This window comes from Rouxiella aceris (genome assembly GCF_012933545.1).
Lineage (GTDB): Bacteria > Pseudomonadota > Gammaproteobacteria > Enterobacterales > Enterobacteriaceae > Rouxiella > Rouxiella aceris.
On sequence record NZ_JAADJU010000005.1, the window covers coordinates 115344 to 173014 of the forward strand.

General features: G+C 53.3%; 52 protein-coding genes and 1 tRNA gene (2 of these 53 cut by a window edge). 24 read left to right on the forward strand and 29 right to left on the reverse strand.

Going from position 1 to position 57671, the window contains the following annotated elements:
* Nucleotides 1–861, reverse strand: partial view of a deoxyribonuclease IV gene (gene nfo / locus GW590_RS10735; protein ID WP_169403053.1) — the 5' portion only. 3 nt of this gene lie to the left of the window's left edge; only the first 861 of its 864 coding nucleotides appear in the window; its start codon is at nt 859–861; its stop codon lies beyond the left edge, outside the window.
* Between the two features lie 99 nt (nt 862–960).
* Nucleotides 961–2004, reverse strand: a complete 1044-nt coding sequence (locus GW590_RS10740) for a YeiH family protein (protein WP_211186738.1) — start codon at nt 2002–2004, stop codon at nt 961–963.
* Nucleotides 2005–2409: 405 nt separating this feature from the next.
* Here GW590_RS10740 and yieE point away from each other — a divergent pair, with 405 nt between their 5' ends.
* The 4 genes from yieE (at nt 2410) to GW590_RS10760 (ending at nt 7330) form a co-directional block, all read left to right on the forward strand.
* Nucleotides 2410–3282 (forward strand): DNA-binding transcriptional regulator YeiE, encoded by an 873-nt coding sequence (gene yieE, locus GW590_RS10745; RefSeq protein WP_169403055.1) that lies wholly within the window; start codon nt 2410–2412, stop codon nt 3280–3282.
* Nucleotides 3283–3498: 216 nt separating this feature from the next.
* Complete coding sequence (locus GW590_RS10750) at nt 3499–4974, forward strand: amino acid permease (protein ID WP_169403056.1); 1476 nt, start codon at nt 3499–3501, stop codon at nt 4972–4974.
* Between the two features lie 431 nt (nt 4975–5405).
* Nucleotides 5406–6494: a FecCD family ABC transporter permease gene (locus GW590_RS10755; protein ID WP_169403057.1), complete on the forward strand. Its 1089-nt coding sequence runs from the start codon at nt 5406–5408 to the stop codon at nt 6492–6494.
* A gap of 47 nt (nt 6495–6541) precedes the next feature.
* Nucleotides 6542–7330, forward strand: coding sequence for an ABC transporter ATP-binding protein (locus GW590_RS10760; RefSeq protein WP_211186739.1), 789 nt, complete (start codon nt 6542–6544; stop codon nt 7328–7330).
* A 62-nt stretch (nt 7331–7392) separates the two neighbouring features.
* On the opposite strand, the gene GW590_RS10765 is transcribed toward GW590_RS10760, so the two are convergent.
* The 9 genes from GW590_RS10765 to puuD all read right to left on the reverse strand — a co-directional run bounded on the left by GW590_RS10765 (nt 7393) and on the right by puuD (nt 19693).
* Entirely contained in the window at nt 7393–8388 is a 996-nt protein-coding gene (locus GW590_RS10765) for an ABC transporter permease (RefSeq protein WP_169403058.1), read from the reverse strand.
* Nucleotides 8385–9866 carry a sugar ABC transporter ATP-binding protein gene (locus GW590_RS10770; protein ID WP_169403059.1) on the reverse strand — a complete coding sequence of 494 codons (1482 nt, stop codon included), beginning with the start codon at nt 9864–9866 and terminating at the stop codon, nt 8385–8387. Before GW590_RS10770 ends, GW590_RS10765 begins: the two co-directional genes overlap by 4 nt.
* A 1452-nt stretch (nt 9867–11318) precedes the next feature.
* Complete coding sequence (locus tag GW590_RS10775; protein WP_169403060.1) at nt 11319–12440, reverse strand: alkylhydroperoxidase domain protein; 1122 nt, start codon at nt 12438–12440, stop codon at nt 11319–11321.
* Complete coding sequence (locus tag GW590_RS10780; protein WP_169403061.1) at nt 12437–13498, reverse strand: putative FMN-dependent luciferase-like monooxygenase; 1062 nt, start codon at nt 13496–13498, stop codon at nt 12437–12439. Before GW590_RS10780 ends, GW590_RS10775 begins: the two co-directional genes overlap by 4 nt.
* Nucleotides 13499–13521: 23 nt before the next feature.
* The gene (locus tag GW590_RS10785; protein WP_169403062.1) at nt 13522–15204 is read right to left on the reverse strand and encodes a dipeptide ABC transporter ATP-binding protein; all 1683 of its coding nucleotides are present in this window, start codon (nt 15202–15204) and stop codon (nt 13522–13524) included.
* The gene (locus GW590_RS10790; protein WP_169403063.1) at nt 15201–16091 is read right to left on the reverse strand and encodes an ABC transporter permease; all 891 of its coding nucleotides are present in this window, start codon (nt 16089–16091) and stop codon (nt 15201–15203) included. The genes GW590_RS10785 and GW590_RS10790 overlap by 4 nt, the downstream gene beginning before the upstream one ends.
* Entirely contained in the window at nt 16088–17032 is a 945-nt protein-coding gene (locus tag GW590_RS10795) for an ABC transporter permease (protein ID WP_169403064.1), read from the reverse strand. Before GW590_RS10795 ends, GW590_RS10790 begins: the two co-directional genes overlap by 4 nt.
* A 26-nt stretch (nt 17033–17058) precedes the next feature.
* Entirely contained in the window at nt 17059–18696 is a 1638-nt protein-coding gene (locus GW590_RS10800) for a TIGR04028 family ABC transporter substrate-binding protein (protein WP_169403065.1), read from the reverse strand.
* A gap of 184 nt (nt 18697–18880) precedes the next feature.
* On the reverse strand, nt 18881–19693 hold the full coding sequence (gene puuD / locus GW590_RS10805) for a gamma-glutamyl-gamma-aminobutyrate hydrolase (RefSeq protein ID WP_169403066.1): 813 nt from the start codon (nt 19691–19693) through the stop codon (nt 18881–18883).
* Nucleotides 19694–20023: 330 nt separating this feature from the next.
* On the opposite strand from puuD, the gene GW590_RS10810 reads away from it, so the two are divergent.
* The 3 genes from GW590_RS10810 to GW590_RS10820 all read left to right on the forward strand — a co-directional run bounded on the left by GW590_RS10810 (nt 20024) and on the right by GW590_RS10820 (nt 23304).
* Nucleotides 20024–21439 carry a glutamine synthetase family protein gene (locus GW590_RS10810; RefSeq protein WP_169403314.1) on the forward strand — a complete coding sequence of 472 codons (1416 nt, stop codon included), beginning with the start codon at nt 20024–20026 and terminating at the stop codon, nt 21437–21439.
* Nucleotides 21440–21743: 304 nt separating this feature from the next.
* Nucleotides 21744–21944, forward strand: coding sequence for a hypothetical protein (locus GW590_RS10815; RefSeq protein ID WP_169403067.1), 201 nt, complete (start codon nt 21744–21746; stop codon nt 21942–21944).
* Nucleotides 21934–23304, forward strand: coding sequence for an APC family permease (locus GW590_RS10820; RefSeq protein WP_169403068.1), 1371 nt, complete (start codon nt 21934–21936; stop codon nt 23302–23304). The genes GW590_RS10815 and GW590_RS10820 overlap by 11 nt, the downstream gene beginning before the upstream one ends.
* A gap of 69 nt (nt 23305–23373) precedes the next feature.
* Here GW590_RS10820 and GW590_RS10825 read toward each other — a convergent pair whose 3' ends face one another.
* Nucleotides 23374–23763: a VOC family protein gene (locus GW590_RS10825; protein WP_169403069.1), complete on the reverse strand. Its 390-nt coding sequence runs from the start codon at nt 23761–23763 to the stop codon at nt 23374–23376.
* A 138-nt stretch (nt 23764–23901) separates the two neighbouring features.
* Here GW590_RS10825 and GW590_RS10830 point away from each other — a divergent pair, with 138 nt between their 5' ends.
* On the forward strand, nt 23902–24339 hold the full coding sequence (locus tag GW590_RS10830) for an NUDIX hydrolase (RefSeq protein ID WP_169403070.1): 438 nt from the start codon (nt 23902–23904) through the stop codon (nt 24337–24339).
* 13 nt (nt 24340–24352) lie between these two features.
* Here the strand turns inward: GW590_RS10830 and GW590_RS10835 are convergent, their stop codons facing one another.
* Together GW590_RS10835 and sbcB are read right to left on the reverse strand one after the other, a co-directional pair.
* Nucleotides 24353–24931, reverse strand: a complete 579-nt coding sequence (locus GW590_RS10835) for an LbetaH domain-containing protein (protein ID WP_169403071.1) — start codon at nt 24929–24931, stop codon at nt 24353–24355.
* Between the two features lie 54 nt (nt 24932–24985).
* Complete coding sequence (gene sbcB / locus GW590_RS10840; RefSeq protein WP_169403072.1) at nt 24986–26416, reverse strand: exodeoxyribonuclease I; 1431 nt, start codon at nt 26414–26416, stop codon at nt 24986–24988.
* A gap of 390 nt (nt 26417–26806) precedes the next feature.
* On the opposite strand from sbcB, the gene GW590_RS10845 reads away from it, so the two are divergent.
* Together GW590_RS10845 and tmaR are read left to right on the forward strand one after the other, a co-directional pair.
* Nucleotides 26807–27919 (forward strand): FUSC family protein, encoded by a 1113-nt coding sequence (locus tag GW590_RS10845; protein ID WP_169403315.1) that lies wholly within the window; start codon nt 26807–26809, stop codon nt 27917–27919.
* 163 nt (nt 27920–28082) lie between these two features.
* The gene (gene tmaR, locus GW590_RS10850; protein WP_169403073.1) at nt 28083–28430 is read left to right on the forward strand and encodes a PTS system regulator TmaR; all 348 of its coding nucleotides are present in this window, start codon (nt 28083–28085) and stop codon (nt 28428–28430) included.
* Nucleotides 28431–28513: 83 nt separating this feature from the next.
* Here the strand turns inward: tmaR and GW590_RS10855 are convergent, their stop codons facing one another.
* The gene (locus GW590_RS10855) at nt 28514–29476 is read right to left on the reverse strand and encodes a 5-oxoprolinase subunit C family protein (protein ID WP_169403074.1); all 963 of its coding nucleotides are present in this window, start codon (nt 29474–29476) and stop codon (nt 28514–28516) included.
* Entirely contained in the window at nt 29473–30195 is a 723-nt protein-coding gene (gene pxpB / locus GW590_RS10860) for a 5-oxoprolinase subunit PxpB (RefSeq protein WP_169403075.1), read from the reverse strand. The genes GW590_RS10855 and pxpB overlap by 4 nt, the downstream gene beginning before the upstream one ends.
* Nucleotides 30196–30426: 231 nt before the next feature.
* Here pxpB and GW590_RS10865 point away from each other — a divergent pair, with 231 nt between their 5' ends.
* The gene (locus GW590_RS10865; protein ID WP_169403076.1) at nt 30427–31197 is read left to right on the forward strand and encodes a LamB/YcsF family protein; all 771 of its coding nucleotides are present in this window, start codon (nt 30427–30429) and stop codon (nt 31195–31197) included.
* A 12-nt stretch (nt 31198–31209) separates the two neighbouring features.
* On the opposite strand, the gene GW590_RS10870 is transcribed toward GW590_RS10865, so the two are convergent.
* Complete coding sequence (locus GW590_RS10870) at nt 31210–32178, reverse strand: hydroxyacid dehydrogenase (RefSeq protein WP_169403077.1); 969 nt, start codon at nt 32176–32178, stop codon at nt 31210–31212.
* A 115-nt stretch (nt 32179–32293) separates the two neighbouring features.
* On the opposite strand from GW590_RS10870, the gene GW590_RS10875 reads away from it, so the two are divergent.
* From GW590_RS10875 to GW590_RS10900, 6 genes are all read left to right on the forward strand, one after another.
* The gene (locus tag GW590_RS10875) at nt 32294–32959 is read left to right on the forward strand and encodes a DUF1989 domain-containing protein (RefSeq protein ID WP_169403078.1); all 666 of its coding nucleotides are present in this window, start codon (nt 32294–32296) and stop codon (nt 32957–32959) included.
* On the forward strand, nt 32959–33759 hold the full coding sequence (locus GW590_RS10880) for an amino acid ABC transporter ATP-binding protein (RefSeq protein WP_169403079.1): 801 nt from the start codon (nt 32959–32961) through the stop codon (nt 33757–33759). Before GW590_RS10875 ends, GW590_RS10880 begins: the two co-directional genes overlap by 1 nt.
* On the forward strand, nt 33756–34412 hold the full coding sequence (locus GW590_RS10885; protein ID WP_169403080.1) for an amino acid ABC transporter permease: 657 nt from the start codon (nt 33756–33758) through the stop codon (nt 34410–34412). Before GW590_RS10880 ends, GW590_RS10885 begins: the two co-directional genes overlap by 4 nt.
* Nucleotides 34413–34429: 17 nt before the next feature.
* Nucleotides 34430–35380, forward strand: a complete 951-nt coding sequence (locus tag GW590_RS10890; RefSeq protein WP_169403081.1) for an agmatinase — start codon at nt 34430–34432, stop codon at nt 35378–35380.
* A gap of 67 nt (nt 35381–35447) precedes the next feature.
* Nucleotides 35448–36251: a transporter substrate-binding domain-containing protein gene (locus tag GW590_RS10895; RefSeq protein ID WP_169403082.1), complete on the forward strand. Its 804-nt coding sequence runs from the start codon at nt 35448–35450 to the stop codon at nt 36249–36251.
* Nucleotides 36252–36396: 145 nt separating this feature from the next.
* Nucleotides 36397–37068 carry a GntR family transcriptional regulator gene (locus GW590_RS10900; RefSeq protein WP_169403083.1) on the forward strand — a complete coding sequence of 224 codons (672 nt, stop codon included), beginning with the start codon at nt 36397–36399 and terminating at the stop codon, nt 37066–37068.
* Nucleotides 37069–37092: 24 nt separating this feature from the next.
* On the opposite strand, the gene GW590_RS10905 is transcribed toward GW590_RS10900, so the two are convergent.
* Both GW590_RS10905 and GW590_RS10910 read right to left on the reverse strand, forming a co-directional pair.
* Nucleotides 37093–38418 (reverse strand): Zn-dependent hydrolase, encoded by a 1326-nt coding sequence (locus GW590_RS10905; protein ID WP_169403084.1) that lies wholly within the window; start codon nt 38416–38418, stop codon nt 37093–37095.
* Nucleotides 38415–39632: a pyridoxal phosphate-dependent aminotransferase gene (locus GW590_RS10910; RefSeq protein ID WP_169403085.1), complete on the reverse strand. Its 1218-nt coding sequence runs from the start codon at nt 39630–39632 to the stop codon at nt 38415–38417. Before GW590_RS10910 ends, GW590_RS10905 begins: the two co-directional genes overlap by 4 nt.
* Nucleotides 39633–39750: 118 nt before the next feature.
* Here GW590_RS10910 and GW590_RS10915 point away from each other — a divergent pair, with 118 nt between their 5' ends.
* From GW590_RS10915 to GW590_RS10930, 4 genes are all read left to right on the forward strand, one after another.
* Complete coding sequence (locus GW590_RS10915; protein WP_169403086.1) at nt 39751–40620, forward strand: LysR family transcriptional regulator; 870 nt, start codon at nt 39751–39753, stop codon at nt 40618–40620.
* A 356-nt stretch (nt 40621–40976) separates the two neighbouring features.
* A complete protein-coding gene (locus GW590_RS10920; protein ID WP_169403087.1) occupies nt 40977–41162 on the forward strand; it encodes a hypothetical protein in 186 nt (61 codons plus the stop codon).
* A 71-nt stretch (nt 41163–41233) separates the two neighbouring features.
* Nucleotides 41234–42262, forward strand: coding sequence for a hypothetical protein (locus tag GW590_RS10925; protein ID WP_169403088.1), 1029 nt, complete (start codon nt 41234–41236; stop codon nt 42260–42262).
* Nucleotides 42263–42648: 386 nt separating this feature from the next.
* Nucleotides 42649–44373: an ABC-F family ATP-binding cassette domain-containing protein gene (locus tag GW590_RS10930; protein ID WP_169403089.1), complete on the forward strand. Its 1725-nt coding sequence runs from the start codon at nt 42649–42651 to the stop codon at nt 44371–44373.
* Between the two features lie 56 nt (nt 44374–44429).
* Here GW590_RS10930 and yghX read toward each other — a convergent pair whose 3' ends face one another.
* From yghX to GW590_RS10955, 5 genes are all read right to left on the reverse strand, one after another.
* Nucleotides 44430–45317, reverse strand: a complete 888-nt coding sequence (yghX, locus tag GW590_RS10935) for a YghX family hydrolase (RefSeq protein WP_169403090.1) — start codon at nt 45315–45317, stop codon at nt 44430–44432.
* 174 nt (nt 45318–45491) lie between these two features.
* The gene (locus GW590_RS10940; protein WP_169403091.1) at nt 45492–46817 is read right to left on the reverse strand and encodes an MFS transporter; all 1326 of its coding nucleotides are present in this window, start codon (nt 46815–46817) and stop codon (nt 45492–45494) included.
* Nucleotides 46810–47970, reverse strand: a complete 1161-nt coding sequence (locus GW590_RS10945) for a mandelate racemase/muconate lactonizing enzyme family protein (RefSeq protein ID WP_169403092.1) — start codon at nt 47968–47970, stop codon at nt 46810–46812. The genes GW590_RS10940 and GW590_RS10945 overlap by 8 nt, the downstream gene beginning before the upstream one ends.
* A gap of 296 nt (nt 47971–48266) precedes the next feature.
* Nucleotides 48267–49187 carry an alpha/beta hydrolase gene (locus GW590_RS10950; protein ID WP_169403093.1) on the reverse strand — a complete coding sequence of 307 codons (921 nt, stop codon included), beginning with the start codon at nt 49185–49187 and terminating at the stop codon, nt 48267–48269.
* Nucleotides 49188–49388: 201 nt separating this feature from the next.
* Nucleotides 49389–49464, reverse strand: a tRNA-Asn gene (locus tag GW590_RS10955).
* Between the two features lie 185 nt (nt 49465–49649).
* On the opposite strand from GW590_RS10955, the gene GW590_RS10960 reads away from it, so the two are divergent.
* Together GW590_RS10960 and GW590_RS10965 are read left to right on the forward strand one after the other, a co-directional pair.
* Complete coding sequence (locus GW590_RS10960) at nt 49650–49793, forward strand: hypothetical protein (RefSeq protein ID WP_169403094.1); 144 nt, start codon at nt 49650–49652, stop codon at nt 49791–49793.
* Between the two features lie 1456 nt (nt 49794–51249).
* Nucleotides 51250–52794 (forward strand): methyl-accepting chemotaxis protein, encoded by a 1545-nt coding sequence (locus GW590_RS10965; RefSeq protein ID WP_169403095.1) that lies wholly within the window; start codon nt 51250–51252, stop codon nt 52792–52794.
* An 88-nt stretch (nt 52795–52882) separates the two neighbouring features.
* On the opposite strand, the gene GW590_RS10970 is transcribed toward GW590_RS10965, so the two are convergent.
* Nucleotides 52883–53353, reverse strand: coding sequence for a MarR family winged helix-turn-helix transcriptional regulator (locus GW590_RS10970; protein ID WP_169403096.1), 471 nt, complete (start codon nt 53351–53353; stop codon nt 52883–52885).
* Between the two features lie 70 nt (nt 53354–53423).
* Here GW590_RS10970 and GW590_RS10975 point away from each other — a divergent pair, with 70 nt between their 5' ends.
* Nucleotides 53424–54359 carry a quinone oxidoreductase family protein gene (locus tag GW590_RS10975; RefSeq protein WP_169403097.1) on the forward strand — a complete coding sequence of 312 codons (936 nt, stop codon included), beginning with the start codon at nt 53424–53426 and terminating at the stop codon, nt 54357–54359.
* 151 nt (nt 54360–54510) lie between these two features.
* Here GW590_RS10975 and GW590_RS10980 read toward each other — a convergent pair whose 3' ends face one another.
* The 4 genes in view from GW590_RS10980 to GW590_RS10995 are tightly spaced (at most 5 nt apart) and all read right to left on the reverse strand, a layout consistent with a single transcriptional unit that may run on beyond the window.
* Nucleotides 54511–55479 carry an ABC transporter ATP-binding protein gene (locus tag GW590_RS10980; RefSeq protein WP_169403098.1) on the reverse strand — a complete coding sequence of 323 codons (969 nt, stop codon included), beginning with the start codon at nt 55477–55479 and terminating at the stop codon, nt 54511–54513.
* Between the two features lie 5 nt (nt 55480–55484).
* Nucleotides 55485–56471 carry an ABC transporter ATP-binding protein gene (locus GW590_RS10985; protein WP_169403099.1) on the reverse strand — a complete coding sequence of 329 codons (987 nt, stop codon included), beginning with the start codon at nt 56469–56471 and terminating at the stop codon, nt 55485–55487.
* Nucleotides 56472–56473: 2 nt separating this feature from the next.
* Nucleotides 56474–57415, reverse strand: coding sequence for an oligopeptide ABC transporter permease (opp4C, locus tag GW590_RS10990; protein WP_169403100.1), 942 nt, complete (start codon nt 57413–57415; stop codon nt 56474–56476).
* Nucleotides 57415–57671, reverse strand: the final stretch of a protein-coding gene (locus tag GW590_RS10995) for an ABC transporter permease (protein WP_169403101.1). The gene runs 703 nt beyond the window's last position; only the last 257 of its 960 coding nucleotides appear in the window; its start codon lies beyond the right edge, outside the window — the gene reads right to left on this strand; it ends in the stop codon at nt 57415–57417. Before GW590_RS10995 ends, opp4C begins: the two co-directional genes overlap by 1 nt.

Consider the following 57671-nt stretch of genomic DNA (forward strand, 5'->3'; position numbering starts at 1 on the left):
CGCAGCGGCTTCGCTATCGACTTTTTGCTGTGATTTTAACCAGGCAATTTCATCGATCCAGATTTCTGGATCGACGGTTTCCAGGATCAGCGGAATATTGTCAAAACGCGGGTCGCGCATAATATAGCTAAATGCCGTCTTGCCAATATTGCCTTCGCCGAGGCTATGGTGGCGGTCAACGCGGCTATTAAATTCACTTTTGGCATCATTAAGATGCATACCGCGCAGATACTGAAAGCCGACGATATCGCTAAAGTGTCTAAAGGTCTGCTCACAGTCTGCTTCGCTGCGTAAATCGTAGCCGGCGGCAAAAGCATGGCAGGTATCGATACAAACCCCGACGCGGCTTTTATCTTCAACGCCGGCAATAATCTCCGCCAAATGCTCAAAGCGAAAGCCGAGATTGCTGCCCTGACCGGCGGTGTTTTCGATCACCGCCGTTACCCCTTCGGTTTTAGCCAGCGCAATATTAATGGATTCGGCAATGGTGGCGAGACAGCGGGTTTCATCAATCTGCAGCAAGTGGCTACCGGGATGGAAATTCAGCAGTGAGAGGCCTAATTGCTGGCAGCGCTGCAATTCATCAATAAAAGCTTCGCGGGATTTTTCCAACGCCTCGGGAACCGGATGCCCAAGATTTATCAGATAACTGTCGTGCGGCAATATCTGTTGGCTGTTGTAACCGTACTGCTGGCAGGCGGCTTTAAAGCGTTCAATAACATCCTCTGCCAGGGGAGCGGCGCGCCATTGCCGTTGGTTTTTGGTAAATAGTGCAAATGCAGTTGCTTCCAGTTCATGTGCGCGTAACACCGCCTGATCGACGCCGCCTGCTGCACTGACGTGTGCCCCGACAAATTTCATCTTATCCCCCTGTTTGGTTATATCCTGATGAGGGAATCATAACCGCTTTGGCTACAGGGGGGCAGCCAATAAATGTTAAAAGTGTTTTAAAATATTTAATCAAATCAGTTGTTGCACCAGATGGTTAATCCCTGCGCCGCCAATAATCAGCCACAGAAACAGTAATCCGGCCATCATCAGCGGTTTGATCCCGGCCTGGCGCAGAGCGCTGATATGAGTGGTCAAGCCTAGTGCGGCCATTGCCATGGCTAAACACAGGGTATCGAGCGTCAGCAGGGTATTGACCCAGGCTGGCGGCAGTAAGTTAAAGCTATTAAAAGCCGCAATCAAAATAAACCACAGGGCAAACCACGGCAGGGTAATACCGGAACCGAGGCGCTGGCCCTTGGGTGTACCGCCGAGACGACGGTTTTTCCAGACACTGAGCAGCAGCAGGAAAGGTGCCAGCATCATTACGCGGATCATTTTGGCGATCACCGCCGAATTTTCCGCTTCAGGCGTAACGCCGTGTCCGGCAGCCACTACCTGAGCGACTTCATGAACGGTAGAGCCGATATAGATACCAAACTGCGAGGCATTAATATCAAACCACTGATAATGCAGGTTGAGCTGCCATAACCAGGGGTAGATCATGATTGCCGCCGTCCCAAAAATCACCACCGTGGCTACGGCGACTGTTACTTTTTCGGCGTCGGCTTTTAGCACCGGTTCGGTGGCCATTACCGCGGCGGCACCGCAGATACTGCTACCGGCACCGATTAATATTGCCGTTTCGCTATCGAGCCCAAACAGACGTTTACCTAACCAGCAGGCTAACAAAAAGGTGCTGCTCAAGGTTAACAGGTCGATGACTATCCCGGCGCTGCCCACGTCGGCTATCTGCGTAAAGGTGAGTTTGAAACCGTATAAAATAATCCCCAGTCGCAACAGTTTCTGTTTCGCCAAATTGACGCCGTCTGCGCATAGCGGGCGCGCCACCGGATAAAAAGTATTGCCCACCACCATGCCGCTAACAATAGCCAGCGTCAGGGCGCTTAAGCCGAATGAACTCAGCTTCGGGAAATGGCTTAGCCATAACGAGAGGACCGTTATCGCCGCGGTGAGAACTAAACCGGGTATCACGCGTCCAACAGGATGCGCCATTAAAAAACGGTTTAGTCGTTTGTTGTTGGTGGTTTGTTCAGGTAATACATGGCTCATGGTGTCATCCTCACTGTTGGCCTGGAATAAGCTTATGCAGTTTAGATATAATTGTGAAATTGATTGTAATTCTATAAACAATCTAAAAAACTGGTATAGAATGGTTACCTGGGCCGATTAGGCAATGGTGGGTACGGATAGGGCTATACTTACCAGGCAGGACCGGCAACAGGTCGGGACACTGCCTAAGGTATCTCTGCCATAGATCCTGGCGATTGGCAGGCGATCACTAAACATAGGAGGAGCGGATTCGGCCAAAGTGTGCAAATGCAACAGTGCATTTTTTACTTTTGAATCAATCAAATTATCGAAGCGACCCTGGGTTCGATAATCGATAACGAGACTCTAATGCATATTACACTGCGTCAACTGGAAGTATTTTCTGAGGTGCTGAAAAGTGGTTCCACAACTCAGGCATCGGTTGTTCTGTCTTTGTCACAGTCGGCAGTCAGCGCGGCCCTGGCCGATCTCGAAGGGCAGTTGGGCGTAAAACTGTTTGATCGCGTCGGTAAACGTTTGGTTATCAATGAGCATGGGCGTCTATTGTACCCCAAAGCGCTGGCGCTGCTGGAGCAGGCCGGTGAAATAGAACGCCTGTTTAGCCATGACAGCGGGTCGCTGAAAATTGGTGCCAGCAGCACCATCGGCAACTATATGTTACCCGCGATGATTGCCAGTTATCGTCTGGACTTTCCGTCAACGCCCATGGAGCTGAATGTCGGCAATACCGACGATGTGATCAATGCCGTTGCCGACTTCCGTGTCGATCTGGGCTTGATTGAAGGACCTTGCCGCATGACGGAACTGGTAACCCAACCCTGGCTTGACGATGAGCTGGTGGTCTTTGCCGCTCCGGATAATCCGCTGGTGGGCAAGAACGTGACGCTGGAGATGCTGGCCCATGCGCCATGGATCCTGCGTGAGCGCGGATCCGGTACGCGGGAAGTGCTGGACCATCTGCTATTGTCACAATTAGAGGATTTTAATCTGGTGATGGAGCTGGGTAATTCCGAAGCCATCAAGCACGCAGTGCGCCACGGTATCGGTATCAGCTGTTTGTCGCGGCGGGTGATTGCCGAACAGCTGAGCAGCGGCTCACTGGTGCAAATTCAACTGCCGATGCCGCCGTTGGTGCGAAAACTTTATCTTATCCACCATCGGCAGAAACATATCTCTAATGCCTTATCCCGCTTTCTAAGCTACTGCCGCGAGCTGGCATAAAGAAAATTCCCCTTATCTTTCATGTGACAGACGCTGTTATCACCCAGCGTCTGTTGCCGTGCTTTTTTTCTGAGCACTGCCGGTCATTGGGTATCCTTATAATTACGCGGCCATCATGAAGGCTTCTAATGACAGGTGGATCCTGCTAGGCAGCTCGGCAGTTTTTGCTACAATCCGCGCTTAAAAATTCACATGACGAGCAGAAATAGGGTAAAAATGGCTCTACAGCATACAAAAAATCAGCAGGTGGCTCCCACACTGCGTCGTGAGCTTAAAGCGCGTCACTTAACCATGATCGCCATTGGTGGCTCAATAGGTACCGGTCTGTTTGTTGCTTCCGGGGCAACGGTGTCACAAGCGGGGCCGGGTGGGGCGCTGCTTTCTTACCTGCTAATTGGCATTATGGTTTACTTCCTGATGACCAGTCTTGGCGAGTTGGCGGCATTTATGCCGGTCTCTGGCTCATTTTCCACCTACGGTGCCAAATATGTCGAAGAGGGCTTTGGCTTCGCGCTGGGCTGGAACTACTGGTACAACTGGGCGGTGACCATTGCCGTTGACCTGGTGGCCTCGCAGCTGGTGATGAACTACTGGTTCCCTAACACCCCCGGATGGATGTGGAGTGCCTTGTTCCTTGGGGTGATCTTCATGCTGAACTACATCTCGGTGCGCGGTTTTGGCGAAGCGGAATACTGGTTCTCGCTGATCAAAGTGGTCACTGTTATCGTCTTTATCGTCATTGGCGTGATGATGATTGTCGGCATTATGCAAGGTGCCCCGAACGCAGGCTGGCATAACTGGACCATTGGCGATGCGCCTTTTGCCGGTGGCTTTGCTTCAATGATAGGGGTGGCGATGATCGTCGGTTTCTCCTTCCAGGGCACCGAACTGATTGGCGTGGCCGCCGGTGAATCAGAAAATCCGGGCAAGAATATTCCGCGCGCGGTACGTCAGGTATTCTGGCGCATCCTGTTGTTCTATATTCTGGCAATCCTGGTGATCAGCCTGATTATTCCTTATACCGATCCAAGCCTGCTGCGCAATGATGTCAAAGATATCGGCGTCAGTCCCTTTACCCTGGTGTTCCGCAATGCCGGACTGCTTTCTGCGGCTGCGGTAATGAATGCGGTAATCCTCACTGCGGTACTGTCGGCGGGCAACTCCGGGATGTATGCCTCAACCCGTATGTTGTTTACCCTGGCCTGTGAAGGCAAGGCACCGCGGATTTTCGCCAAGCTGTCGAAAGGCGGCGTACCGCGCAATGCGCTTTATGCCACCACCGTGGTTGCGGCGCTGTGTTTCCTTAGCTCGATGTTTGGTAATCAGACGGTGTATCTGTGGCTGCTTAATACTTCCGGTATGACCGGTTTTATTGCCTGGTTAGGCATTGCCATTAGCCATTATCGTTTCCGTCGCGGCTATGTTTCACAAGGGCGTGATTTGGCGGCGCTGCCGTATCTGTCGGGTTTGTTCCCGCTGGGGCCGATCTTTGCCTTTGTGCTGTGCCTGATTATCACTTTGGGTCAGAATTATCAGGCTTTCCTGCAAGATAAAATTGACTGGTATGGCGTGATGGCCACCTACATTGGTCTGCCGCTGTTCCTGGTGATTTGGCTTGGTTACAAGCTAATCAAAGGCAGCAAGGTAATCAAATATCAGGATATGGAATTTCCTGAAAGCGATGTCAAATAACGGTTGATCGCCTGATCGAACGTGAAAATAGCGGAGCCTGGCTCCGCTCAGACTGCTGACAAAGTCCGTTATTAGGGAGAGCGCCCCTGGGTGTGCTATGCCGGGGTATCTCGATCATCAAGACAACTTTGTCATTAAACTCAGCGGAGCCTGGCTCCGCTATTTTTTTGCCTGCCAATTAGACGCCACCGGTTTTGGTGAGTCATTCTTTGTTACCCTTTTGAGCCACTTAAATCCTTGCCAGTTTTTATATCGGATTGATAATACGTATCGTTTATATTAATGTTATCGCCGCCTGACATATCCTTGGGCCGCGTATAGGCTTGCAGTAACCTGTCCCGCAGTTTTAATCTGTTGGTGATAAGCTTTGCTTTTACCGGCAGTACAGTGATTTTTTAGCCACCTGTGACCAACGAGATAAACCTGTAAACATGAGTGCTTCAACCGATCATCTTCTTAGTCACCTTGGCGAACCGGACGCAGACCATAGCGTGATGGGTCGCTATCGCACTATTTTGCGCCGCCGCCTTTCCCTGATGTTGATGCTGATGCTGGCTATTCTGGCCTCGCTGGTGCTGGATTTCATTATGGGCCCGGCCGGCCTCTCGCTGGCGACCCTTTGGCAAACGCTGTTTCACGCGCAATTGGCCGATGCCGGTACCCGGGTGATTGTCTGGGATATCCGTATGCCTTACGCATTAATGGCCGTCGCGGTGGGGATGTCGCTAGGACTGGCGGGGGCTGAGATGCAGACCATCCTCAATAACCCACTGGCCAGTCCCTTTACTCTCGGCGTGTCGTCGGCGGCGGCCTTTGGTGCCGCATTGGCGATTGTGTTGAATATTGGTATTCCCGGCGTACCTGATCAGTGGTTTATCTCCGCCAATGCCTTTATTTTCGCCCTGCTGGCGGCATTGATGCTCGATGGCATCACCCGCTGGACGCAGGTTGCCAGTTCGGGCGTGGTGCTATTTGGTATCGCGCTGGTGTTTACCTTTAATGCGCTGGTTTCGCTGCTGCAATTTATTGCCACTGAAGATACCCTGCAGGGATTGGTGTTCTGGACCATGGGCAGCCTGGCCCGTGCCTCATGGAGTAAACTGGCGATTATGGCCGGGGCCTTTATCCTGTTGTTGCCGATATCGCTAAAAAGCGCCTGGAAACTTACCGCGCTGCGTCTGGGAGAAGATCGTGCCATCAGCTTTGGTATTGATGTGCGCCGCCTGCGCTTGGGCACCTTATTGCGCATCAGCATTCTCTCTGCGCTGGCAGTGGCCTTTGTCGGTCCTATCGGCTTTATCGGCCTGGTGGCGCCACATATTGCCCGCATGATGTTTGGTGAAGACCATCGCTTCTATCTGCCTGCCAGTGCGCTAATTGGCGCGCTGGTGCTGTCACTGGCCTCGGTGGCCTCCAAGAATCTGGTGCCCGGCGTGATTATTCCGGTAGGCATTGTCACCTCACTGGTTGGTGTGCCGTTCTTTTTAAGTATTATCTTGCGTCATCGGGGCAGCGTATGAGCCTGAATATCGATATGCAACAGAATACCGCCACATTGCACAGTGCCATGCAGGGACTACAAATCCGTCATTTTACTGCCGGTTATCCGAAACGGGCGGTGATCGGCGATCTGTCGGTACCCAAATTGCCGCGCGGTGAAATCACCGTCTTGCTGGGACCCAATGGCAGCGGTAAATCCACGTTGCTGCGAGCGCTGGCGGGGCTGAATCGCGCCCAGGGCGAACTGATCCTCGACGGTCATGACCTGATGCAAATGCCCTTCGCCAAACGGGCCGAGCAGGTGGTGTATCTGCCGCAGTCTCTGCCTGCCGGAGTGCATCTGCACGTACTGGAATCTATTATTGTCGCCCAGCGCGCCTCCGGCAGTCAGGGCAGTCAGGCAAAAACGTCTGCCCAGGTGATGGCGTTACTGCGGCTGTTGGGGATTGAACATCTGGCGCTCAGCTATCTCGACCAGCTATCCGGCGGGCAAAAACAATTGGTCGGTCTGGCACAGTCGCTGATCCGTCAACCCTCGTTACTGCTGCTGGATGAGCCACTGAGCGCCCTGGATCTTAATTACCAGTTCCATGTTATGGATTTGGTTCGCCAGGAAACACGCAAACGAAATATTATTACCGTGGTGGTAGTGCATGATATCAATATCGCGCTGCGCCATGGCGATAACGTGCTGATGCTGAAAGACGGGCAATTGATTGCCGACGGTAAACCCGAAGCGGTGATCACCGCCGAGAGCCTGGCTCAAGTGTATGGAGTAAGAGGGCGGATTGAACGCTGCTCGCAGGGCACACCACAGGTGCTGATTGATGGTTTGGTGGCGACGCCAACCCTCTGACAACGACGGCATTGACGTGTTTGGCAGTCCCTCTCCGATCACCCGGAGAGGGACTTTTTTATTTATCTTTTCTGGATATAAGTCAATGCCAGCGCAATGGCCAACACCAGCCCCTTGATAATATCCATGGCGTAGTAAGGCACTGACAGCATTACCAGGCCGTTTTGTAATACGCCGAGGATCACCGCTCCCAGCAAGGTACCCAACGCATTGGGCTTGCCGGAACCGGCCAGCGAAAAGCCGATATAGGCTGCCGCGACCGCATCCATCAGATAGCCGCCACCGGCGTTAACTTGCGAAGATCCAATCCGTGATGCCAGTAAAATACCTCCGGCACCGGCCAACAGTGATGACAGCAGATAGGCAAGTACGCGATAACGGGCGGTACGGATCCCGGCCAAACGCGCGGCCAGCGGGTTACCGCCAATAGCATACATGCGGCGACCGTGCTTGGTCAGTGACATAAATAACTGGATAGCCACGGTAACAACCAGCATTACAATCACGATCACCGGCACCTGACCCAGCAGACCAAAGACCGGCGGTATCGTGCCTTCTGCCATATCGCCGCTGGGCAGCAGCATATTTTCGGTAATAGATCCGCCATAGCTGTAGGTCATGGCGGCACCCTGGATCACAAACAGGCTGGCGAGGGTGGCCAACATATCGGGAATTTTCAGGATAACAATCAGAAAGGCATTAAACAGACCCACCAGCAGACAGAGCGCCAGCGTAATGGCAATGGCTTCTACCGTGCCAAAACCGTGCCAGACAAACATCGAGATCACCAGCGCATTGGCCAGTGACGCCGTGGATCCGACAGACAAATCAAAGCCACCCACCGACAGCGACAGTGAGACGCCAATGGCAATCACCGTCACAATGGCGATGGATCGCATAATATTGATAATATTCGACATCTCCAGGAAGTTGTCGGATGCCAGACCAAAGAGCGCAATCAGCGCTACCACGGTAAGCAACATCCCCCATTTATAGAGAAATTCAAAAATATGGTGCCGCCAGGGCAGGGTGGCGGTCAGGGGATATTCTTTGCTCACGCGGGGGTTCCTCCGGTTGAATAATCTAAAAGGGTCTGCTCATCAATGTCAGCGGCGTTCAGCTCGGCAACAATGCGACCATCCCAAAGTACTAAAATACGGTCGCATAAGCCGACCAGCTCGGCGAACTCACCGGAGGCATAAATAATGCCTTTTCCCTGTTGTGCCAGGCCGTCGATCAGCCTGAAGACATCCTGTTTGGCGCGAATATCCACGCCTTTGGTTGGCTCATCAAAAATTAAAATCTGGCTCTGGCTGCGCAGCCATTTACCGATGGCGACTTTTTGCTGATTACCGCCGGAAAGCCGCGCCAGCTTTTGCAAAGGCCCGGAGCTGCGGATCCCCAGTCGGTTAATCACCTGGTTGGCCCAATCCAGCGCCGCTTTACGGTTAAAAATACTCAGGCGAGAAAAACTGTCGTCGGCGGTAACGCTGAGGTTCATTGGGATATCTTCATCAATAAAGATCCCTTCTTTGCGCCGCTCTTCGGGCACCAGTGCCAGCCCTAGCTCAACGGACAGATGGGGTTCCCGTGGTTTCCAGGCTTTGCCATAGAGTTCGCCGTGGGCAACCCGGCTCGGTGAGGCACCAAACAGCGCCTTGCAGAGTTCGGTTTTACCGGCACCCGCCAGCCCGGCAATGCCGAGGATTTCGCCGCGATGCAAGGTCAGGCTGATATCCCGCAGTTTGTCTTTATCGTGCATACCCTCAATGCGCAGCAGTTGTTCCGCGCTGTGCGGCGGGCGGCGGGGGGGGTAGATATCATTAATCTGATGACCAATCATCTTCTCGATAATATGCTCGTTGCTCAGTCCGGCCATACTGTCATCACTGACCAGACGGCCATCGCGCAGTACTGTCATGCGATCGCAAATATCTCGCAGCTCATAGATACGGTGGGAGATAAACACCACCGCCATGCCTTCGTCGCGCAGGCGACGCACGAGGGCAAACAGGCGTTCACTTTCTTCATGATCGAGCGGGGCGGTAGGTTCATCGAGGATCAAAAAGCGGCATTTATGCGACAGCGCCCGCGCCAGCAGGATCAGCTGTTTCTCGGCCAGTGTGCAGTTTTCGATACGCTGACGCAGATCGATATGCAGACCCAGTTGCAGGGTCAGCGCCTGCGCCTGTTGATAGAGTTTTGACCAGTTAAGCAGATGGCCGGGTTCCGACAGGCGGTCGAGCATAATATTTTCGGCGACGTTTAGCGTCGGGATCAGCGCGACATCGACTTCCTGTTGTACCAGGTGGATCCCCAGTTCGCGGGCATGATGCGGCTGGTTAAGGGTGACCGCTTTGCCATCGATAGTGATCTGGCCGCTATAGTGGCTGTATGCCCCGGAAAGTACGGCCATCAACGTCGATTTTCCCGCACCATTGGCACCCACCAGCGCGTGGATAGCACCACCCTCAAGGGTAAAATCAACCTGATGCAGCGCCGAAAAGCCGCCAAAAGCGATGGAGATATTACGCATCTCCAGGCGGGAGGATACAGGGGGAGGAGAGCTCACGATGCGACAGGCCTTTATCTGGTGGAAAAATAATTTAGCAACGAAACCGTCACTAAAAAATATCAAGCAGAATTTTTTAACACAGACAGGAATTTATGCAACAAACTTAACGACATAAGATACAAGGGAACGGCATAAGGGGTGGGGCTTAAATGTCAGTTTGGTTTTTAATTGCAAATTTGCTTTTAAATTCAACTTCAAGGTCAAGGTCAAGGTCAAGGTCAAGGGCATTCGCTGCGCTCACTGGGCGGCGGCCCAGACCGCCTTTATAGCTTAAAAGTCAATTTACTCCGAGCAAAGGGTTTCGGTTTTATTATTGCAAATTTGCTTTTAGCTTCAAGGTCAAAGTCAAAGTCAAAGTCAAAGTCAAGGTCAAGGGCATTCGCTGCGCTCACTGGGCGGCGGCCCAGACCGCCCAAAGGAGGCGAAGGCGCGCCTCCTTTGGAATCCTGCGCCTTGTCCAAATTGAACAGTGTCGTGCCCTCGGTTGTAGTTCTTTCCAGTGACTTCAGTGTGTGGCCTAAACCACGCCGCTGCGCGGTCCCTTCACTCGGTCGCGAGCCAAAAGCGTCTCGCTCCACGTCGCTCAGCGTAGGTTTTGAATCGGCCAGGAAACATTTAAAGCAAAACCGGCAACATTAAAGGTCAACGGCGAAAGACAAAAAGATAAAAAGATAAAAAGATAAAAAGATAAAAAGTTTGCCGCTGAAACGGCACGGTGTGCATAGTTAGCTGGCACATTCAGAGACGGCGCCGCGCGAAGCGGAGGGAGACGCTTTTGGCTCCCGACCGAGCAAGGGGACTGCACAGCAGCGCGGCTCGTGCCACGCTGGGAGTGACTGAAACATAGCCGGTAATAGGCAGCAGACGAATCAACAACACCAAAAGGCCCAGGATTGTTAAGGAGCGGGCCAGCGCTCCTTAACTCGGTTCGGCACAGCAGGTTAAGTGGCCACTGCAATTATAAAACCGAAACAGCTCCTCGGAGTTAATTGACTTTAAGACAACAATTGCCATTTAAGACATGCTGACTGGCACATTCAGAGACGGCGCCGCGCGAAGCGGAGGGAGACGTTTTTGGCTCCCGACCGAGCAAGGGGACTGCGCAGCAGCGCGGCTCGTGCCACGCTGGGGGTAACTGAAACATAGCCGGTAATAGGCAGCAGACGCATCAACAATACCAAAAGGCCAAGGATTGTTAAGGAGCGGGCCAGCGCTCCTTAACTCGGTTCGGCACAGCAGGTTAAGTGGCCACTGCAATTATAAAACCGAAACAGCTCCTCGGAGTTAATTGACTTTAAGCCATTAATTGCCATTTAAGCCAAAACCCTGACTACATAGCCCATTGACTTTAAAAAAGAAAAATTGCCATTTAAGCCCAACCACCATTGCGCGCAGCATAAAAAACACTTTTTATTACTTTTCGAACGGCTCCCCCAGGGTAAGCATCAACCTGTTGGCCCAGGCAAAAAATGCTGTGGCTTGCACCAGATCCAATAGCTCAAGATCGCTCAGACCCGCTTGCCGTAAACGAGTGATATCCGCCGCATTGGCCGTGGGGGGTGTAGCGGAAAGCGCTGCCGAAAAATCAATCTCTGCCTGCCAGCGAGCGTCCTGACCGACACTCAACACCCCGCCCGGTTGCACATCAAGCAGACGTTGTACCGCCTCGGGCTGCCTGGATAGCTGCGCCGCCTTGCGGGCATGCACCGAAGCACAGTAAATGCAGCCATTGACTTTGCTCGCCACCGCCGCCGCCAGTTCACGCTCTTTGCGTGGTAAACCACCTGCCGTATAAAAAATGCCTTTATCGGTTAAGGTTCGTTGCTCCAGCACCGGCAGATCGCGGGCCAGCAGACGAAAATAATCCGAGTCCGTATGACCAAAACGTGCCAGTGTCGCCTGCTGTGACGCGTTAAATTCAGCTAATGCCTTGGCTGGCAACCAAGGCTCCCAGTTCAGCTCGTCCTGAGTAAAGGCCACCGGAGCGTGGTTGCCGGACTGGGTTTTACGGTCGGTGCGCCATACCGCTGCTACCGCCGTCGTATGACCGTTGTCCGTCACCGGTTTGTCACTAATCAGTCGGTAACCGCGCACTAGTCGACTCTGAAAACTGACAAAAGCAATGAGTTGTGACAACGTCACTATCGCGTCAGTAGACCAGCCAGAGGCCTGTAACGCCCATAAATGCTCGGGGGTGGCATTGGCCGGTTTAAAGCTTAATCTTTCCGCATGAGAGAACGCAGCCTGCAGTTTTTCATCGGCAATGGCGTATTTTTCACCTGCGCTGGCTAATTCTGCGGCGTAGTGCTCGGCCAGCAGGGTATCGCCGTGCCAACGGGCAATTTGTTGGGCGATTTTCAGGCGTGCAGCTAGCGGGAATGAGGCTGTGCCGTCAGCGGCAAATAGCGCCTGATAGCTGCCCTGAGTATGTTCGGTAGCTGCGTCGCGAGTGTTTCTCGCTGCCGCCAGCGGCGAATCGGCGGCGATCTCTGCCAGTGTGTCTAACAGATCGGTGGCCGGTGTTTTCTGGGTCATAGTGTTTCCTTTGCAAGCGCATCATGTAAGGGTTGCGGAACAGTAATTTTACTCGGCGTGGTGCGCGTCCAGCCCAGAGCCGGGGCGACTTTCCTGGCTATCAGCTCAATGGAACGCAAAATATAGGGATGCGGAGGATCGATGGAATGCACCTGAAAGGCCAAATCCGTCACCCGCGCCAACGCCGAGTCCTGCTGTAATGATGCGATAACCTGACGGGCGTCACCGAGATGTACATCAAAAGCAGCAATATAATCATCAAGCGTATCGCCGCGTACCTGATGACCGCTTGCCCGATGATTTTCCGCCTGCCGCCGCAGCCCTTTTTGTGCCAGGTCACGGGCTTGCTGGCCGTCCTCGGTAACAAACGCCGTGCGCGAACCCAAAATACGCGGTTCCACCCCGGCGGGCAGTGCCTCGAGATAGGCATCGATAATCGGATTTTGCAGCTCCGCCAGCGACAGATCGGGACGATCGGCGGGGCGTGGCTGGGTGCGTGACAACATCAGGCCATCACCCGCCGCCCCCGCTCGGGCACCGCCTTCAACGGAGAAGGTCGCCTGCCAGATACGCTTTGCCAGCTGCGGTGCCGGCGGATAAAGCTGATTGCCGTCACCGGCCAGGGCATTACCCTGCCAGCAATCAAGCAGGATCTGCAAATTTTGCGCAAAGGCCTCGCCGCGCTGTTCGCTGGTCAGTCCGAAGGGTAAAAATGATGAAGGTGTGCCTCCGGACCCCAGACCAATCTCCAGACGGCCACCGCTGAGCAAATCGAGTACTGCCGCGTCTTCGGCCACCCGTAGCGCCGACTCCATCGGTAAGGTGATTACACCGGTTCCCAAACGGATATGACGAGTATGGGCGGCGACATAAGCCAGAAAAACCAGCGGTGCGGGCAAGCCGCCCTCATCACGGTGGAAATGGTGCTGCGCTACCCAGGCGCTGTCAAAACCCTGCTGTTCTGCAAAGGCGATTTGCTCGCTAGCCAGTCGGTAGCGCTCCTGAGGACGGGTATCGTCCAGCAGGCGGGTAAAAAATCCGAGTCGTTTACTGCCCATGACTGCTCCTTATTCTGCCGTATTCAACCGGCGTAATGATGGTCGCTACCCTGTCCCGTGGCCGGGACATAGTGCGGAATGGCCTGGATAAGCTCGCGGGTATAGTCACTGGTCGGTCGGGCAAAGATGGCACCAACTTCACCGTTATCTACCTGTTTACCCTGATTGAGCACTGAAACGCTGTGCGAAATTTGCCGTACCGTCGCCAGGTCGTGGGAGATAAACAGATAGGTCAGCCCAAGATCCTGCTGTAACTGTGCCAGCAGTTGCAGAATTTGTGCCTGCACCGTGACGTCCAGCGCCGAGGTGGCCTCATCGAGCACTAAAATCTGCGGTTGCAGGATCAGCGCTCTGGCGATGGCTACGCGCTGCCGCTGACCACCAGACAGCTCCTGTGGTCGGCGTTGCAACAGATCGGCGGGCAGGGCGACACGGTCGACAATGCTTAACACTCTTGTCTGGCGTTCGGCACGACTGAGGCGCGAGAAATTCAGCAGTGGTTCGGCAATCACCTGAAACAGCGTCTGGGAAGGATCCAGCGAGGCAAAGGGGTTTTGATACACCAGCTGGATCTTTTGCCGGATCTGCCGCAGCGCCTCACCGCGCAGCAGCGCAATATCCACGCCGTCAATCAGTAGCTGACCGCTGTCCGGGCGCTGAAACCCCAGCAGCAGACGGGCGAGCGTGGTTTTCCCCGAGCCGGATTCACCGACCAGCGAATGGGTGCTGCCGCGCGCCACCTGGAAGGAAACCTCGTCCAGGGCGCGAAACGCCGGGGCCTGTTTACCGCCCAGCGAGAAGCTTTTACTGACGCGGTTGACCACAATGGCATGGCCTGCCGCCGCTTGCTGTGATGATGGCAGCGGGGCAGTGCGCGGGGTCAACGCCGGGGCATCGGCAAACAGTTGCCGGGTATAGTCACTTTTTGGCGATCGCAGCACCTCGGCGGTAATGCCTTGCTCCTGGACTTTCCCTTTACGGAACACCAGCAGGCGGTCGGCACGCTCTGCCGCCAGCGCTAAATCATGGGTGACAAAGAGCACGGCGGTGCCAAATTCCTGACGCAGCTCGTCGATAAGATCCAAAATACGTTTTTGCACCCGCACATCCAGCGCGCTGGTGGGTTCATCGGCAATAATCAGTGCCGGTTGCAAGGCGATGGCGATGGCAATCAGCACCCGCTGTTTCATTCCGCCGGACAGCTCGTGGGGATACTGATGAAGGCGACTTTGTGGGTGGGTCAGACCGACGCGGGTCAGCAGTTCAACCACTCTTGCCTCACGCTCTTTGCGCGACATTCGACGGTGGATGGCGAGAATTTCTGCCACTTGTTCGCCAATGGTTTTTACCGGGTTAAGCGAACTGGTAGGATCCTGCGGGATCAGGCTGATACGTGCACCACGCAGGCTATCCAGGCGGCGCGATGACCACTGACTAATATCCACACCGTTGAGCAGGATACTGCCTTGTTCGATATGGCCGTTATCGGCCAGCAGACCGATAATCGCCTGCGCAGTGGTGGTTTTGCCCGAGCCGGACTCTCCCACCAGCGCCACTACTTCACCGGGCAGGATCGAGAAGGAAACCTGTTCCACCACTCGGGTCGTGCGCTGGCCGCTGCGATAGGCAATCGACAGATTTTTCAGTTCCAGTACCGGCTGTGGATTGACCACGGCGGTTTGTTGGCGGGCTAACAGCAGGCTCATGAGTGTGTTCTCCGAAATGACTGGCTGATGCGGTTAGCGGCCAGCACCGTCAGGATAACCACCACACCGGGGAAAGTGGTCAGCCACCAGGCGGTGGAAATATAGTTGCGCCCTTCGGCAATCAATAAACCCCATTCCGGCGTCGGTGGCGGGGTACCGTAACCGAGAAAACTCAGGGTCGAAATGGCAAGGATGGCACTGCCAAACTGCAGGGCAGAGAAGGCGATCACCGCCGTAAGCGAGTTGGGCAAGATATGTCGCCAGAGAATTGCAAAAAAGGTGCCGCCGCTGCCGTAAGCCGCCTCGACGTAGTCGCTATGTCGCACCAGAATGGCTTCCGATCGCGCCAGCCGTGCAAAGTTGGCGATGGAGGTAACGCCAACCGCGATAGCCGCATGAACCGTACCAAAGCCCAACAGGATGATCACGCAAAGTGACAGCAGCAGCCCGGGGATCGACAGCAAGACATCGACGATACGCATTACCAGCTTATCCACCAGCCCACCGGTGGCCGCTGCCGCCAGCCCCAGGGCACTGCCGATCACCAGGCCGAGAAACACTGCCACCAACGCGCCGGTCAGAGAGTGCGACGCACCGTAGACAATGCGGGCATAGAGATCGCGCCCCAGTTGATCGGTGCCCAGCCAGTGGGTGCTGCCGGGAGGTAAACGCTGGGCACCGGCCATTCCCTGAGTACCGCTGAAGTGGGTAAATAGCTGCGGGGCGATAGCCCACAGGATCACCACCGCCATTATCAGCCAGGCGAGGATCAGCGTCGGTTGCAGCCGTCGCCAGCGGCGACTGACGGCATAATTAGCCGCAGGGGAGCGCAACACCGGCGTGGTAGCGGGGGCGCTGTCGTTTTTGCTTAAGGGTAAACTGCTCATAAGGTCGCTCCGGCAGAGGGTTTAAGGCGCGGATCGAGGAGCGGATAAAGTAAATCCACCAGTAAATTAATCGCCACGAACGCGGTGGCCGAAATCACCACTATCGCCTGTAACACCGCCAGATCCTGATTGTTCACCGCCTGTTGAGTCAGCTGACCAATACCATTAAGGCCAAATACGGTTTCGGTCACCAATGCCCCGGCGATCAGTTCGCCAAACAGCAGGCCGGCGACGGTCAATACCGGCAGCGTGGCATTGCGCGCCACATGCCGCCACAATACCCGGCTGCGGCTGGCCCCCTTGGCGCGGGCCACCGAGACAAACGGCTGGGTTTGCACCTTGTCGATACTGCGCAGTAGAATTTGTGCCAAGGGGGCGCTGATCGGCACCGCCAGGGTGACCACCGGCAGGATCAAGCCGACCCATTCGCCGGGATTGATCACCGGGATCAATCCGAGGCGAAAGGAGAATACCTGGATCAGCGCAATCCCCAGCCAGAAGGTCGGCACCGAAACAAACAGTGACGGTAAGGTCAATAGCGCCGATTTAACCCCCCGCAACGGCACCAGGTTGGCGAGAAAGGCAATGCCCACTGCCATCAGCGTTGCCAGCAGAAATCCCAGTATTGCCAGGCGAAATGTTGGCGGGAAATTACTGCTTAACAACTCGGTGACCGGCACCCCGGCCTGGATCGAATACCCCAAGTCTCCATGCAGAAAATTGCTCAGCGTATGCAGATATTGCTGCCACAATGGCTGGTCGGCACCATAGGCGGCGCGCATATCGGCAATTTGCGCCGGACTCAGGCCCATGGCAGGATCCTGAAATTTAATCAGGATGGCGTCGCCGGGCAGCATCTGTAACAACACAAAGGACAGCGTAAAGGCGGCCCACAACACCAGCAGGGCCTGACCCAGACGTTCGCTTATATATCGGCTCATCATCAACTCCAGATAACGCGACAGGTTTAGTGTTTTTCCAGCCAGGCGCTGTAGAAACTCGGACGGCCTACCGCTTCAAAATTGACGTCATGCAAATAAGGTGCACCGGCAAACACTTGTGGCTCTTCAAAAATAGGGATTTCATAGGCCTGATCCAGCAGATAGCGTTGGGCATCCCCGGCCAGCGCCAGACGTTTTTGCGCATCGACTTCGGCGGAGATATCCACTAACAGGCCATTAAGTTTGTCGTCTTTAAAGCTTTTTACCTTGCTGCTCAACCCCCCCAATTGCAGCAGAGCATCGCGGTTGCTGGGGTAGAATTCACTTTTGATTACGTCGGGGTCGGCGCGTCCTACTTCCACCACGTTGACCGGAGTTTTTAGCGGATCCAGGCTGTCGGCCACTTTGCTACCGGCATCACCGGCGAGAATGGTCAGCTTGACGCCGAGCTGCCCCCATTGCTGGGCGACCAGTTGCAGCACCTCTTTGTTTTGCGGTTGCGGCAGGGATTCATAGATAGTCAGCGCCAGCGGTTTACCCTCTTTCTGCCGGATACCCTCCGCGCCCGGTTGCCATCCGGCTTCATCCAGCAGCTTTTTCGACAGCGCGGGATCGTATTGCAGCTTGTCGCTGAGATTGACATACCCGGCGGCCGAGGCGGCAATCACCGAGGTGGCCTGCGGATAGTTGGCTGAGAACAGGGTGTTGACGATCTGCTTGCTGTCGGTGCCGTGCAACAGCGCCTGACGCACGCGAATATCGGCCACTAGCGGGTTGTCGGGACGGAAAGAGATGCCGTCATTGACGCCGCGGGTAGAAGGGGCGTAGATCGGGAATTTTTTCTCGTCAGCCTGTTTTTCGTCATAGGCCTGCACCTGACGGATAAAATCAGCCTGTCCGGCAAGCAATGCACCGATCCTGACACTGTCTTCGCCGGTAACAATTACCTTGATCGCGTCAAGATTGGCGCGGCCCTGCTGCTGAAGCTCTTTCGGTCCCCAGTTGTAGTCTTTGCGCGCAGTTAAATCGACTTCGCGGCCGAGGGTTTCGGCGCTAACCACAAAGGGACCGGAGCCGATAATATGACGGGCGTCGCCCAGTGCATCAAAATCTCGTTCCAGCGTGCTTAACGACACCAGCCCCGATCCAATGGTTGCGGTACCTTGCAGGAAACCCGGTGACGGTTTTTTAAAGTAGAACTTGACCGTTTGTGCATCGATTACTTCGCTGTGATCGTAATTGTTGATCACTTCTGACACCGGTAAATGATGCGCTTTATTGCCCAGACCATAGGTGTCAAAGTTTTTGGCCACTGCGTTGGCGTCCAGCGGTGTGCCGTCGGAAAAGGTCACCCCGGGACGCAGCACAAAAGTGTATTGGGTTTTATCGGCGTTGGTGGTCCAGGATTGCGCGATCCACGGTTCGATTTGCAGGGTTTTCGGGTTTTGGTAGGTCAGTTTATCGGTGATTTGGTTCAGTATGCCGCCGTTGGGATAAAAGCCACCGGCAGGTGGATAGAGGTTGGTGTGTGCCTGCTGCTCAAGATAAATCAGTGTCCCGCCTTTGACTGGCGCACTTTCTGCTGCCCAAACGGCATTATTCCCGGTTAACAGGGCCAGCGTAAGCCCTAATGCCACAGTACTGAATCGGCGAGTTGTCTGCATGTTGCTTTCCTTTATATTTTTGATTTGAGGCGCGCATCGAGGTAACTCACGCAGGTGAGGGATGCGAACCTGTTCATAACAAACCAAATCAAAAGGAAGATGAAATAAGGAATTTAGCTATCCATAGCCAGTTAAGTGCAATAGAAAATCGCCTTATTGCTGCCAGAAATGTTGGCCGGGCGCCTTAGGGCATTTGCTGCCGATGATGATATTGACGGCAGGCGCTGATAAAAGCGTCAAACAGCTTTTTCGATACCGGATCGGTCATGCTGTGCCATTCCGGATGCCATTGCACGCCAAGGGCAAAGGGGTGCTGACGGATACTGACCGCTTCCACCAGATTATCCGGGGCCACGGCTTCGACAGTCAGCTCCGCACCGAGGCGATTGGCCCCCTGACCATGCAGAGAGTTGACCTGAAAATGCTGGTATCCCGGCAGCAATTCCGACAATAACCCGCCGGGTATGACAGTTACCGGATGCACCAAATCATATTGCCTGTCATGAGGCAGCGTGGTGTCTTCGCGGTGATCCATATAGCCGGGTTGTTCCTGCACTTTACGAAACAGACTACCGCCGGTGGCGACCACCAGTTCCTGCATACCGCGACAGGCGGCAAACAGAGGAATACCTTGCGCCAGCGTGGCTTTGATCAACGCCATACTCAACTTGTCGCGACCTGGATCGGCCAATTCTTCGACCCCTTCTTCACCATAGAGATGAGGTTCGATATTGCTCGGGCTGCCGGTAAGGAAAATGCCGTCAAGGCGGGAGAGCACACTGTCGATGGCTCCTTCTTTGGTCGCCAGCTCATGGGGCAGGGCGACGGGCAGGCCGTTGGCATGGAAGATAGCGTCGAGGTATTTTTCGTGCACGGTCAGGGCGGGGTTATTATCAATACTGTTCTCGCACATGACTACGCCAATAATGGGTCGATAGGCGACGGAGGACGCGTTACGCGATTTACTGCTGCGTGAAGTGGAAGAAATACTGTCCATTTTATCGCCTCGTTTAGTTGCTTAAAATGTTGAAAGCCCACCTATTGTTATACCTCCCATGCAATATATTCACAATCCTACTGTGTGTTGCCACTGCTTCTCCCTCTAAAATTAACAAAATCGCAACTATTGCAAAAGGCAGATGATGGGACTATGGTTTTTATCGGGTGCGCATTATTTATCAATTGGCCAACACTTCAGGGTGCTTATAAATACGGGAATAAGACATTGGACAGTAAGAATTAACCTTGGCGAGCGTTACCATTTCGGTAATGCAATAAACGCCAGTCACAGGAAAACGGCGGAATTATTATGCAAGCATTGGATATTATGAAAAAAACTATCGAAGTTGAACACTTCGTAATCCCTGGCGAAGAAGAGCGAAGTAGCGCGTTCCAGGATGAAGTCACACAATACCTGGAACGTCACCCTCAAACCCTTCATGTCGATGTCCTCCTTACAGATCTCAACGGTAGTTTTCGCGGTAAACGCATTCCCCTTACAGCGCTGCGCAAAATCGAACAAGGTTGCTATTTCCCGGCATCCGTCTTTGCCATGGATATTTTAGGTAATGTGGTAGAAGCAGCGGGACTGGGTCAGGAACTGGGTGAACCCGACAGAATGTGTCTGCCCGTCCCCGGCACCTTAACCCCTTCAGCGTCCGATCCGGAACATATTGGCCAGTTACTGTTGACCATGCTTGACGAAGATGGCACTCCCTTTGACGTTGAACCCCGCAATGTATTGAATCATATCTGGCAGACATTGCGCCAACGGGGCCTGTTCCCGGTGGTAGCGGTAGAGTTGGAGTTCTATCTGCTCGACAGGCAGCGAGATGCCGAGGGCGCACTGCAACCGCCATGCACCCCGGGCACGCAGGAACGCAGTTTGCAGACCCAGGTTTACTCGGTAGACAATCTGGATCACTTTGCCGATGTGCTTAACGATATTGACCGTCTGGCGCTGATCCAGGGCTTACCGGCCGATGGTGCTTTGGCCGAGTCTTCACCCGGTCAGTTTGAGATCAACCTGCATCATAGCGACAATGTATTACGCGCCTGCGACCAGGCGTTAACGCTAAAAAGGCTGGTGCGACTGGTGGCCGAAAACCATGATATGGACGCCACCTTTATGGCCAAACCTTATGACGATTTCGCCGGTAGCGGTATGCATATCCACCTTAGCGTGCTGGATGATAACGGCAAAAACCTGTTTGCCGATGCCGACGGTGAGGATTCTGCGCTGATGAAGAAAGCGCTGGCGGGGATGATTGCCATGATGCCCGCTTCCATGGCGATACTGGCTCCCAATATCAATGCCTATCGCCGTTTTCAGCCCGGGATGTATGTGCCAATCCAGGCGTCCTGGGGACATAATAATCGTACGGTGGCGCTGCGGGTTCCCTGCAGCGATGCCGCTAATCACCGCGTGGAATACCGCGTTGCCGGTGCCGATGCCAACCCGTATCTGGTGGTTGCCACGGTGCTCGCCGGTATGCTGTATGGCCTGGATAATAGCCTGCCGCTGCCAGAATCGGTCACCGGTAACGGTCTGGAACAGGAAGGACTGCCGCTGCCAATCCGCCAGAGCGATGCCTTATATGAATTTGAACATCAACCTGAACTGAAGAAATATCTGGGGGCGCGTTTTAGCCATGTTTACCATAGCTGTAAGTCCGATGAGCTACTGCAGTTTGAACGTCGCGTCACCGAAACAGAAATCGACTGGATGCTGAGAAATGCCTGACCGCTAAGCCGTCAGCCCACCAGGAGCGCCGTCGGTGGGGCATTATCGACGACGTCCAGGCTGTGTGGTCTGTCGGGTTATAAAAGAAATTGGCTACAAGAGCCTTTAAAATCTTGTCTTCCACCACAGAGTTGGTGCAAAATAGCGCCAATGCAGAATAACCGACGCCTTAACCGCGCCGGTTATTTTTTTTGCATGGCTTTTTAAACTAATCCAACAGAGGCCGGACTTAGATCCGGATAGATAACCAGATTTTGTGCTCGGCGCCAAATAAACCACGCTCGGCACTATGAGGAAATATAAAATGGGGCAATTCTTCACATCTCTACCGGTGCCTGCCGGTGTTGCTTTCCACGCTGGGCCATCGCTGGCCGTTTTGACGTCTATGCTGCGCGACGTGAAGATCAATCCCCCCTTTATATTATCTCGTTATCCATCACGACGTTTTCCCACTCCGTTGCTGATTTCGGCGGCAGGCAAGGGAGGACGTCGTCATGTCGCATAATCTGAACGCTGCTGTTTCTGCTGCCCCTCGGGTCAAACTGCGCCGTACCCTGACGCTGGTGCAGGTGGTGATGATGGGCCTGGCCTATCTGCAACCCATGACCATTTTTGATACCTTTGGTATTGTCACCAGCATGACCGACGGCCATGTTGCCAGCGCCTATATTTTTGCGCTGATCGCCGTGCTGTTTACTGCGGTGAGCTACGGCAAACTGGTACAGCGTTTCCCTACCGCCGGATCGGCGTACACCTATGCGCAAAAATCCATTAGCCCTTATGTCGGCTTTATGGTCGGCTGGTCCTCGCTGCTTGATTATCTGTTTATGCCGATGATCAATATTCTGCTGGCGAAAATCTATCTTGAAGCCATCTTCCCGGGGATCCCGTCGTGGATCTTTGTGGTGGCGCTGGTAGGGCTGATGACTGCCATCAACCTGCGGGGTATCAAGCTGGTGGCCAATATGAACAGTATTGTAGTGGTGATCCAGGTTGCCATTATGGTCGGTATTGTTGGCCTGCTGGTTTATGGCGTCTACCACGGCGAAGGTGCCGGTACGCTGGTGAGCGAAAAGCCGTTCTACTCGGAAAATGCCCATATGCTACCGATGATCACCGGAGCCACCATCCTGTGCTTTTCGTTTCTCGGCTTTGATGGCATCAGCTCGCTGTCGGAAGAGACCCCCAACGCCGGCAAAGTGATCCCGCGAGCTATTTTCCTGACCGCATTGATTGGCGGCATTATTTTTGTGGTGGTGTCCTACTTCCTGCAACTCTATTTCCCGACCATTGCCCGTTTCAACGATCCCAATGCTTCGCAGCCGGAGATCATGCTGTTTCTCGGCGGTAAACTGTTCCAGTTTATTATTCTGTGCTTCTCATGCGTAACGGTATTGGCCTCGGGGATGGCGGCACATGCCGGGGTTTCACGTCTGCTGTATGTGATGGGGCGCGACGGCGTATTCCCGGAGAAAATCTTTGGTTATGTCCATCCCACCTGGCGCACGCCAGCGGTAAACGTGTTGCTGGTCGGTTTGGTGGCGCTGTCGGCCATCAGCTTTGATCTGGTTACCGCTACCGCGTTGATTAACTTTGGCGCGCTGGTGGCCTTTACCTTTGTTAACCTGTCGGTGATTTCACAGTTCTATATTCGTGAAAAACGTAACCGTACACTGCGCGATCATATCCATTATCTGATCCTGCCGGTAATTGGTGCCCTGACCGTGGGGGCGCTATGGCTTAATCTGGAAGCCAGCTCAATGACCCTGGGACTGGTATGGGGCGCTATTGGCCTGATCTATCTGGCATTGATCACCCGCCGCTTCCGCCAGCCACCACCGCAGTTTAGCGAAGAGATCGCCTAGTTATCCTGACTGGCTAAAAACTCAGAGTGAGCGCTGCTTGCTCTGAGTTAATTTCACCACTGAGGCAGGCTATTGCCATTTGCGGTTTTGAAGCACAACCCGGTATCCGTCATCATCCACAAAAGTAGCACCGTCAATATCCCAATAGGGGTTAAACGATAGCGTCCTGATAAAACCGGCCTTATCCATCCGCAAACATGCGGCCTCCCAGGATTCTTTTTCGGGGATATAGAGTACGAGCAGATCCTCTTCTGAAGGTGAGGGGGAAAGCGGGTGGTCGTGGCATTGTGTAAACTCAAGATGCCAGCTCAGGTCATTTCGTCCCAACATATAGCCGCTAAAGCCTTGATGATTTGAAAAAGAGCCTATTTGCTCCAGGTTAAGCCCGCGACAATACATTTCGCTGCTTTTAAGCAGATCACTTACCGGGCGTGCAATGCGCAGATGGCAAAAACTCATAATCTCTCTGTTGTAAAAGATTTATCTCTTTATTTTACAATAGCATTCATCCAAGAAACTGCGTATGACCAAGGCATGCTTGTAACTTTTCTTGTACTGTATAAAAATACAGGCACATAGTTAATAGGATGCAAAAATATGAAAAGAGTTCGCTATAACCTCTCTATTGCCGTTTTTGTGTTACTGAGAAGAGGGGATGAGATCTGCATGCTGCGTCGCAGCGGAACCGGCTGGATGGACGGGTTTTATAGCTTACCAGCAGGGGGACTGGAAGAAAAAGAGACGCTTTCCGCAGCGGCATGTCGAGAGGCGAGGGAAGAGATTGGTGTCAGCATCTCTGCTGCTAATCTGCGTTTAGCACACTCCATGCATGTCTGGACGGAAGATCGCTCATGGATGGGGCATTTTTTTACCTGTAGCGAGTGGCAAGGAGTCCCTTACCTGGCTGAACCGGACAAACATTCAGAGTTGACCTGGCAACATATTGCCAATCTGCCAGCAGATACTATTCCTTACGTTCAACAGGCGATTGGGCAAATTATTTCTCATCATCCTTATTCAGAATATGGTTGGTAGCGGGATATGTACTTCAGACCGCAACAATCTCTAACGGCTTCTCTTTGCTAATCAATATGCTTTCGCGCTGATTATAGATAATTGTGTTATCGGGTACGCTTTTATTCACAAAGGTCATGGCGCCGATAGTGACATTGCTGCCAATAATAATTCCGTCACCTATTATGCAGCAGTTGGCGCCAATATCGATATTATCGCCAATAACGACGTCCCCTGGCTGGCCATCATATTTCACGCCAATGGTCACGTTTTGCCGAATATGCATATTGCGGCCAATATTGCTGCTGCCAGTGATGACAATACCCACGTAGTGGGAGATGCGCATACCGGTACCGATTTTAGCGTTCAGGCTGATATCCAGCCCGTATTTATTACGCAGTTTGCGGCCAATGCGTAAAGCAATTTTTTGCTGACGCTTGCCTCCGTTCTGATAAAGATAGCTGGCGATACGCCACCAGAAATAGTAACGGCGATCGGGGGTTTTCAGCGCACGATGCACAACCCGAAACCAGCTAAAAGGCCGGGGTTTTACCGCACCAATCACTTCATCCTGCAGACATTGTTTTAAATGCTGATAGTCAGCAGTGCGCATAATATTGTCCCCAATAGCGATTATTTATCAGTGATTGACCTGGCTGCATAGGTTCTAACCCACCAGCTGTTTGCCGTAATCGAACAGGGCTTTGAGCAGCGCGGTTTTTTCTGCGTTGTCTTCGTAGAGGTTATATAGCGCTTCCAGTTGCAGCACATAGTCCTGCACACGTTCGGCACTTAACATTTCCTGGCGATGAGCTAACCACCGGCGTTGTTCATTGTCATCCAGGGTTGCCGGGTAGTTGCGGGCACGAAAACGAAAAAGCAGGGTTTCCAGACGCGGATCCTGAAAACGCAGATCCAGCGCCGGCAGGTTCTCGGGCGCGGTTTGCTGGATAATGCGCAGGGTGGCGCGATCGGCATCGCCAAAAAAACCGTCATACAGCCGGGCATCGACATCTTCTGACGGGGTAAAGGGTTCAGCTTCGGCATACAGCGCCACCACTTTTTCTCGTACTTCGCTGTGCTGGCGCAGCAGCTGCAAATTTTGCAGGCACTGCTGGCGATCGATCTCCAGCCGTAGCGCATTTTCCGGCAGCAGCGTTTTTGCCGGTGCCAGCACCGGACATTTATTAATATGCAGCAGCTTGATGGGTAGCGGTGACTGGCCAGGAAGCAGGTTTTCACGACGCGTATACAAACGCTCACGCATTTGATCGGCATCCAGTTCCAGCAGCGGGGTCATATCTCCCGCCAAATCGCAGACGATCACCGCATTTTTATTGTCGGGATGCCAGGCCAGCGGCGCAACCCAGCTGGTATTGCCGCGTGCCGCACCAAACATACCGGATACATGCACCAAAGGCGTCATTAACGGAATATCAATCAGCGCATTGATTTTATGTTTGCTACGGTGCTCCAGCAAATAAGCGAACAGCCTTGGCTGTGCCTGTTTGACCAGCTTGGCCATGGCGATAGTGGCATAAACGTCGGCCATGGCGTCATGGGCATTCTCATGTTCAATGCCGTTGGCTCGCGTTAAATGCTCCAGGCGAAAGCTGGGAAAGCCGTCATCATTTTCTGGCCAGTTAATGCCTTCAGGGCGCAATGCATAGCAGGCACGCATTACGTCCAGCAGATCCCAGCGAGAATTGCCATTTTGCCAGCTGTAGGCATAAGGATCGTAGAAGTTGCGGTAAAAGATATTACGGCTGACTTCATCATCAAAACGAATATTGTTATAGCCGACAATACAGGTACCGGGCACGCTAAAGGCCTGGTGGATTTGCGCGCTGAATTCTGCCTCGTTCACCCCTTTCTCCAGCGCCAGCTGTGGAGTGATGCCGGTGATCATCACCGCTTCTGGTTGTGGCAGATAGTCATCCGCCGGACGGCAATAGATCACCAGAGGCTCTTCAATAATATTGAAATCAGCGTCAGTGCGCACTCCGGCAAACTGCGAAGGGCGGTCCATTGCCGGATTTTTGCCAAAGGTCTCGTAGTCGTGGAAGTAGAAGGTAGGTTGTACTGGTTTGTCTGACATTGCGCTTTTTTGCCTGTTTAATTATCTGGTTGTCTATTCAAACCAATGCGTTATCTGCTTCAAAAGACCTGCAACCTGCTTTAATGCTCAGCGGGTACAGCGGACGAAAGGGGCCACATTGGGTAGAGAACGCACTTTGCGGTGGGTAGAGAATATATCACGGCTGGCGGTGACACAAAATCGGGTTGATAACTCGCTAAGCCGACAAAATGCAAACGACGCGCGAGAAATCCGCGATGGCTCGACGATAGCCGGTCATTAGCAACATTTTTGACCGTTTTAACTGAAAAGTGCGCAATTGCTTGATAAATGCCGGGTGATCGTCGGCTATAACTCGGCTAAAATATGAGAATATTATTATCCCGGTTGTTTAACCAGGCGGTACCGGCTGTGCGTTTAGATAAGACTATCTCCCCACTGGACAATGTTATTTACACCAACTATCGCATTACGCATGGTTTGCGAATTGCGCTGGCCTTTGTTCTCACCTTTTTGATTGTCCGCCTGACGCATCTGCCCGAAGCGACCTGGCCGATGATCACCTTGGTGGTGGTGATGGGGCCGATCTCGTTTTGGGGCAATGTGGTGCAGCGCGTCACCGAAAGGATTATGGGCACCATTGGTGGCTCGATCTCCGGGTTGATTGCATTGTGGCTGGAGGTCTATTCCTTGCCACTCATGCTGATCTGGTGCGGGCTGGTGATGTTTGCCTGTGGTTACCTGACGCTGGGCAAACGCGCCTATGCGGCATTACTTCTGGGCGTCACCCTGGCGGTGGTCACCGGCGCCGGTCCGGGAGATATGGAAACCGCGCTCTGGCGCAGTGCCGATGTGATCATCGGTTCCCTGCTGGCGTTGCTGTTTACCAGCATTTATCCGCAGCGGGCCTTTATTCACTGGCGCATGCAGATGTCTGATTATCTGATGTCACTCAATAAGCTGCACAGCGCCTGGCTGTCGCCCAATATGCTCGAACGGCCGCGTTTGCAGTTCAGGCTAAAGTTGGCAATGTCGCAGATGGTGAAAATGCGTGCTTTACACGCTGCTTCCAGCAAAGAGTCGCGTATTCCCCGCGAAGTATTTGATGCTATCCAGACCCTGAGTCGCAATCTGTTGTGTACCCTGGAAATGCTGGCCGATGCCTATTGGAGCTCGCGGGAAAGTCATTTTATTATGCTTAATGCCCACACTCTGCGTCATACGCAACGTTCGATCCTTGACTCGCTGGAAAAACTCAGCCATATGTTGCGTAATGGCTCGATGGGCGATGAGCTGAAAATCAGCAACCAGCTGGCGGGATCCGCGCTGGAGTTGCAGGAGCTGATGCAGTCAATGAAAAGTGGACAGGAACATCAGGCGCAGATTTACGGCTATGTCTGGTTAAGCATGCAGGTGACAGAACAGCTTAAATCTTTGGGGGATTTAATCACCCTGGCGATGGATAAACATGAGCCAATGCCGCCCGTCGTCCACAGCGATACGCAGCCAGAACAACAAGAATAAACTGAAAGCAAGACAAGGGATTTTTGTCTGTCGGCGAAAACGGGTAAGATAAGTAACAGGGCTTTGTCATGCATCATAGCAAACGACGCTTTTGCTGCTAGTCTGTACCCATATTGCGGGCAGTCAGTAACAGTATCTGTGTAACTTAATCGAAGGTGTAAAAATGGATCATACTACTAAGCCGAGTTTCCAGGATGTCCTGGAGTTTGTGCGTATTTTTCGTCGTAAAAACAAACTTCAGCGCGAAATTGTCGACAATGAAAAGAAAATCCGTGACAACCAGAAGCGTGTTTTGCTGCTCGACAACCTGAGTGACTACATCAAGCAAGGAATGAGCATTGATGACGTGCAGGGCATTATCGCCAACATGCGTGGCGACTATGAAGATCGCGTTGATGATTACATCATTAAAAACGCCGATCTGTCGAAAGAACGTCGTGAAATGTCGAAAAAACTGAAAGCGATGGGCGAAGTAAAAGCGGCCGAAGTCAAAGCCACTGAAAGCAAGTAATTTATCGCCAGCCCTGCACTTGGCAGCGGATGACGATGTGTTAATCACCGGGCCTTGTGCCCGGTTTTTTTATGCCCGAATGTCTATTGCGCCGCCCGTCTCACCTGGTTTAGCCATTGCTTAAGCAACGCCTGACGACCCGCCCAGAGCGATTCGGCTTTTTCGACACTGACAATCTCAAAACGCAGACGATCGCCGGGTTTGGCCTGTCCAAGGCGGGCCAGATCGGCGCGGATCACGGTAGCAATTTTGGGATAGCCGCCAGTGGTCTGCCGGTCGTTCATCGCGATAATCGGCTGACCATTACCGGGGATCTGAATGCTGCCGCGGGAAATGGCATCGGAGACAATATTAAATCCTTTGCTATGCGCCACCGCATGACCGGTCAGGCGATAGCCCATACGGTCGCTTTGCTCGCTGATGCGATATTCGCTACCCAGAAAATCGGCCATGCCCGCTGAAGTAAAATGGTCGTCCTGCGGACCGGCGATCACCCGCACCGGGCGGCGTTCGCGCTGTGGCATCAGCCGCTGTTCGGGTTTGCTGCCCGTGGTCAGGGGGGCGGAAGCTGCACCATTTAGCGGCAACCAGTCGCCTTTTTGTAGCGGTCTGCCGCTGAATCCGCCTAATCCGGCGCGCATCAGCGTCGATACGCTGCCCATCACCGGCTGTACCTTAAAACCGCCCGCCACCGCCAGATAACCGCGCGCACCGCTAAGGGTGCGGGTAATACGCAGTGTACTGCCTGGTTGCAGCGTCAAGCGTTGATAAGGGGCCACCGGTTGCTCATCGATGCTTAACGCCATATCACCGCTTACTGCCAGGCAGCAGGGCTGATTGCCGGTCAGGCGCAACGTGGCACCGGTCAGGGTAAACTCCAGCGCGCCCTGATCCTCGTCGTTGCCGACCAGTGCGTTGGCAATGGCAAAGCTCATTTCATCCATGGCACCGGAGGTCGGTACGCCGCGATCTTCAAAGCCAAAGCGCCCGAGATCCTGCAAGCTGGTATATAAACCGGGGGATAACACCTCAAAACCGTTATTCATTGCCACGTCCACTCGGGTAAAAAGTCATCCTGCGCCAGTAAATGACGATATTCGTCGTCGTCGATGGCGGTAAAACGGATACCATCGCCGGCGCTAAATAGAAAAGGTTCTGCGCGCTCAGGGGCAAAGCTACGCACCGGAGTGCGGCCAATCAGGTGCCAGCCGCTCGGCGCGGCAACGGAACCGACGGCAGTTTGCATGCCGCCGATGCTGATACTGCCTGCCGGAACTTGCAGTCGCGGCGAGTCGCGGCGGGAGGTATGCAACAGGGGATCGAGACCGCCGAGATAGGCAAAACCCGGCATAAAGCCAATCATATAAACGCGATAGACGGCGGCAACGTGGCGCGCCACTACGTCCTGCGGGCTAAGTCCATGCGACTGTGCCAGCCACTCCAGATCGACCCCCTGTTCGCCACCGTAGTTGACTGGAATGGTCCACAATCGCACCGGTGGCGCGGGTTGATCGGCCTGAGACAACAGGTCATGCAGTGCGCCGATAAGCTGTGCCTGCCGGGTTTGGGTGGCGTCATAGTTGACGGTCAGCGCACGGTAGGTGGGGATCAGTGAAGTCACACCGCGTATCGCCGCCAGCTGGATACGCGAGGCCAAGGCGGTAACACGGCTGTTGATGGCTTCATCGATCACTTCACCAAAATCGACATATACCGCCTGATCGGCAATGGGCAGGATCCGCCACGGAGCTGGGGTCTGGGTCACATACTTTCCTTCGGTTTCGTACTTTTTAAATAGCTTGCAATGTGGAATACTTTTGGCATACCAATGGTGTGCTGTCAATACACTCGCGACAAGGTCATGGAGAGTGGCAACACTTTTGCATCAACCTGCTTACTTCTGACCTGGCATATCGGTAACAGAGACACGCAAGAATAGTGCCAGTCGTGCAGACCGGTGCAGGCATACGGTTTATTTACCCGGAGAGATAAAAATATGTTGATCGACCTTAACAGCGATATGGGCGAAAGTTTTGGTGCCTGGAAAATGGGCGAAGACCAAGAGATGCTGACGATTGTCACCTCGGCAAATATTGCCTGCGGTTTTCACGCTGGCGATCCCGATGTGATGTTTAATACGCTTAGCGCCGCCCGCGCCAACGGTGTCGGTGCCGGGGCGCATCCGAGCTTTCTGGATATTCAGGGCTTTGGTCGTCGGCAAATTCTCGGTGAAACGCCGGCGCAAATTGAGCGTCAGGTGATCTACCAGATTGGTGCCTTGCAGGCGCTGGCGGCAAGTCAGGGTTATCCGTTGCAGCATGTCAAAACCCATGGCGCGATGGGCAATATGGCCGCAGAAGATCCCCTGCTGGCCATGGCGGTGGCGAGGGCTATCCATAGCGTCGATCCGCAGTTGATTATGGTGGTGATGCCGGGGATGGAAACCGAAAAGGCGGCGGAAAAAATGGGCCTGCGCATGGTGCGTGAAATCTATGCCGATCGTGCTTACACCGAGAGCGGAACCCTGGTGTCACGCAAACTGCCCGGTGCGGTGATCCACGATGCGCAGCAGGCAGCCGCGCGAGTGATGCAGATGCTGGAAAGCCAGGCGATTATTACCCTCGACGGAAAAAAACTGCCCACGCGTATCGACAGCATTTGTGTGCATGGCGATACGCCGGGGGCGGTCGAGATGGCGCGCCAACTGCGCACTCTGCTGGAAAGCAATGGCCTGACGTTGGCACCCATGGCAAAAGTGATTGCCTGATCTACGCCCGCCTTAATCCGCCTGACGGCGGGTTTCCCAGATTTGCGGATTAATCAGCGACGCCGGGCGGCGGTTGTGCAAAATAGCCAACACGCCACTGACTGCCGCACTGGCCATACGCATCAGTGCCTGCTCCGCCGACGCGGCGGTGTGCGGGGTCAGCACCACATTGCTTAATTGTGCCAGCGGACTGCTGGCCGACAGCGGCTCTTCGGCAAAGACATCCAGACCGGCACCGGCAATTTGCCCACTTTGCAACGCGGCGATCAGCGCCACTTCATCCACCAGTGCACCACGGCTGGTATTGATCAGATAGGCGGAAGGTTTCATCAGCGCCAGCTGCTCGGCACCGATCAAATGGTGGGTTTCCGGCAATGACGGGGCATGTATGGACACCAGATCGCTGCTGGCGAGCAGTTGCGGCAAGCTTGCGGCTTTGTGCAGGCCCTGTGCCGCCAGCTCCTCAGCGCTGCAACGGGTTAATACCTGCACCTGCATACCCATCGCGTTGGCCAGTGTCGCCGTCAGTTGACCAATGGCACCAAAACCTATCACCCCCAGCGTAGCGCCACAGAGTTCACTTAATCCCCCCTGAAATCTAAAGGAAAACTCCCCCTTACGCACCGCCTGATCCGCCGCCGGAATGCGTTTGGTCAGCGCAAACATTAACGCCAGGGTATGTTCCGCCACCGAACGATGATTGGTGCCGGGAGTATTAAATACCGCAATACCCAGATCGTTAGCGGCTGCCAAATCGATGCCATCAATGCCGACACCATGTACGCCGATTGCCCGTAAATTAGGCAATTGCACCATGGTTGTGCGCGAAAATTGACCGCTGCGATAAATCGCCGCCACCACTTGATCGGCTGGCGCGCTGGCACAGGCTGCTTCACCCACCAGAGGTTCCACGCCGTTTTCCCTGAGTTGCTGCAAGCCGCTGGCATGGATCGGCTGCGGAATAAGACAAAATTTTTTCATTTTCTCACTCTTTTTTGATGCAGATCGTTTGTTTGGCATTTTAATTGCATTTCTTGTGTATACCAAAGGAATTCCAAAAATAGCAGTCCTGTTTTTTTATAGCGAGAGGAATTGTATGACCGCCGAAAACGACTCATCTCTGTCCGATTTTGTATTGGATGCGACACGCGGCACCGCCGTAGCTTTACAGCAAGGCCAGGTGTTGAGCATTACCAATCTCCAGGGAAATCAAGTTGTTGATACTTGGGCTGTGATGCAGTCTGACCCCTTCGAATATTCATCTATGGAGCACACCCGCTCGGTGAACAGCAATCTGTTCTATGAGCAGGGGATGCCGGTGGTTAGCATCTATCGTCGGCCGATGTTTACGCTGATCGGTGACAGCACACCGGGCCGTCATGACACCTTGCTCTGCCCGTGCAATGCCGCGATTTACCGGGAACTGGGTTGCTGTGACTACCATCGTAGCTGCACCGATAATTTTCATGAAGCGCTGGCGGAAAAACAGATCACCCTGCCGTTTACGCCGGCTTCCCTCAACCTGTTTATGAATGTCCCCATCACCGAAGCCGGTGAACTCGACCGCGTACCGCCGCGCTCTGTCGCCGGGGATCAACTGCAACTGCGCGCCGAGGCAGATATTTACCTGGTGCTGTCTGCCTGTCCGCAAGATATCACGCCAATTAACGGTGCTGGCCGCCAGCCTGCCGATATTGGCCTGCGCGTCTCTTCCGCGTCGGCGGTGGATAATGCGAAAAGCGTGCCGAAGGAGGCGAAGTAATGGCAACAGCTGCACCTTTACTGACAATTAAAGAGCTGAATAAAAGCTATGGCGATCTGCACGTACTGAAAAATGTCGCTCTCGACGTTCACGCCGGGGAAGTGGTGTCGATTATTGGTGCCAGTGGATCGGGGAAAAGTACTTTTTTGCGCTGCCTGAACGTGATGGAAATGCCGCAAAGCGGTTTTATGAATTTTGACGAGTTCTCGTTTGATTTCCGCGATGGCGCTCGTGCCCAACCCACTGATGAACAGCTGCGTTTACTGCGTGCCCGCATTGGCATGGTGTTTCAGAGCTATAACCTGTGGCCGCATATGACGGTGCTGGAAAACGTGATTGAAGCGCCGCTGCGGGTGAAAAAAATGTCGCGCAAGCTGGCGATTGAGCTGGCGGAAAGTTTGTTAAGCCGTGTTGGGCTGTATGAAAAGCGTCATCAATATCCGGCCAGGCTCTCCGGTGGCCAGCAGCAGCGGGTAGCCATTGCCCGTGCACTGGCCATGAAACCGCAACTGATGCTGTTTGATGAAGTGACCTCGGCGCTCGATCCCGAGCTGGTGGGGGAAGTGCTGGCACTGATGGCATCGTTGGCGGAAGAGGGCATGACCATGCTGCTGGTCACCCATGAAATTGCTTTTGCCCGTGAGGTCTCTTCGCGCGTGGTGTTTTTCGATCAGGGAGTGATGGCCGAAGACGGGCCACCGCAAAGCGTATTGCATAACCCGGAGAGTCCGCGTCTGCGTCAGTTCCTCAGCCGAATTTTACACGAAGACCTGAAAGGGTCGCCGGAGAAACAGCCATGAGCCAACTGTGGAGTGATATCAATATTTATGGCATGGGGTTTCTCGATGCTGCCTGGACCGTTTTGCTGATCACCATTTCAACTATCGTGCTTAGTTGGGTATTTGGCTTTATGGCGGTATCGGCCAAAACCTCGTCGGTAAAATTTTTTCGCGGTATTGGCCGTTTCTATATCTGGTTTATTCGCGGCACCCCGGCGTTGATCCAGGTGTTTGTGGTTTATTTCGGCTTTCCGCAAATTGGCATTCATTTATCGCCCTTTGTTGCCGGAGTATTGGCGCTGGCATTAAACAGTGGTGCCTATGTGGCCGAGATTATCCGTTCCGGGCTCAAAGCCATTCCGCGTAGTCAGATGGAGTCTGCCTCGGCACTGGGGATGAGCAAAGGGGAGATTATGCGTCGCATTGTGTTGCCGCAGGTGTTCCGTATTGTGCTGCCGCCGCTGACCAACGAAGCGATCTCGACGCTGAAAAATACCTCGTTGCTGTCGACCATTACCGTGGTGGATATCACCCTGTACGCGCAAACCATTATTTCCGCCACTTTCCGCCCTTTCCAGTTCTATATAGCGGCGGCGCTGATTTATCTGCTGCTGACGACCTTGCTGACCGAGTTGTCCGATTGGCTTGAACGTCGTCAGGCCCGCTTTAGCTGATTATTACGGAGTTATCTATGAGCGTTTTACCTACCGATTCCCTGGAAACCCCACGCTTTTGTGGCGTTCCCACCTTTATGCGTCTGCCGATGGCTACCGATCTCAGTCAACTGGATGCGGCGATTATCGGTCTGCCTTCTGACTCGGGGGCACCGTTTCGCACCGGTTCCCGCTTTGCACCCAATGCAGTGCGCGCCATGTCGATTATGCTGCGGCCGATAAACCCGTACCGTAATGATATCAATGTGTTTGACACTTTACGCTGTGCCGATGCCGGTGATGCCGCAGTGGTGCCGGGCTACGAAGAAGAGTGCCTGGCACGTATTGAACAGGCGGTGTATGCCTTGTCCAGCGCGGGCGTTGTGCCTTGCGGGATTGGCGGCGATCACTCGATCACTCTGGCGGAGCTGCGTGCGGTGGCCAAAGTGCATGGTCCGTTGGCGCTGGTGCAGTTCGATTCGCACAGCGATACCTGGGATAAATATTTTGCCGACAAACGCTACAGCGCCGGAACGCCGTTTCGTCGCGCGGTAGAAGAGGACATTGTCGACCCTGCGCACTCCATTCAAGTGGGATTGCGCGGCTCACTGTTCCGTACCTCGGATATTACCCAGTCGCTGGATTTGGGCTATGAAGTCTTTACCACCGATCAGATGTTTGCGTTGGGTCTTAAAGAGATGGCGCAGCGCATTGCCGAGCGTACCGCCGGTCGCCCGACGTTTATTACCTTCGATATGGATTTTGTCGATCCCTCTGCGGCACCGGGCGTGCAAACTCCGGAAGCGGGGGGGCCGACCGCCCGTGAAACACTGCTACTGCTGCGGGCATTAAAGGGTATCAATATGGTGGGCTGTGATGTGACGGAAATCAGCCCGATGTACGACGGACCCGGGCAAATCACTTCCTTGCTCGGGGCGACGGTGATGGCCGAGTTATTGGCATTATTGGCCAGTGAACGCGCGGTATAAGCGCGTGGTTTAAAGAAGCTTTTAACAACCAGGGTTTTTCCTTCTGATACTAATTGAGAGTGACATCATGAAAATTAAGCATTTTCTTAGCATTGCCACCGTTCTCGCTGCCATGAGCACGCCATTCTTTGCCAACGCAGCCGATAGTGAAAAACTTGAACTGCTCACCCCGGGCAAACTGTCGGTCGCTACCGAAGGCACCGATCCGCCATTCAGTATGCGCAGCGCCAACGGTCAGCTGGATGGTCTGGAAATTCGTGTAATGAAAGAGGTCGCCCGCCGTCTGCATCTGGAATATTCGCCGGTGATCACCAAATGGGATTCGATTCTGGTGGGGTTACAGGCCAACCAGTTTGATATGAGCAGCGCCGCCATGGATATTACTCCGGCGCGTCAGAAGGCCATTGTCTTCTCTGATGGCTGGATTGAATCCGGCGGTCGTATCATTATTCCAATGAAGTCGGAGATTAAATCGGCGCAGGATCTGAAAGGTAAACGTATTGGTGCCCAGGTATCGTCGACCTATGCCCAGTTGGCTACCGATCACGGTGCCACGCTGAAAAACTATATTGATGTTACGGCGGCGGTACAGGATCTGGCCAACGGTAATATCGATGGCGTAATTAACGACTCCATCGGTAATGCCTACCTGATTAAAGATATGCATCTGCCGTTACAGCAGACTCCCGACTATGTCAGCGTGATCCAGAAAGGTTTCGCCTTTAAAAAGGGTAAACCCAATCTGGTGGCAGCCGTCAACAAGGCGTTGGCGGATATGAAGGCTGATGGTACCTATGCTAAACTCGTGACCCCTATTGTCGGTTTCGACCCGGCCCCTAAAGATCCGGTACGTACGCTGCCGCAACCTTAAGCTGTGTCATAACTTATTGCGGGACACCGCCTTATAATGCGCTGCCGGTTTGTCCATTGGCAGCGCGAAAACCGGGCATCAGCTAAAGCATGGCGGGCATTCTTGCCTGCCTTTTTTATCAGTCTTGTTAATGTGAAATGACACCATGGATCCCATCAAAAGTACCTCTGACTTGATCGGTGAGCGCGAGCAGAATCTCAGCAGTAAGGCGTATGAAGTCCTGCTGAAAATGCTGATAAATCGGGAGTTACCGGTTAATACGGTACTTCAGGAAAGGCGTCTGGCTGAGCTGTTGAATATTTCGCGTACGCCGGTACGCGATGCGCTCAATCGGCTGGAAAACGAAGGTTTTATTATTCGCACCGGCGGTCGTACACCGGTAGTAAAAGAGTTTTCAATTCGTGAGTTGATTGAAACCCTGCATGTGCGCCGTACGCTGGAATCCGAGGCGGCCAGCCTGGCAGCCGGGCGGGTGCCGACGGCGGAGCTCGACGCCATTGAGGCCGGTATCCGCAAACTGTTGGCCGATGACAGTCCCAGCCCGCAGGAAGACTGGGAAGTGGACAGTCGCTTGCATAGCGCCGTGGCACAATACAGCGGCAATCTGCTGTTGATGCAGTATATCGAAAGCCTGCGGCTGAAAACGCGGATGTTTAATATGCGCCAGGTACCAGAACGTTTTCTTAGTGGCCACCAGGAGCATCTGGAAATTATTGCCGCGTTACGTAACGGCGACGGTGAAGGGGCACGCGCAGCAGTCGCGAAACATATTGATAATGTTCGTGAAAGCATCGTTCGCCGACTTAGCCAGCTGTGATCGCCACAGGGCGCTAATGGCAGCTTAATAGCTGACATCGCTTTGCTTGCCGAGTACAACGCCGGGACCACAGCGAAGTTTTAACGCTTGTGCCAGCACCCGCGTTGCTGCGGCAAAATCGGGGAACGCCATGCTCTCTTGCGGATTGTGGCTGCCGTTGGCATTACGCACAAACAGCATGGCGCTGGCCACACCTTGCGCGGCAAACAGCGCGGCATCGTGACCGGCTCCGCTTTGCAGCGTCATGGCGGAAACCTGTTGCTCAATGGCTGCGCTTTGCAGCAATTGTTGCAGTGAGGGATCCATCGCTGCGGGCGCACTGCGCGTTTGCTCGCCGAGATCAAAGGTCACACCATGGCGGGCGGTGATCTGTTGCAGACGATGTTGCAGACGCTGATCGATCAACGACAGCGTCTGCAAACTGCGTGAGCGAAAATCGACGCAGAATTTGACCTCTCCGCTGACTTTACTGAAATCTGCCTGCTGCGCATCGGTGGCGATTTGCCCGTGGGTGACCGTCAACTGATGACCCTGTTGTTCCAGCTCCATCCAATCCTGATACAGACCGGTGACCAGCTCGGCGACGGCGACCACCGCATCTTGACGATGCAGGCGTGGCGTGGCACCGGAGTGGGCATAACGTCCGCTGGCGCAGGCCTGGCGATAGCGCAGGCTGCCGCAGATACCGGTGACAATTCCCAGCGCCTGACCGGCATCTTCGAGGATCGGGCCTTGTTCGATATGCAATTCGATAAAACAATTGATGTTGTTGGCATTCAGCCAGGGTTGCTGCAATACCAGACGATCGGCATCGCCGCCAAAATCGGCCATATGTGCCGATAAAGTGCGTCCGGTATCAAAACGGCGAACCTCAATGGCTTCCACCGGGATCAAACCAAATGCCGCTTTACTGCCCAGGTAGGAGAGGGGGAACCAGGCGCTTTCTTCGGCACGAATGGCCATCACGGTAACATTGACCCCCGGTTGATAACCCGCCTTGGCCCAGCCGATCAGAATGGCAATACCGGCCAATACTCCGGCGGCACCGTCAAAATTGCCACCGCGTGGCACCGAGTCAAGGTGTGAACCAGTCATTACCGCCGGTGCCTCACCATCGCGCCCGGGTAAGGTCATATAAAGATTGAGTGCCGCGTCGCGAGTGACTCGCAGCCCGTGCTCTTCGGCGATGCGGGCCAGCAGTTGATGGGCCAGATGCTCGCCTTTGCCATAAGAATCCCGGGTGATACCCACGCCGTCAAAGCTCATTTCCCTGAGTTGCTCGAACAAAATACGGGCCAGCGCAAGGTCTGGTTCAGCTGTTGGAGAGAGAACAGGGAGTGGGGTATTCAAAGCAGGGCCTCGCAAGCATTGACCATTAATTGACAGGCACGGTTAACATCATCATCGGCAATACTGTACGCCAGACGGAAGTAAGGTGCCATGCCAAATGCGCTGCCGGGAACCACGGCAACCCCGGCGTGTTCCAGGAAATATTCGGCGACGTCGAGGTCACTGTTAAGTATTTTTCCGGCCGTGGTCCGTTTCCCCAGCAGCTTTTCGCAGCCGACAAACAGATAAAAAGCAGCCGGAGGAGTATCAACCTGTAACGCCGGACACTGGCGCAGGATGGCCAGCGCGCTATCGCGGCGGGTGCGCAAACGAGCACACCACTCGGCGAGCAGATCCTGCGGACCGGTCAGCGCGGCAATGGCGGCTGCCTGGGCGATAGCGTTGGGACAGGAGGTACTCTGTGATTGCAATATCGCCAGCGCGCTGATTAGCCACTCAGGACCTGCGGCAAAGCCAAGACGCCAGCCGGTCATGGCGTAGGTTTTCGACACGCCGTTAATGGTCAGGGTGCGATCGGCCATCTGCGGTACCGCGCTGGCAAAAGAGGCAAACTTGCCTTCATAAACAATATGCTCATAGATATCGTCGGACATTACCAGCACCCGTGGATAATCTTTTAGCACTTCGGCCAGGGCGCGCAGCTCTTCTGCACTATACAGTGCACCGCTCGGGTTACCCGGCGAGTTCAGCAACAGCCAGCGGGTTTTTGCTGTCAGTACCGCGGCAAGCGTGGCGGGTGTCAGTTTAAATCCCTGATTGGCGGCAGGCACTATCGCCACCGGTTCGGCACCGGTCAGACGGATCATCTCGGGATAGGAGACCCAGTAAGGTGCGTTGAGGATCACTTCATCGCCAATATCCAGGGTGGCGAGAAAGGCATTAAAAATGATCTGCTTGGCCCCGGTGCTGGCAATGATCTGGCGAGGCGAATAGTCGAGCTGATTATCGCGTTTAAACTTTTCAATAATCGCCGCTTTCAGCGCCGGGGTGCCGCCGACGTCGGTATAACGGGTTTGCCCACTGCGCATTGCCGCAATGGCGCCGTCCTGAATATGCGTCGGGGTATCGAAATCCAGTTCACCGGAACTCATATTGATAATATCTCGGCCTTCTGCGGCCAGACGACGTGCCAGCTGTGAGATCACCAGCGTGACCGACGGTTTTAACACGGCCAGTCGGCTGGATAATTGTCTTTCGGGCTGAGCAGAATTCATCGATATCTCACGGGTTGCATTATCAGGGGATAGGTGTCAATTTTTAACCATCGTATCCTCGATGAAAAGCGAATAATCTTGCTATCGAGCTCAAATAATATTGATGAATGGAGAGGGGATGATCCGTGAACTGACTACCCTGCTGGCGGTGGCACGTTATGGCACTTTCGCCGCTGCCGGGCAGCAAATTGGCCTGACACAATCGGCGGTCAGTGCCCAAATCCGTACGCTGGAGCAGGCCGTCGGGCAAACGCTGTTTGACCGCACCGGTCGTTCCGCATCTCTTAATGCTGCCGGCTTGCGCGCTTTGCCGCTGGCCAATGAGATTATTGCTACCTACCAGCAGCTTTGTCGCCCTGAGCAAGGAGAACTGCTGCGCGGAACCGTTACCCTGGGAGCCATTACCTCGGTACTAAGCGGCCTGATGCCAGCGGTATTGCTGGCCTTGCGCCAGCAGGCACCCCAGTTGGAAATGAAGCTGTCACCGGGTATGTCGCTGAATTTGCTTACTGCCGTGGAGGCGGGGGCTCTGGATTTGGCGGTGCTGGTTAAACCGCCTTTTCCATTGAATAAAGATCTCTTTGCGCAGACTTTACAGCGCCAGGCGTTTGTGTTGATTTGCCCGCCGGATACGGCGGATGCTCACCCCTTGAATATTTTGCGCAACCAGCCTTTTATCCGCTATAACCGCAGCTCTTTTGATGGCCGTCTGGTGCAGCAGTATTTGCGTCAGCAGCAGATTAACGTTGAGGTTGCGCTGGAGCTTGATGAGCTGGATGCCATTGTCAAAATGGTCGAAGTCGGGCTGGGGGTGTCGCTGATCCCCAGTGCCGGACTCTGGCTGGAGCGAAATTCTCCGGTGCGTATTATGCCGTTGGGCGATGCTACTTTTTATCGTGAAGTGATCATGGTGATCCGCCAGTCGCAGCGTCAATTACCCTTGCTGCAACAGGTCCAGCGCTGCCTGCAGATGGCAAAGGCAAGCTAAAGTATTTTATTCTTACGCGCATTTATCAGCATGGATTAAAATCCATGCTGATAATCAGCACAATAGCGTCATCATTTTTTAGTTATAAACCAAGAGGCAATATATTACCGATTTTTTATTATTTGCACGATGAATAATTTACTGCCGTTAAAGGTTATTTGCTTTTTATTTATTGTGGGTCTTCTGGGGTTGTAATCTACATTTTATGCCAAAAAAATCGATAAATTTAGCGACTATTTGATGTAAGTCATGGGTTTTTGGTTAAATAGCCATGTCGATGAACCATTTTGCAATTGTTTCTACTAAATTTATGAGGCTGCAATTATATAACTTAACTTAAGGAAAAGGAAAGAAAAGTGATTACATTTAACCTGAACCATATTTCCCCTATTACCCATCAAATGGCTGAATTAGCCAAGCTGAAAATGGCGCAGCGCGAAATAGATAATTACAAGGGGGTTGGCAGTTTTTTACCCAGGAGTGAACATAGTCGACATAAAATTTCATTCGGCTTAGAAGTGTTAAAGTTACGAGAGAAATAAATCCGCGATAATTACTTTATTGCCCCATGCGACTGATAATATAAAAGTCGTAAAAATAAAGGAGTGATACGATGGATCTCGGGCGTGTTAATTTCTCTCTGGTTTCCTGTGAATTGAGTAAAGTGGCATTGCCCGTTAAATCTAATGGCGTAGAGGTTAATGCTGACGATAACAGACAATATATCGAAGCGCGAGCGGCAGAATGGCAGGCTAAAGAGAAGATAGTCATGCGTGTGGTTCGCGAGATGAGCGCGTGGATCAATGCTGCAAAGTGCTACGCTAGTCCAGGACAGGAGCAGGTGCTTGCGATCCTGCTGCTGCAATATAATAACAAGGTTGAGCAACTTTCTCGCGAAGTGGATGCCATCACTCAACAATTAAAAAACAATCCCTCGAAAGTGGATAAACGGCGCTATTTAAACGAAAGGATCCGCAAAAACTGTCTGCTTACTCAGTTAATCAATAAAAGAATAAAAATTAAAACATACGATCACCCTGGTCTGGATATTGTTGGCTTAGAGCACGCTTTTATCTATACGAGTCCAAGATTTTTTTATTCTCTAAACAAAATAATTACTTCTCTGGGGCAGTTTAAAACATTTTTAGCGGCAGTGGAAATGGAAGCGGGTTTTTTTAGTGGGCCACTTAATACCCTGATTGTGCAAATGGAAAAACTCAAGAGTGAGTGGCAGTCGATGGTGGAAAAAAGCTGTCAGTCCAATAAAACGATACAACAAAAAATGCCAGGGGCTTATTTTAAAAAATATGACAGCTATCTGCAGAAGGCTTCGGGTTCGATTGATTTACTTTACCGGCATAGTAAAGCGCTTAATGATTTTAAAGAATATAATTCTTTATGTTTCGAACTCTCGCGAACCAAAGAGAATTATCATAATGTTCGCCAACTGCGCGACAAGTCTCCTCATCTGCGTACCCTGAAAAGTAAGCTGCTTAATGATTATTTACTGGCCGACGCCAAGCTGGTTGAGCAAAATGAAAAATGGCAAAAAAACCTCGAAGAACCCGGCCTGATCGCCAGTCTGGTGGCGAAACCGTCATATATGGTAAGCCGGCGCGGCAAACAGCTTCTTCAATGCTGATGGTTATTTTGCCTGTGCTTCGACTGGCCCGTGACGGGAAAACAATTTATTAGTATTTTGGCATTGACTGATCATCGATCGTAGATAAAATAAACAATGTTTTATTGGTCCTGCGGCAATGGCTGCTCACAAGGCAGTACCACAGCCGCTCCCTCAACCAACTAACTTAAAAGGAGGATAAACTATGCAGCTGTGTGACTTGATCGAATACTCACACTTCTTTGGTAATCAACCTTGCTCAAGCGTTTCCGGCCTCGTGCTGCGATAACCTCTGCTTGAGCGAAGAACACTAAAGATTTTACTCCGCACTTCTCTCCGGCTTTCCGGGTTGTCGTCAGCGTTTTTTGACGACAGGCATCTTAATGCCTGTAACTCTGGATTAAGCAATGAGCACTATACTTTCAGCCCAATCTCTCTCTTTTGCTACCCCTTTCGGTCCTTTGTTGACAGATGTTTCCCTGACCCTAAAAAAAGGCGACCGTATCGGGTTAATCGGCCATAACGGTAGCGGCAAGAGCACCTTTTTGCAGCTGTTATGCGGAGCGCTCACCCCGGGCACTGGCAGGGTAGTCCGCGCGCAAAACAGTCTGCTGGCAACCATTGAACAGCACCTGCCCGCCACGCTCAATAACGTGACAGTACTTGATGCCGTGGTAGAGCCGCTGTCAGCAAGCGAGCGTATCACCGAGCGCTGGCGTGCAGAACGTTTGCTGGCTTCGGCGAATTTTTCCCCCGCGATTTGGCAGCAGCCGGTAAACACCCTAAGCGGCGGCCAGCATACGCGCTTACTGCTGGCGAGGGCGCTGATTCGACAGCCTGATATTTTGCTGCTTGATGAACCGGGTAACCATTTGGATCTGCCAACGTTACTGTGGCTGGAGTCTTTTCTCCGCACCTGGCGTGGCAGCTTTATTTTGGTTTCTCACGATACCTCGTTGCTTGATAACGTCACCGAGACTACCTGGATTTTGCGGGATAAAACGCTGCACTGTTTTAATTTACGCTGCAGCGCAGCACGGGAGGCTCTGGTACAGCGTGATAAAACGGATACCGAGCGTCGCCAGGCAGAGCAGCGAGAAATTGATCGCGTGGCAAAAAGTGCCAATAGATTAGCCGTCTGGGGGAAAATCTATGATAACGAAGGTCTGGCCCGTAAAGCCAAACAGATGGAAAAACATGTTGATCGTTTAAAACAGAATCAGACACAACTGGGGGAGATGGCTGCATGGCGACTGAAATTGAACGGTGAATCGCTGGATGCCAATCGGGTTTTAGCATTGAATGCCGTCAGCGTCAGGCCTGCTGACGAATCTAAACCACTGTTTACACTGGATAATTTGCAGGTGAAAAGCGGTGACCGTATCGCACTGGTGGGCCGTAATGGCTGCGGAAAGTCTTCATTGCAGCGGTTGTTATGGCGATCGCGGCAGCAGCAGGAGCCTGGTGTAGTATGGCACCCACGTGTCAGAGTCGGATATTACGACCAGGGATTGCAGCAGTTAAGGGATAACGACAGCCTGATTGAAGCCTTAAACACCTTTGCGCCGCTGTCGGAGGACGTGCGTAAAATGGCATTGATTGCTGCCGGATTCCCTTATCTTCGTCATCAGCAGAAAGTGGCCTCCCTGAGCGGGGGAGAGCGTTCACGTTTGCTATTTGTCGGCCTCAGTCTGGCAAGATATTCACTATTGCTGCTCGATGAACCGACCAACCATTTAGATATGGCAGGCAAAGAGGAATTGGCGGCGACATTGTGTCAGTTTACCGGCGCGGTGATCCTGGTTAGCCACGATCGAACTCTGATTGAGCACAGCTGTAATCGTTTTTGGCTGGTGGAAAATAGCAGTCTTACGGAGTGGCACGACCTGGTACCGGTCTATGAGCGGTTAGCGGGCGGGCATGCCAAGTCCGAAGAAGTGGCAAAAGACGGCTTACTATCAGGGGGAACAGAAGATACCGACGATCAGGATCGGTTATTAATCCGCTTGTGCGAGCTGGAGCAGCGGTTAGAACAGGAGCGACAGCGTAAAGCCAAACATCAAAAGCCGGCATTGCAACAGCAGCTTGCTGCAGAGTTACGGGCCATCATGCAGCAACTGGGTATCGATTGATAAGAGACCACTTACCGGAGGGCATCACTGTACTTAACCGGTGATGCCCTCTGGCACTATAGCAAATAGCGTTTAAACCAGCCGATGGTACGCTCCCAGGCCAGATCCGCAGCGGCTTTGTCATAGCGCGGCGTCGAGTCATTGTGAAAACCGTGATTGGTGCCGGGATAGATATACCCCTGGTAGGTTTTTCCCGCGGCTTTTAACGCCGCTTCATAGGCAGGCCAGCCTTCGGTGATGGCCTTATCCAGTTCGGCATAATGCAACAGCAACGGCGCCTGAATACGTGCAACGTCTTCGGCCCTGGGCTGGCGGCCATAGAAAGGCACTGCTGCTGCCAGTTCGGGGAAGGCCACCGCTGCCGCATTGGCGACGCCGCCGCCGTAGCAAAAGCCGGTGATCCCCACTTTGCCACTGCTGTCCGGGTGGTGGAGCATAAAATCGACTGCTGCAAAAAAGTCATTCATTAGCTTGCCGGGGTCAACCTGCTGTTGCAGCGTTTTGCCCTGCTCATCATTGCCCGGATAGCCACCCAGCGAGCTGAGTCCGTCCGGGGCCAAGGCAATAAAGCCAGCTTTGGCCACCCGGCGTGCCACATCCTCAATATAGGGATTTAATCCGCGATTCTCATGCACCACTACCACCGCCGGGGTTTTGCCCTTGGCTGCCGTCGGACGCACCAGATAGCCTCGTACCTGACCATTGCCGTTGGGGGAATCATAGTGAATATATTCGGCAAGGATCGCCGGATCGGTAAATTCCACTTGCTGCGCCAGCGCATAATTGGGGCTCATGTAGCTGAGCAGCGTCATCCCGGCCATGCCACCGATGGTGTATTTGGCCGCCATGGAAAGGAATTCGCGCTTGGTGATTTTGCCGTGCGCGTAATAGTCATAAAGTTCGAGCAAGGCAGGGGGGAAATCTTTGGCAGTCAGACGTGGCATAACGGCTCCTGAGAATGCAAATAGGCAGTAAGCGGGCAAAGCTTACAGCTAAAATATAGACGTTATGGACAGATACACAGGGTATATCTGCGAAGGCTGCCAATATTGATATTGCGCAAGGGGGGAGATAGCCCTGACGAGCTTGTGGACCGTCAGGGCGCAGGCTAAGCGTGATTAATGCTCTATCAGTTTATTTTTCATTGCCGGGGCAACAGGTTGCTTGCCAAGTAACGCATTGACTTTGTTTTGCCTTACCAGCACCGCCATAAACAGAATGCCTAATAGTGACAGGCAACTGGACAACAAAAAGGCCGACTGATAACCGCCACCATATTGGATTAAAAAACCGGTAATGCTGGGCGATAAAATACCGGCCAGGTTGGCCAGTAAGTGGACAAAACCACCGGCGGTACCAATACGGTGTGCCGGGACAATATCTTGCAATAACGACCAGCAGGCCTGTGGAGTCATATAGGCAAAAATACTGGCCACGGTGATCAGCGCCACGGCCCCGGCGGTATTACGTGTATAGGCCGTTAACATTACGCAGACTGCGGCGATCAGCAGCCCGCTAAAGATCACCGCCTTGCGTGAGAACAAAAAGTTGCCGGTGCGGCGATATAAGGCATCGGCAACAATGCCGCCGCCAATAAAACCGATAGTGGCACCAATCCACGGCAGGATGCCGATAATGCTCATGCTTTTGATATCAAGATGCTGAAAGTCGGTGAGATAACTTGGTAACCAGGAGAGAAAGAAGTATTGGATATAGTTAAAACAGAAAAAGGCTGCTGCCACGCCCAGCACCGGTTTGGAAAACACGTAGTACCACAGGCTGTGCTGATCCTTGCCATTACTGTCTTGTACCCGTCGCGTCGCCGGACGCCCTTCGACAATCAGCTGCCGTTCTTCGGCCGAGACGCGGGCGTGTTGTTCCGGTTTATCGCGAAACAATAGCAACCAGGCCGCCAGCCAGACAAAGCCGAGCAAGGCAATAACAATAAAGGCAATACGCCAGCCAAAGTGCAGCCCGACCAGACCGACAATTGGCGCGGCAATGGCGGCGCCCAAGGGTTGGCCCGCATTGGTAAAGCCGACCGCGCGACCCACTTCATTTTTGGGAAACCAGTTGGAGATCGACTTGTTGGTGGTGGTGCCCATCGGACCTTCACCGATACCAAACAGGATCCGCACCACCATCAGATGACCAAAACCGGTGACCAACGCCGTGGCACCGCAAAACAGTGACCAGATGGCGGCGGCAAAGCCAAACACCTTGCGCGGACCAAATCTATCGGCCCCCCAACCGCCAATAAAGCAGAACAGGCAGTAACCGACAAAAAAGGCGCTAAACAGGATCCCCATCTGCGCATCGTTAATATGCAGGTCCCCTTTGATTAACGGCGCCATTACCGATAACGCTGCGCGGTCAAGATAGTTAAGCATGCCGGCAAAAAACAGTAACAGGGCGATAATCACCCGATATTTTGATTTAATCATTATGCTTCACCCCGCCTACTGATTGCTGCTGATAACTGATGCGATACTGTGCCAGCACTGCCGGATCGGGTTCAAAGCCGAGACCCGGCTGCGCGGATAAAGTCATCTCCGGGGAAAAATCGAGCTGCGGATAAAGCAGCGCCTGCCACTGGATATAAGGGACTTCCAGGCTGACCTCGTCATCGAGGGTTGCAACAAGCTGTGCGGTGGCCATTAATCCGGCACCGTAGTAAAAGCAGTGGGGGACGACGCGAGTCTGATATTGCTTGCCCAGTGCAATCACTTTCAGCATGGCTGTGATGCCGCCCACTTTACTGACGCTGGGTTGCGCAACGTCAATGGCTGCTTCTCTGAACAGTTCAACAAAGCCTTGCACCCCTGCAGCGTTCTCACCGGCTGCAATGGGTGTGCCTTGCTTGCGGACTTCGACCAGACCGGCGATATCATCCGGTGGCCATACTGGCTCTTCCAGCCAGCCAAGCCCCAGATGCTGCAAGGCCAGTGCCTGTTGACTGGCTTCTTCCACCCGCCATGGGCAGTTAACGTCGACCCTTAATTCGGCATCGGCGGGCAGCACCTCGCGGGCAGCGGCAATGGCGGGGTAGGCGGTTTCATGCAGCTTGATAGCGCGAAAGCCTGCCTGATAGGTGCTCAACACTTTGGCGGCGACCTGTTCGGGATTATTGCTGTAACTGACCAGGCTGGCATACACCCCGATACGCTGACGTTTGGCACCCAACAACTGCCAAAGTGGGAGCTGACGCGTTTTGGCCAGCAGATCCCATAGGGCGATATCAATGGCGGAAAGGGCAAACATCACCGGGCCGGTACGACCAAAGGCGTGAAAATGTTGTTCAGCTTGTTCCATCAACTGGGCGATGCCGACGGGGGATTCATTGCAGGTTTGTCCAAGAAAAAAACGCCCAACCAGGCCATTGAGCGCACATTCGGTTAGCGGATTGCTGAGATGACCAAAGCCTTCTCCCCAACCTTGCAGACCGCTGTCGGCGGTGATTTTAACCAGTAGCGTTTCCATGGCGCTAAGCTCTGGTGCCGCCGCGTTGTAGGCACTGTGATCCTGGCCGCTAAGCTTTTCTCTACCGCTACTAAAGGGAATAGCAACGCGCATCACTTCTATTTTGACTATTTGCATCTGGCGAACCTTGTGTAGGGCCCCGCAACACTCTGTTTTTTAGCAATGACAGAATTGATAAAGCAGGGGGTAGATCGACTATTTTATTTTTATCGTCAATGACTCTTGGTGGTTTATTGGTCATCTTAATTAGTCTAAATTGCGTTTAAAAACCGGGTAACGGGCAGGTGCCTGATTTTTTAGCGGTGTATTTCAGGATAGTTGGGCAAATGAATAAGCAAGTGAGAGGGGGATCACGAAAGTGCCGGAGGAAACGGCACAGAGAGCTATCCTTTGCGCCGTTGTGTGCCAGATTTCTACGCCTGTTGCAGCCAGGCTTTGTAACGTAGTGGCCACTCTACCGTTGGAGTGCCGGGTTTACCCATGCCAAAACCATGACCACCGGAAGTGTAGCGGTGCATTTCTACCGGCACCTGTTGGCGCTCGCAGGCGGCCGCCATAATCAGTGTGTTGTGCGGATCGGAGATCGGATCATCCTCTGCCTGCACCAGAAATATCGGCGGTGTTTGCCGGGTAACAAAGTTCTGCACCGAGTATTCGGCATTTTGTTCATTACTGGCATGTGGCCCGACGAGGACCTTATGCGTTGAGGTGTGGGTATAGGGTTCTTCAAGCGTAATGACCGGGTAAATCAATGCCGCACTGTCGGCATGAGCGGACATGCGGTCTATAGCATCTTGTTGTGGATAGGAACGGAAATCTGCACGGGTTGCGGCCATTCCCAGCAAATGCCCTCCAGCGGAGAAACCCAACAGGCTGATATGTTGTTCCCGGCCACGCAGGATGCGTAACGCGCGCTGTGCGTCCTGCAGGGCGACAATACTGCCATCCCGCCACCCTTCGCTCGGCAAGCGGTAAGTCAGTACGTAGGCGGTGTAACCGAGTTTGGTTAGCCAGTCGGCGGCTGGCCAGGCTTCCTGTCCCATTTCCATGCGTTTATAACCACCTCCCGCCGCGATCAGTACGGCCCTGCCATTGGCGCGTTGTGGCTGGAATACCCGCAACGAAGGCTGCATCACATTGCTCAATGCACCTTTGGCCGATAACGACTCGCTACCCGATGGGCCACCGCCACCGGGCGGCGTCCCTCGCCATAATGCAATATCGCTATATGGCGTGGAGGGGAGCTGTGCCGCTAAGTTGCCTGCCAATACGTTCCTTGCCGGGATGGCCACCATTGCGATGGTCGATCCCAGGATAAACTGACGACGATTCATAAAGAGTTTGGCTCTGAAAGGGAAGGTAAGGCCGATCACAACATAGAAAGCAGAAGAAATATTGAGGGTTTTATTTTTTAAATATTGTTTTTGTAAGCAGAGCTTGCATACCAGGGCAATGAATGTTGATCAGAGAGAAAGGTGTGACTCTCTGAAATGCCAAAAGCCCGCTTAAGTTTCCTTAAGCGGGCTTTTTAAATTTGGCTCCTCTGACTGGACTTGAACCAGTGACATACGGATTAACAGTCCGCCGTTCTACCGACTGAACTACAGAGGAATTGTGTTAACGGGGCGCATAATAAACAGCGCGCGGGGAAGTGTCAACGGGAAAAATGCCAGCCGCGAGCAACTGCATATATTTAGGTCAAGATGATGATTTACTGAACATTTTATGCTGGATTTATCGCTGATTTTAGTCATGGACCAGGTATATGGTTTATTAACTATGAGGTGTGGGCTTAAATGGCAATTTTGGGTTTTAAAGTCAACTTCAACTTCAACTTCAAGGTCAACTTCAACTTCAAGGTCAACTTCAACTTCAAGGTCAACTTCAACTGCATTCGCTGCGCTCACTGGGCGGCGGCCCAGAGCGCCTCTATCACTTAAGTGGCAATTTTTACTTAAAAGTCAATCAACTGCGAGGAAAAGGTTTCGGTTTTAATTGCAAATTTACTTTTAACTTCAAGGTCAACGTCAACTGCATTCGCTGCGCTCACTGGGCAGCGGCCCAGACCGCCTCAAGGGTGCACCAGGGCCTGCACCCTTGAGAATCCCGGGCCCTGTCCAAATTGATATGTGTCGTGCCCTCGGTTCGAGTTCTTTCCAGTGACCCCTGCGCGTGGCCTAAACCACGCCGCTGCGCGGTCCCTTCACTCGGTCGCGAGCCAAAAGCGTCTCGCTCCACGTCGCTCAGCGTAGGTTTTGAATCGGCCAAGCGGCATTTACTGAAAAACCGGCAACATTAAAGGTCAACTGCAAAAGGCAAAAAGACAAAAAGACAAAAAGACAAAAAAGACAAAAAGTTTGCGGCTGAAACGGCACGGTGTGCATAGTTGGTTGGCACATTCAGAGACGGCGCCGCGCGAAGCGGAGGGAGACGTTTTTGGCTCCCGACCGAGCAAGGGGACTGCGGAGCAGCGCGGCTCGTGCCACGCTCGGAGTCACTGAAACATAGCCGGTAATAGGCAGCAGACGAATCAAAGACACCAAAAGGCCCAGGATTGTTAAGGAGCGGGCCAGCGCTCCTTAACTCGGTTCGGCACAGTCGGTTAAGCTGCCACTGCTATTATAAAACCGAAACAGCTCCTCATAGCTAATTGATTTTAAGCCACAAATTGCCATTTAAGCCAAACCGTATGGTGTGCATAGTTGGCTGGCACATTCAGAGACGGCGCCGCGCGAAGCGGAGGGAGACGTTTTTGGCTCCCGACCGAGCAAGGGGACTGCTGAGCAGCGCGGCTCGTGCCACGCTCGGAGTCACTGAAACATAGCCGGTAATAGGCAGCAGACGAATCAAAGACACCAAAAGGCCCAGGATTGTTAAGGAGCGGGCCAGCGCTCCTTAACTCGGTTCGGCACAGCAGGTTAAGTGGCCACCGCTATTATAAAACCGAAACAGCTCCTCATAGCTAATTGATTTTAAAACTATAAATTGACACTTAAGCCCAACCCGAAACAGCTCCTCTAAAGCCAATTGGTTTTAAATAACAATTGCCATTTAAGCCCAACCCGATACAACTCCTCATAGCCAATTGACTTAAAAAAGAAAATTGCCATTTAAGTCACCCTATATTTCCCCCCCGCGGATTGATAATCATTATTGTGATCGTGCTCTTACTTATAGACAAGGAACTCAAGGGGTTAAGAATATCGCCGAAAATAACCCCTTAGTTATTAGAAAGTTAATTTGTTTATAACAAAAAAGGGATATTTTAAATCTATCTATCGTTTTTAACGATTAACTTGTTTTTTTTAACTTCCGATAAACACATAGAGCCGCGGTCTGATACCAGGGGGGCCGACACGTTACCCGACATATAAAACAACAACAGGGGATCTCGTCATGAAATTATCACTTGCCCATAAACTTTGGCTCCCGCTGATCGTGGCGCTGGTGTGCCTGGCCGGGACATTATTCTATGGCTCGGTAAAGGTTAAGGAAGACCAGCTAACACTGAGGAAAAACGAGTTACGTGACGTTTCGCAACTGGCTCTTGGCGTAGTTAAAACGCAGGCCGGCCTTGCAGACAAGGGGCTGATTTCACAAGCGGAAGCGCAACAGCGCGCGGTCCAGGCCATTAAAGATTTGCGCTATGGCGAAACGGGGTATTTTACCATACTGGATAACCAGGCACAGGTCATTATGCACCCAATCAATGCAAAGCTAATTGGTAAAGGACCTGATATTGCTGATGCTAATGGGGTCTATTTTTTCAGAGATATGGTGGCCGTCACTAAAGACAACCAGGCCGGTTATACTGCCTATATTTTCCCTCGCCCGGGTGATACAAAAGCGCTGCCGAAAATTGCCTATAATATTCCCTGGTCGCCCTGGGGATGGATAATTACTACCGGCCTGTATGTTGATGATATTGATGACGCGTTTTTAGTATCGCTTTATCATAATAGTATTGAATTTATTGCCATCAGTATTTTGCTGTCTGTTCTGGTGTATCTGATTAATCGCGGAACATTGCGTACTCTGGGCGGAGAGCCGCGCTATGCCGTTGAAGTCGCCGCCCGTATTGCCTCCGGGGATCTTACCCAAGAGGTGGATAAAAAAGCCGGGGACAGCACAAGCCTGATACATGAGATGGGGGCTATGCGCGAGCAACTGACTACGGTGATTGAAGAGATCCGCAATGGTGCTGAAATGATCAATACCAGCACTCAGGATATCGTCGCCGGAAACCAGGAGATAGCTGCGCATTCTGAGCAGCAGGCTATCTCGCTGGAAAGAACCTCCTCCAGCATGGAAGAGATCACCGCTGCCGTAAAACAAAATGCGGAGAATGCCGGCCAGGCGCGCGAACTGGCTCGTGGCGCAGTGGACATTGCCTCACGTGGTGGCGAGGTGATGCAAAGTGTGAATGACTCAATGAACGGTATCTCGGAAAGCTCCAATAAAATAGCCAGTATTATCGAGGTGGTAAACAGCATCGCGTTTCAGACCAATATTCTTGCGCTGAATGCGGCGGTGGAAGCGGCCAGAGCCGGTGAGCAGGGTAAGGGATTTGCCGTGGTCGCCAGTGAGGTGCGCAGTCTGGCATTACGCAGCTCGCAGGCGGCGCAGGAGATAAAAGGCCTGGTGGAAGAGTCTGTGGCTCGCGTCAACAGTGGTTCTTCACAGATTAAAATCGCCGGCAGCAATATCGACGATATGATCGCGGCCGTGCATCGCGTGGCAGATATTATGTCGGAAATCTCTGTAGCGACAGATGAACAGAGCAAGGGGATTAGCCATGTTAACGAAGCTATTGTGCAGATCGATTCGGTGACTAACCAGAACTCGGTACTTGTGCAGCAGGCGGTGGTCGCGGCAAGCGCGCTGGCGGAACAAACCCGGCGTCTGACGGAAACCGTGGCCTTTTTTGATACTGGCCGATAACAGCGATACAGATAATAGTCGGGTCCGATAACATCCAGGTTCCCGACTATTTGCTTTGCTGCCCGCTACGGCCTGATCCTAAATAAGTTCAGCGTTCCAGTTGTGTAAAATCTGCAATAAACTTCTTCAGCAGCCTTTCCAGTTCCGTACGTTCTTCCTCGTGCCAGGTATTGAAAATACGGCCATAAATTTGCACCCGCGTGGCGTCAATTTTATCGGTCATCACTCTTCCCTCTGCAGTGATAGCGGCTTCATTGATGCGCTTGTCATGGGCATTTTTCTGCCGCTGTGCCAGTCCGGTTACCTCCAGTTTGGCCAGCTGACGACTCACCGTGGTGTAATCACGACCTACTCGGTCAGCGAGTTCTCCTACGCCAATGGGACCAAAGCGGCCGATTAGCACCAGCAGCGGAAACAGCGCGCGATCAAGATGAATAGCGGAGTCTTTTATTAGTAATTCATCTCGTTGCGGACGGTTAAAAGTGCCAACGATGGTCAGCAGCGCATCATGTAAATCTTCGTAGGTGGTAATTTTATGTGTATTTTGCACGCTTTTCATTGACGATATCCGAACGCAAGAATAATGTGTGCATTATACACTTATTGTTGATTAACTAAAGGGTCGAAAAATGAAAGCAGCTATTGTTAACGGGGCAGGGGAAACGCCGGTTTATGCGGACTTTCGTGAGCCACAGGCGGACGATCATCATGTGGTGGTCAGAGTAAAAGCGGCGGCCATCAGCCAACTGGCCAAAGCGCGCGCGGCCGGAACCCATTATAGCTCGGCGATAGCACATCCGTTTATCGCCGGGATTGATGGTGCCGGTTATCTCAGTAGCGGTGAGCCGGTCTACTTTCTGGCATTCAGTTCTCCCTGGGGCAGCATGGCGGAGCAAACGCTGGTTGCGGCCCAGGCGATAGTGCCACTTCCGGCGACGCTGGATCCGCTGATAGCGGCGGCCATTGCCAACCCCGGTATGTCTTCCTGGGCGGCATTAACCCGCCGGGCACATTTACGCAAGGACGAAACGGTACTGATTAATGGTGCTACCGGTACCTCCGGCAACCTGGCGGTAAGGATCGCTCGTCATCTGGGGGCCGGGAAAATTATTGCCACCGGGCGCAATCTTCAGGCGCTGGAGAAACTCCGTACTGAAGGCGCGGATATCACCCTGACGCTGGATCAATTACCCACAGAACTGCCCGCTTTGATGGAGCAGGGCATCGACGTGGTGTTGGACTATCTCTGGGGGCAGAGTGCACTCGATATCATGCTGGCCGCCGTTGCCGGTGGCGATAAGGTGGTGCGCTTTGTGCAAATTGGTTCGCTGAGCGGTCAGGAAATTTCCCTGCCCAGCAAATTGCTACGCTCATCTGGGCTGACTCTGATGGGCAGCGGTCTGGGTAGCGTATCCAATACTGAACTGTTGGCGTCTATCGGCGAGTTTCTGCAAGCCGCTGCGCTGCGTGATTTCTCCATTCCCTTCCGTCAACGGCCATTAAGTGAAGTCAATGTTGCCTGGAGTGAAGATGATAGCCGCTGCCGCACGGTGTTTACTCTCTGAAGACTCTAAATCGTACTGACTTTGTTCTGGAGGCTGCACATGCTGCCGCAAGCGAACAGCTTATATGCCCAGTGCAGCTGCTGATGACGTTAGGGGATTTAGAGGGGGCATTTAATTTATCTAAACCCCCGGGGTTATAGCCTCGCAGAATTCACACTAAATGACAGGCTACGCGATGGCCTGCTTCGCCAACATCACGCAACTGGGGTATCTCGCGGCGGCAGCGTTCCGTCGCCTGCGGGCAACGGGTGTGGTAGCGACAACCGGCAGGCGGTTTTGACGGATCGGGAATTTCACCCTGCGCCATGGCCAGCGGTTTGCTATCAGGATCAAGGGTCGGTACTGCCGCCAACAGCGCCCGCGTATAGGGATGCAGTGGCTGGCGGAACAGGGTATCGCGTTCGGCGGTTTCTACAATCTGTCCGAGATACATAACGGCAATGTCGTCACAAAGGTGCTCCACGACGCCCAGATCATGGGAGATAAACAGAAAGGTGACACCATGGTCGTCACGGAGATCGGAAAACAGATTGATGATTTGCGCCTGTATCGACACATCAAGCGCCGATATTGGCTCGTCGGCAATGATAAAATCCGGCTTTAAAATCAGCGCACGGGCGATGCCGATCCTCTGGCGCTGGCCACCGGAGAACTCATGCGGGAAGCGATTATAATGTTGCGGCGACAGCCCACAAATCTTCATCACTTCATCCACTTTGCCTCGCAGTTCTGCCGCTGAACAAAGTTTATGAGCCAGCATGGCTTCGCCAATAGCGTCGCCAATCCGCATCCGCGGGTTTAACGAGCTGTAAGGGTCCTGAAATACCAGCTGCATTTTCGGACGCAGCGCGGTTAGCTGTTTAGAGGTTAGCGACTGCAAGTCCACACCACGGAATTTCACGCGGCCAGCAGTTTGCTCGTACAGTCCCAGCAGGCTTCGGCCAACCGTGGTTTTACCGCTGCCTGATTCTCCCACCAGACCGAAAATAGAGCCTTGGCGGATCTTGAAGCTGACACCATCCACGGCGCGCAGCAGGCCGGTTTCTTGCCCGAACAGACCATCACGTATCGGAAAGTGTTTTTTGAGGCCTTCGACCTCGATTAAAAACTCTGTATTCATTTCTGTCACTCTGGCTGTAAAACCGGGACCTGACCGCTGTAGAAACAAGCCGCCTGGCGGTATTGTCCCTCTAGCGGTGGAATGCCCTGACGGCAACGTTCAGTGGCTTTCGCACAGCGGTCGTTAAAGGCACAATAAGCCGGTAACGCGGCGAGATCCGGCACCTGACCCGGTATCGAGTAGAGCCTGCGCCGACGCTCACCCGGAACCGGACGCGAGGCGATCAGTCCCTGAGTGTAAGGGTGCAGCGGGTTACGCAACACATCGGCCACCGGCCCCTGTTCCACCACCTTTCCGGCGTACATCACCACCACATGGTCAGCCATCTGGGCAATTACCCCCAGATCGTGGGTGATCAGCATCAGCGCCATTTGCTGGCGTTGTGCCTGATCGCGCAGTAATCCAAGGATCTGTGCCTGCACGGTGACATCCAGCGCGGTGGTCGGCTCATCGGCAATCAATAATTTTGGTTTGCAGCTCAGCGCCATGGCGATCATCACCCGCTGTAACATGCCTCCGGAAAGTTGATGCGGGTAGCTTTTCATCAGGCTTTCAGCTCGTGCCAGGCCCACGTCGGTCAGCAATGCCGTCGCTTTTTGCCACGCAATTTTCGGCGTATCACCCAGATGGCGGATAAGAGGCTCAACCAACTGCTCGCCAATGGTGAGCACCGGGTTAAGGGCGCTCATTGGCTCTTGAAAGATCATGGCCAGCTGGTTGCCGCGTAAATTCGCCATCTGGGATTGGCGCAGGGTCAGCAGGTTCTGTCCCGCAAACAGGATCTCACCGCCGTCGATATGTGCCGACTGTGGCGGTAGCAGGCCCATCAGCGACAGGGCGGTGACACTTTTTCCGCAGCCGGATTCACCCACAATACCCACGGTCTGCCCGGCCATAACGTCAAAGGTGACATCCTGTACGGCACGCACTCTGCCTGAATCGCTGGCAAACGACAGTGACAGGTTGTTAAAACGTACTAAAGGTTGCGTCATCGTCAGCCTCGCTTCATTTTGGGATCGAGGGCATCACGTAAACCGTCGCCCAGTACGTTGATCGCCACCACGGTGAGGAAGATGGCAATACCCGGTGGCATCCACAGCCACGGACGGCGCTGGAAGTCGATCAGACTGTTGGCGGCATCCATCATGTTCCCCCAGGACGCCATGGGCGGCACCACGCCTAATCCCAGATAGCTGAGTGCCGATTCGCTAAGAATGGCATTCGCCACGGCCATTGTGGCCATCACCACCAGAATTGGCACCGTATTGGGCAACAGATGGCCAAAAATACGACGCCTCGCCGAGAGTCCCAGCACCTGCGTTGCCAGCATAAAGTCACGTTCGCGCAGCGAGAGAATTTGTCCGCGCACCAGACGTGCCAGCTTCGGCCATTCCAGCAGACTCAGCATGACGATAACCATGTAAACCCGAGACTCTGGCGAAAAATCAAGCTCCGCGAGCATGGCACCCATGACAATGAGCAACGGCAGGCTGGGAATGGTCATCATCAGATCCGCCAGGCGCATAATCAACTTGTCGGTTAGTCCCCCGGCATAGCCGGAAAGCGCACCGAGCAGGTAGCCAAGTGTCACCGATAGCAGCATGGTCAGCAGGCCGATGATCAACGAAATTCTCCCGGCCAGCAGTAATCGGGTGTAAATGTCGCGGCCGAGAAAGTCGGTGCCCAGCCAGTGCCGGGTACTTGGCGCTTTGTTGATGATCAAGGCGTCAGTGGCTTCATCACGCCATGGCGAAAACATCGGGCCGAAAATGCACCACAGTGCCATGACCGCAAGCAGGATCAGGCAGAACATTGCCAGCCGGTTACGTCGCAACGACTTCCATGCCTGATGTAAAGGCGACGGCGTCACCTGGGCCAGGGCTGGTATTTGCGCTTTGCGCAGGCGGCGCTGACGGCAGAAAAGGCTATTTAACATCAAGACCTCACCCTTATCCGCGGATCTGCCCAGGCATAGAGCACGTCGGCGAGCAGATTACCCAGTATGGTCAGCACTGCCAGAAATAGCGTAAAGCCCATCAACACCGGGTAGTCGCGCGCGGCCAGCGAATCAATTTGAATATGACCGGCACCCGGCCAGTTAAAAACCTTTTCGGTGATCAACGCCCCGGAAAACAGTCCCGGCAGCTCGAAACCCAACAGGGTGATTATCGGTAACAGCGCATTGCGCAAAG

What these genes read in the sequence shown, in the direction of transcription:
- GW590_RS10760 (WP_211186739.1), top strand. Translation starts at nt 6,542, where the DNA reads ATGCAGGGACTACAAATCCGTCATTTTACTGCCGGTTATCCGAAACGG.
- GW590_RS10895 (WP_169403082.1), top strand. Translation starts at nt 35,448, where the DNA reads ATGAAAATTAAGCATTTTCTTAGCATTGCCACCGTTCTCGCTGCCATG.
- GW590_RS10750 (WP_169403056.1), top strand. Translation starts at nt 3,499, where the DNA reads ATGGCTCTACAGCATACAAAAAATCAGCAGGTGGCTCCCACACTGCGT.
- GW590_RS10790 (WP_169403063.1), bottom strand. Translation starts at nt 16,091, where the DNA reads ATGAGCAGTTTACCCTTAAGCAAAAACGACAGCGCCCCCGCTACCACG.
- yieE (WP_169403055.1), top strand. Translation starts at nt 2,410, where the DNA reads ATGCATATTACACTGCGTCAACTGGAAGTATTTTCTGAGGTGCTGAAA.
- GW590_RS10985 (WP_169403099.1), bottom strand. Translation starts at nt 56,471, where the DNA reads ATGACGCAACCTTTAGTACGTTTTAACAACCTGTCACTGTCGTTTGCC.
- tmaR (WP_169403073.1), top strand. Translation starts at nt 28,083, where the DNA reads ATGGATCATACTACTAAGCCGAGTTTCCAGGATGTCCTGGAGTTTGTG.
- puuD (WP_169403066.1), bottom strand. Translation starts at nt 19,693, where the DNA reads ATGGACAGTATTTCTTCCACTTCACGCAGCAGTAAATCGCGTAACGCG.
- GW590_RS10865 (WP_169403076.1), top strand. Translation starts at nt 30,427, where the DNA reads ATGTTGATCGACCTTAACAGCGATATGGGCGAAAGTTTTGGTGCCTGG.
- GW590_RS10795 (WP_169403064.1), bottom strand. Translation starts at nt 17,032, where the DNA reads ATGAGCCGATATATAAGCGAACGTCTGGGTCAGGCCCTGCTGGTGTTG.
- GW590_RS10830 (WP_169403070.1), top strand. Translation starts at nt 23,902, where the DNA reads ATGAAAAGAGTTCGCTATAACCTCTCTATTGCCGTTTTTGTGTTACTG.
- GW590_RS10875 (WP_169403078.1), top strand. Translation starts at nt 32,294, where the DNA reads ATGACCGCCGAAAACGACTCATCTCTGTCCGATTTTGTATTGGATGCG.
- GW590_RS10910 (WP_169403085.1), bottom strand. Translation starts at nt 39,632, where the DNA reads ATGAATTCTGCTCAGCCCGAAAGACAATTATCCAGCCGACTGGCCGTG.
- GW590_RS10970 (WP_169403096.1), bottom strand. Translation starts at nt 53,353, where the DNA reads ATGAAAAGCGTGCAAAATACACATAAAATTACCACCTACGAAGATTTA.
- sbcB (WP_169403072.1), bottom strand. Translation starts at nt 26,416, where the DNA reads ATGTCAGACAAACCAGTACAACCTACCTTCTACTTCCACGACTACGAG.
- GW590_RS10925 (WP_169403088.1), top strand. Translation starts at nt 41,234, where the DNA reads ATGGATCTCGGGCGTGTTAATTTCTCTCTGGTTTCCTGTGAATTGAGT.
- GW590_RS10800 (WP_169403065.1), bottom strand. Translation starts at nt 18,696, where the DNA reads ATGCAGACAACTCGCCGATTCAGTACTGTGGCATTAGGGCTTACGCTG.
- GW590_RS10855 (WP_169403074.1), bottom strand. Translation starts at nt 29,476, where the DNA reads ATGAATAACGGTTTTGAGGTGTTATCCCCCGGTTTATATACCAGCTTG.
- GW590_RS10820 (WP_169403068.1), top strand. Translation starts at nt 21,934, where the DNA reads ATGTCGCATAATCTGAACGCTGCTGTTTCTGCTGCCCCTCGGGTCAAA.
- GW590_RS10755 (WP_169403057.1), top strand. Translation starts at nt 5,406, where the DNA reads ATGAGTGCTTCAACCGATCATCTTCTTAGTCACCTTGGCGAACCGGAC.
- GW590_RS10825 (WP_169403069.1), bottom strand. Translation starts at nt 23,763, where the DNA reads ATGAGTTTTTGCCATCTGCGCATTGCACGCCCGGTAAGTGATCTGCTT.
- GW590_RS10945 (WP_169403092.1), bottom strand. Translation starts at nt 47,970, where the DNA reads ATGCAAATAGTCAAAATAGAAGTGATGCGCGTTGCTATTCCCTTTAGT.
- GW590_RS10835 (WP_169403071.1), bottom strand. Translation starts at nt 24,931, where the DNA reads ATGCGCACTGCTGACTATCAGCATTTAAAACAATGTCTGCAGGATGAA.
- GW590_RS10930 (WP_169403089.1), top strand. Translation starts at nt 42,649, where the DNA reads ATGAGCACTATACTTTCAGCCCAATCTCTCTCTTTTGCTACCCCTTTC.
- GW590_RS10980 (WP_169403098.1), bottom strand. Translation starts at nt 55,479, where the DNA reads ATGAATACAGAGTTTTTAATCGAGGTCGAAGGCCTCAAAAAACACTTT.
- GW590_RS10770 (WP_169403059.1), bottom strand. Translation starts at nt 9,866, where the DNA reads ATGCGTAATATCTCCATCGCTTTTGGCGGCTTTTCGGCGCTGCATCAG.
- GW590_RS10740 (WP_211186738.1), bottom strand. Translation starts at nt 2,004, where the DNA reads ATGGCGCATCCTGTTGGACGCGTGATACCCGGTTTAGTTCTCACCGCG.
- opp4C (WP_169403100.1), bottom strand. Translation starts at nt 57,415, where the DNA reads ATGTTAAATAGCCTTTTCTGCCGTCAGCGCCGCCTGCGCAAAGCGCAA.
- GW590_RS10965 (WP_169403095.1), top strand. Translation starts at nt 51,250, where the DNA reads ATGAAATTATCACTTGCCCATAAACTTTGGCTCCCGCTGATCGTGGCG.
- GW590_RS10940 (WP_169403091.1), bottom strand. Translation starts at nt 46,817, where the DNA reads ATGATTAAATCAAAATATCGGGTGATTATCGCCCTGTTACTGTTTTTT.
- GW590_RS10815 (WP_169403067.1), top strand. Translation starts at nt 21,744, where the DNA reads ATGGGGCAATTCTTCACATCTCTACCGGTGCCTGCCGGTGTTGCTTTC.
- GW590_RS10915 (WP_169403086.1), top strand. Translation starts at nt 39,751, where the DNA reads ATGATCCGTGAACTGACTACCCTGCTGGCGGTGGCACGTTATGGCACT.
- GW590_RS10870 (WP_169403077.1), bottom strand. Translation starts at nt 32,178, where the DNA reads ATGAAAAAATTTTGTCTTATTCCGCAGCCGATCCATGCCAGCGGCTTG.
- GW590_RS10780 (WP_169403061.1), bottom strand. Translation starts at nt 13,498, where the DNA reads ATGGGCAGTAAACGACTCGGATTTTTTACCCGCCTGCTGGACGATACC.
- GW590_RS10810 (WP_169403314.1), top strand. Translation starts at nt 20,024, where the DNA reads ATGAAAAAAACTATCGAAGTTGAACACTTCGTAATCCCTGGCGAAGAA.
- GW590_RS10975 (WP_169403097.1), top strand. Translation starts at nt 53,424, where the DNA reads ATGAAAGCAGCTATTGTTAACGGGGCAGGGGAAACGCCGGTTTATGCG.
- GW590_RS10960 (WP_169403094.1), top strand. Translation starts at nt 49,650, where the DNA reads ATGGCAATTTTGGGTTTTAAAGTCAACTTCAACTTCAACTTCAAGGTC.
- GW590_RS10885 (WP_169403080.1), top strand. Translation starts at nt 33,756, where the DNA reads ATGAGCCAACTGTGGAGTGATATCAATATTTATGGCATGGGGTTTCTC.
- GW590_RS10900 (WP_169403083.1), top strand. Translation starts at nt 36,397, where the DNA reads ATGGATCCCATCAAAAGTACCTCTGACTTGATCGGTGAGCGCGAGCAG.
- GW590_RS10950 (WP_169403093.1), bottom strand. Translation starts at nt 49,187, where the DNA reads ATGAATCGTCGTCAGTTTATCCTGGGATCGACCATCGCAATGGTGGCC.
- GW590_RS10775 (WP_169403060.1), bottom strand. Translation starts at nt 12,440, where the DNA reads ATGACCCAGAAAACACCGGCCACCGATCTGTTAGACACACTGGCAGAG.
- yghX (WP_169403090.1), bottom strand. Translation starts at nt 45,317, where the DNA reads ATGCCACGTCTGACTGCCAAAGATTTCCCCCCTGCCTTGCTCGAACTT.
- GW590_RS10880 (WP_169403079.1), top strand. Translation starts at nt 32,959, where the DNA reads ATGGCAACAGCTGCACCTTTACTGACAATTAAAGAGCTGAATAAAAGC.
- GW590_RS10785 (WP_169403062.1), bottom strand. Translation starts at nt 15,204, where the DNA reads ATGAGCCTGCTGTTAGCCCGCCAACAAACCGCCGTGGTCAATCCACAG.
- GW590_RS10890 (WP_169403081.1), top strand. Translation starts at nt 34,430, where the DNA reads ATGAGCGTTTTACCTACCGATTCCCTGGAAACCCCACGCTTTTGTGGC.